General features: G+C 61.7%; 49 protein-coding genes and 2 pseudogenes (2 of these 51 cut by a window edge). 33 read left to right on the top strand and 18 right to left on the bottom strand.

What is annotated here, in order from left to right:
• The 11 genes from Q6A47_RS01445 to Q6A47_RS01395 all read left to right on the top strand — a co-directional run.
• Window positions 1-1,791: the 3' portion of a phage tail protein gene (locus Q6A47_RS01445; RefSeq protein WP_304482698.1), read on the top strand. Its footprint begins 411 nt before the window's first position; only the last 1,791 of its 2,202 coding nucleotides appear in the window; its start codon lies off the left edge, out of view; its stop codon occupies window positions 1,789-1,791.
• Between the two features lie 13 nt (window positions 1,792-1,804).
• Window positions 1,805-2,236 carry a phage tail assembly chaperone gene (locus Q6A47_RS01440; protein ID WP_304482696.1) on the top strand — a complete coding sequence of 144 codons (432 nt, stop codon included), beginning with the start codon at window positions 1,805-1,807 and terminating at the stop codon, window positions 2,234-2,236.
• Window positions 2,237-2,322: 86 nt separating this feature from the next.
• Entirely contained in the window at window positions 2,323-3,489 is a 1,167-nt protein-coding gene (locus tag Q6A47_RS01435; RefSeq protein ID WP_304482695.1) for a phage tail sheath subtilisin-like domain-containing protein, read from the top strand.
• A gap of 12 nt (window positions 3,490-3,501) precedes the next feature.
• Window positions 3,502-4,011, top strand: coding sequence for a phage major tail tube protein (locus Q6A47_RS01430; RefSeq protein WP_295485018.1), 510 nt, complete (start codon window positions 3,502-3,504; stop codon window positions 4,009-4,011).
• A 24-nt stretch (window positions 4,012-4,035) separates the two neighbouring features.
• On the top strand, window positions 4,036-4,332 hold the full coding sequence (locus Q6A47_RS01425) for a phage tail assembly protein (RefSeq protein ID WP_295485020.1): 297 nt from the start codon (window positions 4,036-4,038) through the stop codon (window positions 4,330-4,332).
• A gap of 131 nt (window positions 4,333-4,463) precedes the next feature.
• Window positions 4,464-7,064: a phage tail tape measure protein gene (locus Q6A47_RS01420; RefSeq protein ID WP_304482693.1), complete on the top strand. Its 2,601-nt coding sequence runs from the start codon at window positions 4,464-4,466 to the stop codon at window positions 7,062-7,064.
• Between the two features lie 8 nt (window positions 7,065-7,072).
• A complete protein-coding gene (locus Q6A47_RS01415) occupies window positions 7,073-7,915 on the top strand; it encodes a phage tail protein (protein WP_304482692.1) in 843 nt (280 codons plus the stop codon).
• The gene (locus tag Q6A47_RS01410; RefSeq protein WP_304482691.1) at window positions 7,890-8,096 is read left to right on the top strand and encodes a tail protein X; all 207 of its coding nucleotides are present in this window, start codon (window positions 7,890-7,892) and stop codon (window positions 8,094-8,096) included. Before Q6A47_RS01415 ends, Q6A47_RS01410 begins: the two co-directional genes overlap by 26 nt.
• 57 nt (window positions 8,097-8,153) lie before the next feature.
• Window positions 8,154-9,206: a phage late control D family protein gene (locus tag Q6A47_RS01405; protein ID WP_304482689.1), complete on the top strand. Its 1,053-nt coding sequence runs from the start codon at window positions 8,154-8,156 to the stop codon at window positions 9,204-9,206.
• A gap of 20 nt (window positions 9,207-9,226) precedes the next feature.
• On the top strand, window positions 9,227-9,865 hold the full coding sequence (locus Q6A47_RS01400) for a glycoside hydrolase family 19 protein (protein WP_304482688.1): 639 nt from the start codon (window positions 9,227-9,229) through the stop codon (window positions 9,863-9,865).
• Window positions 9,865-10,383 carry a lysis system spanin subunit gene (locus tag Q6A47_RS01395; RefSeq protein WP_304482813.1) on the top strand — a complete coding sequence of 173 codons (519 nt, stop codon included), beginning with the start codon at window positions 9,865-9,867 and terminating at the stop codon, window positions 10,381-10,383. The genes Q6A47_RS01400 and Q6A47_RS01395 overlap by 1 nt, the downstream gene beginning before the upstream one ends.
• Before the next feature lie 62 nt (window positions 10,384-10,445).
• Here the strand turns inward: Q6A47_RS01395 and Q6A47_RS01390 are convergent, their stop codons facing one another.
• Window positions 10,446-12,362: a methyl-accepting chemotaxis protein gene (locus tag Q6A47_RS01390; protein WP_304482812.1), complete on the bottom strand. Its 1,917-nt coding sequence runs from the start codon at window positions 12,360-12,362 to the stop codon at window positions 10,446-10,448.
• Window positions 12,363-12,531: 169 nt separating this feature from the next.
• On the opposite strand from Q6A47_RS01390, the gene Q6A47_RS01385 reads away from it, so the two are divergent.
• A complete protein-coding gene (locus Q6A47_RS01385) occupies window positions 12,532-13,026 on the top strand; it encodes a hypothetical protein (protein WP_304482822.1) in 495 nt (164 codons plus the stop codon).
• Window positions 13,027-13,585: 559 nt separating this feature from the next.
• Here Q6A47_RS01385 and Q6A47_RS01375 read toward each other — a convergent pair.
• The gene (locus Q6A47_RS01375; protein WP_304482685.1) at window positions 13,586-14,218 is read right to left on the bottom strand and encodes a DUF2971 domain-containing protein; all 633 of its coding nucleotides are present in this window, start codon (window positions 14,216-14,218) and stop codon (window positions 13,586-13,588) included.
• A gap of 1,320 nt (window positions 14,219-15,538) precedes the next feature.
• On the opposite strand from Q6A47_RS01375, the gene Q6A47_RS01370 reads away from it, so the two are divergent.
• Window positions 15,539-17,209 carry a hypothetical protein gene (locus Q6A47_RS01370; RefSeq protein ID WP_304482684.1) on the top strand — a complete coding sequence of 557 codons (1,671 nt, stop codon included), beginning with the start codon at window positions 15,539-15,541 and terminating at the stop codon, window positions 17,207-17,209.
• Between the two features lie 244 nt (window positions 17,210-17,453).
• Here the strand turns inward: Q6A47_RS01370 and Q6A47_RS01365 are convergent, their stop codons facing one another.
• The 7 genes from Q6A47_RS01365 to Q6A47_RS01335 form a co-directional block, all read right to left on the bottom strand.
• The gene (locus tag Q6A47_RS01365) at window positions 17,454-18,041 is read right to left on the bottom strand and encodes a 5'-methylthioadenosine/S-adenosylhomocysteine nucleosidase family protein (protein WP_304482683.1); all 588 of its coding nucleotides are present in this window, start codon (window positions 18,039-18,041) and stop codon (window positions 17,454-17,456) included.
• 33 nt (window positions 18,042-18,074) lie between these two features.
• Window positions 18,075-19,439, bottom strand: coding sequence for a sensor histidine kinase (locus Q6A47_RS01360; protein WP_369811404.1), 1,365 nt, complete (start codon window positions 19,437-19,439; stop codon window positions 18,075-18,077).
• Between the two features lie 59 nt (window positions 19,440-19,498).
• Entirely contained in the window at window positions 19,499-20,167 is a 669-nt protein-coding gene (locus Q6A47_RS01355; protein ID WP_304482681.1) for a response regulator, read from the bottom strand.
• A 16-nt stretch (window positions 20,168-20,183) separates the two neighbouring features.
• On the bottom strand, window positions 20,184-21,047 hold the full coding sequence (locus Q6A47_RS01350) for a hypothetical protein (protein ID WP_304482680.1): 864 nt from the start codon (window positions 21,045-21,047) through the stop codon (window positions 20,184-20,186).
• Between the two features lies 1 nt (window position 21,048).
• A complete protein-coding gene (locus tag Q6A47_RS01345) occupies window positions 21,049-22,176 on the bottom strand; it encodes a fused MFS/spermidine synthase (RefSeq protein ID WP_052192094.1) in 1,128 nt (375 codons plus the stop codon).
• Window positions 22,173-22,658 carry an adenosylmethionine decarboxylase gene (gene speD / locus Q6A47_RS01340; RefSeq protein WP_029613004.1) on the bottom strand — a complete coding sequence of 162 codons (486 nt, stop codon included), beginning with the start codon at window positions 22,656-22,658 and terminating at the stop codon, window positions 22,173-22,175. Before speD ends, Q6A47_RS01345 begins: the two co-directional genes overlap by 4 nt.
• A 324-nt stretch (window positions 22,659-22,982) precedes the next feature.
• Complete coding sequence (locus tag Q6A47_RS01335) at window positions 22,983-24,533, bottom strand: sensor histidine kinase (RefSeq protein ID WP_304482679.1); 1,551 nt, start codon at window positions 24,531-24,533, stop codon at window positions 22,983-22,985.
• Window positions 24,534-24,844: 311 nt separating this feature from the next.
• Between Q6A47_RS01335 and Q6A47_RS01330 the strand changes: the two genes are divergently transcribed.
• Window positions 24,845-26,908 (top strand): TonB-dependent receptor, encoded by a 2,064-nt coding sequence (locus Q6A47_RS01330; RefSeq protein WP_304482678.1) that lies wholly within the window; start codon window positions 24,845-24,847, stop codon window positions 26,906-26,908.
• On the opposite strand, the gene Q6A47_RS01325 is transcribed toward Q6A47_RS01330, so the two are convergent.
• Window positions 26,892-29,003 carry a putative bifunctional diguanylate cyclase/phosphodiesterase gene (locus Q6A47_RS01325; protein WP_304482677.1) on the bottom strand — a complete coding sequence of 704 codons (2,112 nt, stop codon included), beginning with the start codon at window positions 29,001-29,003 and terminating at the stop codon, window positions 26,892-26,894. The genes Q6A47_RS01330 and Q6A47_RS01325 overlap by 17 nt on opposite strands.
• A 221-nt stretch (window positions 29,004-29,224) precedes the next feature.
• Complete coding sequence (locus Q6A47_RS01320) at window positions 29,225-29,665, bottom strand: hypothetical protein (protein ID WP_116888567.1); 441 nt, start codon at window positions 29,663-29,665, stop codon at window positions 29,225-29,227.
• Window positions 29,666-30,104: 439 nt separating this feature from the next.
• Here Q6A47_RS01320 and Q6A47_RS01315 point away from each other — a divergent pair, with 439 nt between their 5' ends.
• Complete coding sequence (locus Q6A47_RS01315; RefSeq protein ID WP_369811408.1) at window positions 30,105-31,379, top strand: M20/M25/M40 family metallo-hydrolase; 1,275 nt, start codon at window positions 30,105-30,107, stop codon at window positions 31,377-31,379.
• A 17-nt stretch (window positions 31,380-31,396) separates the two neighbouring features.
• Here the strand turns inward: Q6A47_RS01315 and Q6A47_RS01310 are convergent, their stop codons facing one another.
• From Q6A47_RS01310 to Q6A47_RS01290, 6 genes and pseudogenes are all read right to left on the bottom strand, one after another.
• On the bottom strand, window positions 31,397-31,723 hold the full coding sequence (locus tag Q6A47_RS01310) for a DUF6966 domain-containing protein (RefSeq protein ID WP_029612039.1): 327 nt from the start codon (window positions 31,721-31,723) through the stop codon (window positions 31,397-31,399).
• A 9-nt stretch (window positions 31,724-31,732) separates the two neighbouring features.
• Window positions 31,733-32,515 (bottom strand): DUF4253 domain-containing protein, encoded by a 783-nt coding sequence (locus tag Q6A47_RS01305; protein WP_304482674.1) that lies wholly within the window; start codon window positions 32,513-32,515, stop codon window positions 31,733-31,735.
• Window positions 32,516-32,693: 178 nt separating this feature from the next.
• The gene (locus Q6A47_RS01300; protein ID WP_039578720.1) at window positions 32,694-33,206 is read right to left on the bottom strand and encodes a hypothetical protein; all 513 of its coding nucleotides are present in this window, start codon (window positions 33,204-33,206) and stop codon (window positions 32,694-32,696) included.
• A 93-nt stretch (window positions 33,207-33,299) separates the two neighbouring features.
• Window positions 33,300-33,890 (bottom strand): annotated as a pseudogene (locus tag Q6A47_RS22905) (methyl-accepting chemotaxis protein); the annotation flags it as partial.
• 267 nt (window positions 33,891-34,157) lie between these two features.
• Window positions 34,158-34,931 (bottom strand): annotated as a pseudogene (locus Q6A47_RS22900) (CHASE3 domain-containing protein); the annotation flags it as partial.
• A 133-nt stretch (window positions 34,932-35,064) separates the two neighbouring features.
• Window positions 35,065-35,778, bottom strand: a complete 714-nt coding sequence (locus Q6A47_RS01290; RefSeq protein ID WP_304482671.1) for an SOS response-associated peptidase — start codon at window positions 35,776-35,778, stop codon at window positions 35,065-35,067.
• Between the two features lie 92 nt (window positions 35,779-35,870).
• Between Q6A47_RS01290 and Q6A47_RS01285 the strand changes: the two genes are divergently transcribed.
• From Q6A47_RS01285 to Q6A47_RS01230, 12 genes are all read left to right on the top strand, one after another.
• Window positions 35,871-36,299 carry a LexA family protein gene (locus tag Q6A47_RS01285; RefSeq protein WP_029612044.1) on the top strand — a complete coding sequence of 143 codons (429 nt, stop codon included), beginning with the start codon at window positions 35,871-35,873 and terminating at the stop codon, window positions 36,297-36,299.
• Window positions 36,289-37,566 (top strand): Y-family DNA polymerase, encoded by a 1,278-nt coding sequence (locus tag Q6A47_RS01280; RefSeq protein ID WP_304482668.1) that lies wholly within the window; start codon window positions 36,289-36,291, stop codon window positions 37,564-37,566. Before Q6A47_RS01285 ends, Q6A47_RS01280 begins: the two co-directional genes overlap by 11 nt.
• Window positions 37,567-37,706: 140 nt before the next feature.
• Window positions 37,707-39,836 (top strand): TonB-dependent siderophore receptor, encoded by a 2,130-nt coding sequence (locus Q6A47_RS01275; RefSeq protein WP_304482667.1) that lies wholly within the window; start codon window positions 37,707-37,709, stop codon window positions 39,834-39,836.
• A gap of 118 nt (window positions 39,837-39,954) precedes the next feature.
• A complete protein-coding gene (locus Q6A47_RS01270; RefSeq protein WP_304482666.1) occupies window positions 39,955-40,614 on the top strand; it encodes a DUF2491 family protein in 660 nt (219 codons plus the stop codon).
• Between the two features lie 12 nt (window positions 40,615-40,626).
• Window positions 40,627-41,052, top strand: a complete 426-nt coding sequence (locus tag Q6A47_RS01265; RefSeq protein WP_029612047.1) for a DUF350 domain-containing protein — start codon at window positions 40,627-40,629, stop codon at window positions 41,050-41,052.
• A gap of 17 nt (window positions 41,053-41,069) precedes the next feature.
• Window positions 41,070-41,804, top strand: coding sequence for a DUF1190 domain-containing protein (locus Q6A47_RS01260; RefSeq protein WP_116888560.1), 735 nt, complete (start codon window positions 41,070-41,072; stop codon window positions 41,802-41,804).
• A gap of 2 nt (window positions 41,805-41,806) precedes the next feature.
• Window positions 41,807-42,964, top strand: a complete 1,158-nt coding sequence (locus tag Q6A47_RS01255) for a glutathionylspermidine synthase family protein (RefSeq protein WP_304482663.1) — start codon at window positions 41,807-41,809, stop codon at window positions 42,962-42,964.
• Between the two features lie 288 nt (window positions 42,965-43,252).
• Window positions 43,253-43,735, top strand: a complete 483-nt coding sequence (locus Q6A47_RS01250; protein ID WP_304482662.1) for a formate dehydrogenase subunit gamma — start codon at window positions 43,253-43,255, stop codon at window positions 43,733-43,735.
• Entirely contained in the window at window positions 43,732-45,282 is a 1,551-nt protein-coding gene (locus Q6A47_RS01245) for a formate dehydrogenase beta subunit (protein WP_039578699.1), read from the top strand. The genes Q6A47_RS01250 and Q6A47_RS01245 overlap by 4 nt, the downstream gene beginning before the upstream one ends.
• Entirely contained in the window at window positions 45,279-48,167 is a 2,889-nt protein-coding gene (fdhF, locus tag Q6A47_RS01240) for a formate dehydrogenase subunit alpha (RefSeq protein ID WP_304482660.1), read from the top strand. The genes Q6A47_RS01245 and fdhF overlap by 4 nt, the downstream gene beginning before the upstream one ends.
• Window positions 48,164-48,367 (top strand): formate dehydrogenase subunit delta, encoded by a 204-nt coding sequence (locus Q6A47_RS01235; protein WP_029612051.1) that lies wholly within the window; start codon window positions 48,164-48,166, stop codon window positions 48,365-48,367. The genes fdhF and Q6A47_RS01235 overlap by 4 nt, the downstream gene beginning before the upstream one ends.
• A gap of 120 nt (window positions 48,368-48,487) precedes the next feature.
• Window positions 48,488-50,299, top strand: a complete 1,812-nt coding sequence (locus tag Q6A47_RS01230) for an ABC transporter ATP-binding protein/permease (RefSeq protein WP_304482659.1) — start codon at window positions 48,488-48,490, stop codon at window positions 50,297-50,299.
• A gap of 87 nt (window positions 50,300-50,386) precedes the next feature.
• Here the strand turns inward: Q6A47_RS01230 and Q6A47_RS01225 are convergent, their stop codons facing one another.
• On the bottom strand, window positions 50,387-52,051 hold the full coding sequence (locus Q6A47_RS01225) for an electron transfer flavoprotein-ubiquinone oxidoreductase (protein WP_039578690.1): 1,665 nt from the start codon (window positions 52,049-52,051) through the stop codon (window positions 50,387-50,389).
• Between the two features lie 544 nt (window positions 52,052-52,595).
• On the opposite strand from Q6A47_RS01225, the gene Q6A47_RS01220 reads away from it, so the two are divergent.
• The 6 genes from Q6A47_RS01220 to Q6A47_RS01195 form a co-directional block, all read left to right on the top strand.
• A complete protein-coding gene (locus Q6A47_RS01220) occupies window positions 52,596-53,345 on the top strand; it encodes an electron transfer flavoprotein subunit beta/FixA family protein (RefSeq protein ID WP_116888555.1) in 750 nt (249 codons plus the stop codon).
• A 1-nt stretch (window position 53,346) separates the two neighbouring features.
• Window positions 53,347-54,276, top strand: a complete 930-nt coding sequence (locus Q6A47_RS01215) for an electron transfer flavoprotein subunit alpha/FixB family protein (protein ID WP_295485105.1) — start codon at window positions 53,347-53,349, stop codon at window positions 54,274-54,276.
• A gap of 94 nt (window positions 54,277-54,370) precedes the next feature.
• On the top strand, window positions 54,371-55,192 hold the full coding sequence (locus tag Q6A47_RS01210) for a substrate-binding periplasmic protein (protein ID WP_304482654.1): 822 nt from the start codon (window positions 54,371-54,373) through the stop codon (window positions 55,190-55,192).
• Between the two features lie 9 nt (window positions 55,193-55,201).
• A complete protein-coding gene (locus tag Q6A47_RS01205; RefSeq protein ID WP_029612056.1) occupies window positions 55,202-55,555 on the top strand; it encodes a DUF4398 domain-containing protein in 354 nt (117 codons plus the stop codon).
• Window positions 55,552-56,364 carry an OmpA family protein gene (locus Q6A47_RS01200; protein WP_304482653.1) on the top strand — a complete coding sequence of 271 codons (813 nt, stop codon included), beginning with the start codon at window positions 55,552-55,554 and terminating at the stop codon, window positions 56,362-56,364. The genes Q6A47_RS01205 and Q6A47_RS01200 overlap by 4 nt, the downstream gene beginning before the upstream one ends.
• Window positions 56,365-56,521: 157 nt before the next feature.
• Window positions 56,522-57,671: the 5' portion of an aminotransferase-like domain-containing protein gene (locus Q6A47_RS01195; protein ID WP_039578677.1), read on the top strand. It continues 293 nt past the right edge of the window; only the first 1,150 of its 1,443 coding nucleotides appear in the window; its start codon is at window positions 56,522-56,524; the stop codon falls past the right edge of the window.

Here is a 57,671-nt window from a genome sequence, read left to right as displayed (position 1 = left end):
AACGTGCAGTTGAAGATCGATCCCTCGGTGGTGCTGGCTACGCGTGAGTACGTCGACTCGCTGATCCTCAAAGTGTTGCCGCCGAACAAAGTGGCAGGGCGGTATACGCGCGTCACGATCAACGAGCGGGGAGTCGTTCAATTCGGCGATAACCCGACAACGCTGGACGGCTACGGGATCACTGACGCGCTCAAGCGTGGCGAAGTGGGCCTGGGCGTCTCTGCGATCCTGGCCGGGGAGATTGATCACATCGGCCAGCCTGGCGGGTTCTATGCGTTCGGCGAGGGGCCGACTTCGTTTGCGAACTACTCGGCCGTCGTGAACATTCCCTACATCGACGAACGCTATGGTGCGCAGATCGGTCTTGTGTTCGGCGGGGAGGGTAGTGAGCCCAAGTTGGCGTTTCGCGTCACCGACCGGTTCAACGCCTGGGGGCCGACGCGCTTTGCTTGGCACAACGGGAACTTCGACCCAGCGACAAAGGCCGACCTGGGCAACACTTACACCAAGGCTCAGGTCGACAGCATCGCGTCAAAGAAAGCCAACAACGCGGTTACGCTCGGCGGCTACGGGATCACCGACGCTTACACTGTCACCGAGACCAACAACCTGCTGGCTGCGAAAGCGGCCAAGGCTACCACGCTGGCCGGGTACGGTATCACTGACGGACTTAGGCGCGGTGAGGTCGGATTAGGTGCCAAGGAGATCCTGGCCGGCGAGATCGATCACTTTAGCCAGCCAGGCGGGTTCTATGCGTACGGCGAAGGGCCAACCTCGTTTGCGAATTACTCGGCGGTCGTGAATCTGCCGTACATCGATGAGCGCTACGGTGCGCAGATCGGCTTGGTGTTCGGTGGTGCTGGTGGTGAGCCGAAGTTGGCCTTTCGCGTCACCAACGGTGCGTATCAATGGGGCGTTACCCGCTTTGCGTGGCACAACGGAAACTTCGACCCGGCCACGAAGGCCGACCTGGGGAACACTTACACGAAGGCCCAGGTCGATGCCATCGCGTCGAAGAAAGCAAACAACGCCATCACGCTGGGCGGCTATGGCATCACCGACGCTTACACCGCTGCGCAGACCGACAACTTGCTGGCAGCGAAAGCGAACAAGTCGACGAGCCTGGCCGGGTATGGCATCACTGATGGGTTGAAGCGCGGTGAGGTCGGCCTGGGTGTTCCCGTGCTCGCGGGTTCAAGTAGCGTTGATATGACAACGCTGAACAGCGGGTTCCATGCGTTCGGCGACGGCCCGACTTCGCTGCTCGGTTACAGCTCGGTGCTGAACTTGCCGTATCTCACCAACGGCTTTGCGGCGCAGATCGCTGTGTCGCAAGGGCGTGCTGATGTTGATGTAAGAGTACGGTCGTGCAGTGCATCGGGCGTCTGGACGCCGACCCGAAGACTGATGCATGACGGGCACTTGGCTAGCATTGATGAAGTGCTGCAAGGCGTCGATGACACTAAGTGGCTCAATTCGGCGAGGCTGGTGGCGAAGTTGGTAGACGGTTTCGCGGTGAGCCTGGCGCAAAATGGCTACATCATTCTGCCGCGTTGGCTGGGTGGCCTCACGCTGCAATGGGGGCGTGCCAATCAGATCCCACCGGGTGGTGCGGCGGTGAGTTTGAACATCGCGATGCCGCGCGCAATCTTCACTGCGATCGCCAGTTCGATCGGCAACGTCAACGGCTCTCAGCATGAGGTGGTTGAAGTGGCTGAGGTAAGCACAACCAAGTTGACACTATCGAACAGCGGCACGGGATCTGTGTCTTGGTTCGCCATCGGCTACTAACAAAGGTGAGTGCATGAAGCGTTTCTACAGCCGCTCCACGGGGTGCTGTTACTTAGAGGGCAGGCACACAGACCTGCCTAAAGATGCAGTCCAGATCGATGATGAGCGATACGACTCCGTCATTGCCAACCCTGACCCAGGCAAGGTGCGTGGTCACGACAAGAAGGGCCTGCCGATTCTGGTGGACCCATCGCCGCCTGGCGTTGAAGAGCTCGGTGCCGCAGAGCGCAAGTGGCGGGACAAGGAACTGGCGGGTGTGCAGTGGCTGCGCGACCGTCATCGCGATGAACAGGATCTGTCGCGCGATACGACGCTGACAGCCGATCAGTTCGGCGAACTGCTGGGGTACATGCAGGCGCTGCGGGATTGGCCGCAATCCGACGCGTTCCCTGAGCTGGAGCACCGGCCGGTGCCGCCTGGCTGGATCAGTGAGCTGCTGACCTGACGCCCCTATTGCCGGGGCGTTTTCATTTCTGCTGTACCACAGGCCTCGCTGATGCGGGGCCTTTTCACATCTGGAGCAAAGCAAACATGGCTGGATTCTTTCACGGCGTCACTGTCACCAACGTGGATACCGGGGCACGCACAATCGCGCTGCCGTCTTCCTCGATCATCGGCCTGGTCGACACTTTCACACCTGGCGCTGATGCGTCGGCCGAGGCCAACGACCTGGTGCTGGTCACCAGCGAGCGCGAAGCTGTCGCGGCGTTCGGGCCGAATGCGGCCATCACCAAGGCCTGCCGGGCGGTGTTCACTCGCGCCAAGGCGGTGATCGTCGCCTGCGGTGTGGTCAAGGTCGATGCACCCGCCGAGCAGATCTCGGCGATCATCGGCGGCGTGCTCGCGGACGGTAAGCGCACCGGCCTGCAGGCGCTGCTCGACGGCAAAAGCCGGTTCAACGCACAGCCTCGGCTGCTGATCACCCCCAAGCACAGCGCGACCCAGGCGGTCGGTACCGCGTTGGTTGCACTGGCCGACAAAGTCCGCGGCATCGCCATCATCGACGGGCCGAACACGACCGATGAGGCGGCGATCGCCTATGCCGGTAACTTTGGCGCGAAGCGGGCGTACATGGTCGATCCGGGCGTGAAACTGTGGGACACAGACGCCAGTGCGACGGTCGACGCGCCAAGCTCGGCCTGGGTGGCCGGCCTGTTCGCCTGGACCGACAGTGAGTACGGTTTTTGGGCATCGCCGTCGAACAAGGAATTCGTCGGCATCACCGGTACCGGGCGGCCGGTGGAGTTTCTCGATGGCGATGAAAGCTGCAGGGCGAACCTGCTGAACAACGCGAAAGTGACCACCATCATCCGCGATGACGGCTTCCGCCTGTGGGGCAACCGCACGCTGTCGAGCGATCCGAAGTGGGCCTTCGTCACTCGCGTGCGCACCATGGACATCGTGATGGAAGCCATCCTCTACGGCCACAAGTGGGCAGTGGATCGCTCGATCACGGCCACCTACGTCAAGGACGTGACCGAGGGCCTGCAGGCGTTCATGCGCGACCTGAAGGCCCAGGGCGCAATCATCAACTTCGAGGTGTACGCCGACGCCGAGCTGAACACGGCCAGCCAGCTGGAGCAGGGCAAGGTGTACTGGAACATCCGGTTCACTGACGTACCGCCTGCCGAAAACCCCAACTTCCGCGTCGAGGTCACCAACCAGTGGTTGACCGAAGTCCTCGACGGCCGCGCTTAAGGAGCAACTGAGATGGCAATGATTCCCGAAACCCTGGCCAACCTGAACCTGTTCGTCGACGGCGTCAGCTTCCAAGGCGACGTGCCGAGCCTGACCCTGCCCAAGCTGACGCTCAAGACAGAAGAGCACCGTGCGGGCGGCATGGATATGCCGGTCGAGCTCGACCAAGGCATGGAGAAGCAAGAAGCGGCTTTCACCACCACCGGGGTGCGCCGTGAGTCGCTGAAGTTCTTCGGCCTGGCTGACGGCACTGCGTTTAACGGCACCTTCCGGGGCGCCTTCAAGGGGCTCAAGGGCGTGATCAAGCCGGTGGTTGTCACTCTGCGCGGCTCGCTCAAGGAAGTGGACCTGGGCGACTGGAAGCCGGGCGACAAGGCCGAGATCAAGCATTCGGTCGGCGTGACTTACTACAAGCTCGAAGTCGACGGCCAGGTCATCTATGAGATCGATGCGCTCGGCATGAAGCGTGTGATCAATGGCGTCGACCAGCTCGCCGCCCAACGTCAGGCCCTCGGCCTGTAACCCAACCAGACAAGGAACTGAAAAATGGCCAAGCCATTGCCCGCTTACATGACCCTAGGCCCTGACAGCGTGATCGTGACGCTGAGCAAGCCAACCGAGCTCAACGGCATTACCGCCGACAAGATCACACTGCGCGCCCCCACTGTGCGTGATATCCGCACCGCGCAGGCCACGGCCAGCGGCAACGAAGAGCAGACCGAACTGAACTTGTTCGCTTCGCTGGCCCAAGTCGGCGTCAAGGATCTGGAAGGTTTGGCCCTGAAGGATTACACGCGCCTGCAGGCCGGCTACTTTCGCCTGGTGCAGGAAGACGAGCTTTAACGCTGCCCTGCAGAAGGGGCTGGCCAAGCGGCTGGCCCGTGAGTTCGGGTTTTCGCATGCAGACATACAGGCCATGCCCTGGTCGGACATGGTCTGGTGGCTCACGGATTGAGCCGCACGGGAGGTAACAGATGGCGAACAAGGTTTCGTTGTCGCTGGTGCTCGGCGGCGCCGTAGCGTCCTCTGTCGGTAATGCGTTCCGCACCGTGGAAGGCGGCATCGACAAGCTGGCGAAGAAAGGCGACAAGGCCAAGGTGCTCAAGAGCACCATCGGCGAAACGATGAAGCTGCAGACGGAGTGGAAGCGGGCGCACGATACCGGTGCTGCCTCGGCCGACAAGCTGCTGCGCAAGTTGAACACCAACCTCGATGCGCTGCGCAAGCAAGGCGTCGAGGTCGGCCGGCTCGGGCGGGAGTATCAGCGCCTGGGCCGTGAAGCCAAAGCTGCAGATCTGCAGGTCAAGGGTCATCAGCAGATCGCGGCGGGACGCTCGTCGCTGAAAACCGCCGTGGGTGCGACGGCGGTCGGCGTTGGCCTGGCGGCGGTACCGACGAAGATCAGCGCGGACTATCAAGCGATTATCCGTGACATTGCGATCAAGTCGGACGCGGCGAACACACCGAAAGAGGTGGAGCTCAGCCGTGCTGTGATCCAGACGTCGGGCGATACCGGCATGTCGCGCAACGATGTGGCGGATCTGATCAACCAGCTAGTCGGTGCCGGCATGGAGCTGGATCAAGCCATGTCCTACGCGAAGGTGGCGTCGAAGTTCGCGGTGGGGCAGGGCGCGTCCGGCGTCGACACGGCAAGCATGATCATGGCGCTGCAGCAGAACGCCAAGATCACCGATCCCAGGGTGATGGAGCAGGCACTGGAGGCTATCGCCTTCCAAGGCCAGGCGGGCAGCTTCGAGGCCAACGACATGGCCAAGTGGTTCCCGCAACTGCTCGCCGGCATGGAGAAGAACGGCATCACCGGCATGGAGGCGGTGACGTCGCTCGGATCGATGCTGCAGGTGCAGATGAAGACTGCCGGCAGTTCGGATGAGGCAGCGAATAACTTCAAAAACTGGATGGAGAAGATCGGCGCTGGTGACGTGGTCAAGGCGTACAAGGATGCCGGCATCGACTATCAAGCATCGCTCAATACCGGCCTGCAGAAAGGCATGAACGTCATCGAGGCGTCGATGGCCCTGGCCATGCAGTACGTGCAGGCAACTGATCCGGCTAAGGCGAAAAAGCTCAAGGACGCTCAAGCCAAGATCGACAAGGAGGTCGATCCGGAGAAAGCCAAGGCCGCGCTCGAGGCGCTGGAGAAGACCCTGCGCACGGGTGATCTGTTCGCGGACATGCAGGTCAAGGCGGCGCTCACCGCTTACGGTCAGAACCGTGGGCTGTACAACGAGCTCAAGGCTGACTCGCAGAAAGCCACGGGTATTCTGGACAAGAACCTGGCCGAGCGGCGCGAGACCTCCGCGCAGATCTGGTCCGAAACGCTGCAGGCGGTAGATGACGGCATGCGTAGCGTGGGCGATGCGATCCGGCCGGCGACTGATGCGTTTGCCAAGGGCGCCAAGGCCGTGGCCCATGGCCTGACCTGGCTGAGCGATAGCTTCCCGATGGTTGTTCAGGGGATCGCTGCTGTCGTGGCCAGCATCGCCGCCCTGGCCACGGCGCGCAGCGCGCTGAAGATTGGGCGCGGTGTAATGAACCTGGCTCGCGGTCGTCTGATGGAGCGCACGGCAGGTCGTGCCGGTGCCGGCGCGGTTGCAACCCCCAGCACTGGAAACCCAGTGATCGACGCCGGGCTGGGTGCACTGGGCAAAGTGCTCGGCGCCCCGGCCAGCAACGATCCCGGCTCGCCATTGGGCGGTGAGCCCCTGAAGGTGTTCGTGGTCAATGCCGGCGCGCTGGGTGGAATAGGGGGTGGCCCTGGCGGTGATGGCCCAGGCCGGTCCCGGCGCAGTGGTCGTGCCGCGCGGCGTGGCCGTGATGGCCGGCTTACCCGATCCGGCCGGCGCGGGGTAGGGCGTGCGGTAGCGCGTTCGCCAGTGCCAGCCGTACCCGCTGTGACTACGGCGGCACCGCTTGCCGGGGCAGCACAGTTGGGCCGGTTCGGCAAAGCGCTGAGCGTGGCCGGCAAGGCGTCGAAGCTGGTCCCGGGCGGTGCAGTAATCGATTCGGGGTTGAAGGTGCTCGACACCGCGCTCACGGCAGAAACCAAGGACGAGAAGGCCGAGGGCTACGGCTCGGCCGCTGGTGGCCTGGCCGGTGCCCTGGCTGGTGGCGCTGCCGGTGCGGCCATTGGCTCGGTTGTACCGATCATCGGCACGGCCATCGGCGGGGCCATTGGTGCGGCCCTGGGCAGTATGGGCGGCGACTCGCTCGGTGGCTGGCTGGGTCTGAAGCTGTTCGGTGAAGACAAGCCGCAGGCGGTGGCCAAGGCGCCGGGCGAGGTTGCCCGCGACCTGGCTGCTGCAGCGCCGCCTGCCCCGAGTGCCGAGCAGTTGGCCAGCGCAGCGGCGCCGGCCAAGCCAGTTGCGCCGCAGGTGGATCAAGCGTTCACCTTCTCGCCGTCCGTGACGCTGACGGTGCAAGGGGATGTAAAGGATCCCGCGACGGTCGTGCGTTCGGCCGAGGCCACGCTGCGCAGCATGTGGGATGGCTGGCAGCGGGACGCAGGGGCGCGAATGGCCTCGGGCCGACTGTATGACTCACCGGACGTTGCTTAGGAGGCGAGATGGCATACGAAGAGCATATGACGAAGGTGCTGTCCTCGATCGTTGCGGCCGGTGAGGCCGGTCGCAATGGGCCAGGCGGGATGCTCGACCCGCTGAACTTGGCCGTCATGGGCATGACGCTCGCGGCTGACGAGTTGGAGCGGCGTGCGTCACTGGATCCTCAGAGAGGGGCGAAGCTGCAGCGCGGCTTGAGGGCGATCCGGGCCGCACAACGGTTTGCGACCCAGGTGGCGAACAAGGGCGGGCCGTCTACCCCAGGCACGACGGCGGTGCAGGAAGTGCTCACGGTGCTGGGCTCGCAGACGGGACGAGCCAGCTCGGCCGCAAATCGCATGGCGGGGCAGTTGGGTAGGACGCCCGGTATCCTGCCGACGGGTGCGATCAAGCCGGCAGGCTCGTCTGCAGCTGCAGCGGTGAAGCCGTTCGCTCACCTGCTGGTGATGCAGCCCATGAAGCCCGGTGGCCGCACGTTTTACTTCAATCTCGACACAGCGGCATTCGACGAGCTCAGTCGCAAAACTGCGTACCGTTGGCAGGGTCAGGAGCGGCTGTCGCGCGATATCGCGCAACAAGGAATCGGACAGGGTGAAGATCGGCTGACGATCAAGGGAGCGATCTTCCCGACGTTCAAGGGTGGGATCGGCCAGCTTGATACGTTGCGGGGTATCGCGCGCGAGCTCAAGCCGATGATGCTCACTACCGGCTACGGCTCGGTGCTGGGCAGTTGGTGCCTGATCAGCGTTGACGAAGAGCAGTCGTCGCTGCTGGCTGGCGGCATCCCGCGCAAACAAACCTTCTCGCTGGAGTTCGTGAAGTATGGCGTTGACATGCAGAACGTCTGACGGGGATCTGCTCGACAGCCTGTGCCAGGCGCACTACGGCCACTTGCGCGGCACCGTGGAAGCGGTGCTGCAGGCCAACCAAGGGCTGGGCGATGAGCCGCAGCCGTACCGCGCCGGGGTTTTGATCACCCTGCCTGACCTAGCAGAGCCCGATGCCGAAGAAATCACGCTGTGGGACTGACCCTGTACCCATTCACCGAGCCCCGCTAATGCGGGGCTTTTCGTTACTGGAGGGCCAATGAAACCGATGTTTCGCATCGTCGCGGATGGCCGGGACATTACGGCGCTGATCAACGACCGACTGCTGTTGCTGCGCACCAAGGACAAGCCTGGCATGGAGTCGGACGAGTTTGAGCTGCACATCGATGATCGCGAGCAGGCGGTCACGCTGCCCCGGCGCGGCGCCAAGATCGAGATCTTCCTCGGCTACGAAGGTCGCCCTCTGGCGCGCTTGGGCAGCTATGCCGTCGACGAGCTCGAGCTGACCGGCCCGCCCGACACCCTGACTCTGCGCGGCAAGGCGAGCGACATGCGCGGCAGCGGCAAGACTACGCGCAGCGGCAGCTGGGAGAACGTGCCGCTCTCGCAGATCGTCAGCGACGTGGCAGCACGCAACGGCTGGAAGCCTGGCTGCAACGTGCAGACGAAGGTGCCGCGCGTCGATCAGCGCAACGAGTCGGACTTCAACTTCATGACCCGCCTGGCCAAGCAGTACGACTGCACGGCCAAGGTCGCGAATGGCCAGCTGCTGGTGATGCCCCGCCAAGGCGGCACAACCCCTGGCGGCAAGTCATTCGGTGCGGTGGTGATCCGGCGTGAAGACGTGGCGCGCTACTCGTTCCACCTGGGTGACCGTAGTTCGCAGAAGGCGGTGAAGACCAAGCATCAGAACAAGAAGACCGGCGTGCTCAAGACTGTGGAACTGAACAACGACGACGCGCCTGCCGGCGTTCCAGCGGTGCATACCGACCGGCACGTCTATCCCGATCAGAAGGCTGCCGAGCAGGCCGCCCGGGCGCGGCTGGCCGCATTCAACCGCAGCACGGCCGGTGTGCGGCTGGAGATGATGGGGCGTACTGACCTGTTTGCCGAGCGCTCGATCAACGCCCAGGGCTTCAAGAATGGGCTGGATGGTGAATACCTGGTCGACGGCGTCGAGCACACATTCAACGGCTCCGGCTGGACGACGGTCGTCGAGTGTAATGGCGGCAAGAAAGGCAAATCGAAGGCCAAGGGTAAGAAGAAAAAAGCGACCAAGCCAATGCGCACCGTGGACATTAAACCCAACTGATTTTCACAGGAGACACTTCAATGGCAGTCACAGAACAACAGCTGCAGCAGATCCTCCCGAACGCCGGCCGCCAAGCCGGCGTTTTTGTTCCTGGGCTCAATGCGACGATGGGCAAGTACGGCATCGTCAGCCGTCTGCGCATGGCTGCATTCCTCGCGCAGATCGGTCACGAGTCGGGCCAACTGCGGACCCTGATTGAAAACCTCAACTACCGCGCCGACCGCATCCGCCAGATCGGGCAGAGCTCGCCTGCCGGCAGTCGGTGGCGATCGCTGGTACCGCGCGCTGATGAACTGGCCGGCAGCCCGGAGCGCTTCGCCAATGCGGTGTATAGCGGGCGAATGGGCAACGGACCCGAAGCCTCGGGCGATGGCTGGCGGTATCGCGGCCGGGGGCTGATCCAAGTCACCGGCCGTGACAACTATGCCGCCTGCAGCGAGGCGCTATTCGGGGACAGCCGCCTGCTGAGCACACCGGAATTACTGGAGCATCCGGTGTATGCGGCGATGTCTGCGGGTTGGTTCTGGCAGAAAGCCGGCCTGAACACCCTCGCTGACCAAGGCGATCTGCTCACCATCACCAAACGCATCAACGGCGGTACCAGCGGCCTTGATGACCGCAAGGCGCTGTACGCGCGTGCGCTTGAGGTGCTGCAGTGATTTCGCCGGATGGTCGCCTGGCAATCCTTGCGCTGCTGCTGGGCGCCTGCGTAGGCGCTTGGGCAGGCTGGACCTGGCAGGACTGGCGCTACGGCCAGCAACTGGCCGAGCAGGCCGGCAGCTATAAGGCTGAACGTGAGGCGGCATCGGCGGCGGTGATCGCGCAGCTGCAGGTCCATCAGGACAAACGCGAAGAGCTGGAGGCGCGCTTGGCAGCTTCGGCACAAACTCACTGGAAGGAGATGAATGATGCACAGAGCGCTCAGGCTCGTCTGCGTGACCGGCTCGCTACTGCTGATCAGCGGCTGTCAGTCTTACTCGACGCCACCTCAACCCCGGATCGTGGCTGTGGGCTGCCAGAAGCCCCCGCCACCGGAGGCGTGGTACATGGCCCCGTACGCGCCTACCTTGACCCAGCGCATGCTCAACGAATTGTCGCCATCACCGACGAAGGCGACCGAGCCATCATCGCCTTGAAGGCCTGTCAGGCCTACGTGCGGCAAATGACACTGCAGTAACTGGCAAACAGGCGAGCCGGGTGGATGTCTCAACATCCACCCGAGCCCGCCCTCTTCCTCCCTCAACTTACTTTGAACCGCTCCACAAGCCTTTGCTGATGTTCAGCCAGACGCGCCAGTTCGCTGCTAGTAGATGCGGTCTGTTCGGCCCCTGCACTTACTTGGATCACCAGCATATTGATATCGGAGACGTTACGATGAATTTCTTCGGCCACTTGGCTCTGCTGTTCAGCAGCTGATGCTACTTGAATGTTGCTATCACTCATCTTTGCCATCCCTTCAGTGATTTCTTCAAGCAACTCACCTGCGCGTACAACATTTCTCGCGCCTTCCTGGGCCTTGCCCAGTGTTTCCTGCATTGAGGAGGCCGCTCGCTCGGAGCCTGATTGCAGGTTGGAAATCATGTTCTGAATACTGACTGTGGAATCCTGTGTCTTCTGCGCCAAATTCCGAACTTCATCCGCGACCACAGCAAAGCCACGGCCCTGCTCGCCAGCCCGAGCCGCTTCAATTGCGGCGTTCAATGCCAGCAAGTTTGTTTGCTCGGCGACTCCACGAATGACATCTAGCACTGACGAGATGGAGTCGCTTTCGCCCTTGAGTTCCTGAATGATTGTAGCCGTCTGTTCGGCCTGAAGCTCAAGTCCCTTGATCAGGTTAATGGTGTTCTCGATTTCCGTCTTGCCTTGGATTGTGCTGGTATTTACCTGATGTGACATCTCCGCCGCTTCGGTGGTGCTCCTCGCCACGTCCTTGACAGTGGAACTCATCTCGCTGATGGCCGTGACCACTTGATCTGTGCCCTGGCGCTGTTGAGCGACGCTATTACTGGTTTGCAGCGCCACCGCCGAAGACTGCTCGGCCGCAGTAGCAACTTGTGCGGTGGCGCTGCCAATCTCGCTAATTACTTCACTAATCTGCAGAGCCATGTTATCCAAGTTACGGGCGATCTCGCCGAACTCGTCCTTGCCTAAATAGCTGGTGCGGGCCGTCATGTCCCGAGTGGCGAGCGAAACTAGGGTACGGTTGACATCCACCACGGCGACACGGATGTTGTGAATAATAATCCACGCGAGCCAGAGGACCGCCGCCAGCATCAGAACTACGGTCGCGCTGGCAACATAAAGACTGGTCTCTGCTTCATTGCGCTGGGCGTCGGTGAGGCCAACAACCGCTTGAGCAAGCTCGGTCTCAACTTTGGCCATCATATCAATACGGGTTGTCGCCAAGTTGAACCAGTCTTCAGGTTTGAAGTTCAACGGCTCGCCCAGCGGGGTGTCGAAGCCAAGTTTTTGCAGGCGCGCTACCTCAAGTGAGGCTGGTTGTTGCAACACCCTATCTAACTTATCTTTATATTCCGTAGGCGCCCAGCGCTGGAAGGCTTCGAAATAGCCCGAAAACTCACCCATGTTGCGGCTGAAGCGTGAGAGCAGCGATGCATCGAAGCGGTTTTGGTTGAATGCCAGGCCGAGCAGCACACGTTCTCTACCAGCGCGCTCTTTCATGTCTGCGAACTGATTGAGTGAGCTCAGCGCTCTTAGGATTTCTGGGTCTTCGATACTAGTTTCTAGAGTATAGGAGAAGCTAACTAAATTCCTAATAAGGTCGGTGAATCTCGCACCGGACTCCACGTTGTTTATCGCCAGCCTGTCCACGCTGCTACGTAGTTCGGCTATATCATTCAATGCTCGCAGCATTTTATCAGGGGAGGTTAGGTCTTCCAGCGATTGGTTTCGCATCGCACCAACCGCTGCGTCCGTCTCTAGACGCAGACTGTGAAGCTTGTCCTGCATTGTTTTGCCGCCACTCCCAAGAAACACGCCACTGGCGCCGCGCTCACGTTGGATGGCAGTGATCACATCGCTGAGCTTCCTAGCCGTAGTAGTGGCGGTGACTGCGCGATTCATCTCGCTCAGGGTTTCGCGTTTATCCGCTACGTAGATTCCGGCGAAGGCTAGGAATCCCAATAGTGGAAACATCAGAATCAGTATTAGCTTTGTACTCAAAGGGGCGTTCTTCAGCACGGCAGGCCTCGTCAATCTCTCACGGTGGGTACAGCTACCTCGGGCGCACGTATAAAATTGTACGTTTTTGGGCCAAGGATAATTTTTAGCAGCCTGCCATAGCCAGGAAACTCAATCCGTTGAGATGTTTTCGGCAGCGAGCGGCAAAGCTTTATTAGCGAATATAGATTTATTTTTCAAAGCCATAACTTTTGCATGGTTTTCCGTTCGGGAGATGATGAATTTGAGTGCGCGGAAAGACAATAAGCGGCGGGTAAGGTTCAAAATTTTCACATGTTATTTATCGAATCTCCATGCTGCTATTTTGACTCTGATGTATCAGGGCTTTGCTGAGTTGGTCTTTTGGTTTGGGTGTGTTGATGTTGAAGTTGCTATTGTGGCTTCCGATCCTGCATTACAAATGTCAAGCTATAAGGCTGCGGTTGAAGGTTGCGTGGTGTGTGGTTTGTGGGTGTCGATTTATTTGATAATATTAAAGTGTAAAAGTTTTTGCGCTGAATTGCTTGTGCCTCATGAAGTTCTTGTAAGACATGCCGGTACAGAAAGATCTTATCAGTCGGCTGGCTTACTTACGCAACTCCGCTATACTGGTCCAGATCGCATCAGCATTCACGTCTAAAGCTCGTAGGGCGCCCATGACGTTATCGTGGGTTTGTACTGATCCCCTCTCGCTAATCCATAACGATAGCTCCTCAATAGCAGCCCTTATAGCGATCTGGTTCAGATGTAAAAGCTCAAGAGTGTCAGCGGTTAGGGCGGCCTTTTCTTCCATGGGCAAGATCCATTACTGAGATTTTTAGGTGGGATTAGGGCATTATTTCAGCGCATTTAGTTCGCGTCAGCCCTATTGTTGACGAGGTCACAGTTGGTATCGCCGGAGTCTTTAGGTCTTGTGAGCAGGTCGGACTGGTCCAATCACTATGCCTTAGCACGGTGACTGTAGCAACAGCTCGGCGCACCAATTGCACGTCACTGCCTGGGGCAAAATGGGGCAAGCCGATCGCCATTCCACGCCCCTCGATGCCATTTGAGTTTGTCGCAATTAGGTGCAAAAAAGCGCTCAAGACCTTTGCGTGTAGGGTTTGAGCGCTTTTTTTCTCGTCAGTACTCCAGCACAATCGGGGTGTGTAGTCGTACTTTGTGATCGCCTCAGCGCTGCTGATAGTCGAGTGGATCAACTAGTCGGCCGATACGTCCTCCGTTAATTCGCGGCTAAGGAAGTCAAAAGTTCCTGGCGGGTTGAATACTTTTTTAAGTTTGACATGGGAGTAATCTGGATGGTCAAGGATTTTTTTTATTGTTTTCTCATCGGCTGGAGAAGTTTTCGCCCCGAGGATTATCTCGGCTAGCGCCTTGGGGTGATACGGATGGTTTCCTGGTTCGGCAATAATCCTAAACTCTTCTTCATACTTCCATTTTTCAGATTTTGAGTAAAGTCCAGCTTGGAACATGGTGTCTAGTTGTTTGTTGTAAAACTCTTTTCCTCGTTCGTCTGAGTAGGTGGCTCCATCCCATGGGCGGCAGAAAGTTTCGAATTCGTCAACTAATTCAATAAATTTCTCTACATAAGGTGGGCTGGCATGGTATGTTACTTTGCCATGTCCAGTATGCTCAATGTCAAGAAGGGTGTCATTAAATCCTAAAGTGACGCCTTTGTGGCCGTCCGCATAATGCGCCCATAATAATGCGTCATGCGGATTCATTGATAGTGAGAGTACGCCCCTAGTCTGTATATATTCGTATATTGCTTGATTTAAGCTGACTTCGTTCCCTGATTTTTTACTAATCCTTTTGTGGTCGTCGAGGAGCATCAGAAGAAAAGAACGTCTGCCATCTGGGTTTGGGTCGCTATCTCGAATTATAGCTTTGGTTCGCTCATACTCGGCGTTGAGGTCAATTGAGACGTCAAGGGGGTCATTAAGATTACATGGCAGGGAGAAATATAACTCTCTATTAATAAGTATTTCCCACGTTCGTTGGGCACAAGCTCTGTACTTGTAATACATGGATGTTGGCGTATATGAAGGGTTAGGGGGTTATGTATGCCAGCACGTTCGATACTGGCATGCAGCGTTCATCCGTGATACCTAGCTGTAAGAATGCTAGTCATGGCAGGCACGATGATGGCACTAGGCGAGACTCGCCGACAAGGTGCTGCGGTGGGAGGAAGCTAGGTAAAAATTGGTACGGAATCGGAGCTGATGCTGTGCAGACTTTGTAATTTATATGCTTGGAGGTATGGATGCCATCATCGGTGCTACCGTCATGCGAGCGGCAGGCTGGCCTTTTCTGAGCCAGACGCCGCTAATGGGGTTGGGCAAAAAAGCGAAAACCGTTTGCCAATCCATGTCATTCAATGCCTTCAGGTGTGAGCGACCTGTTGGTACAAAAATGGTACAGCCTGCAGAGCTGATCTCTGGAGAACGCATAGATAGAGGCTTTCAGGAGACGTAGCCCCAATCCATCATCGGGGCCACGGAGAACCTTCTAGATGGCTCAGCGCGCGTAATTACTGGCTTGGATGGCTCTATCATGCGGTCTCCGGAGGTGCATGTTTCCAGTGCGTTTTAGCGGGTTTGCAGGGGTTCTAAGCGCAGGCGGCACGGCCTACCGCTTGCCAACGGGCTCATCCCCCCGCGACAAAGGCTATGTCGCCTTGGCAATGATCAAAGGGCACAGACGTACTGGCGGCACATGGAGTGACATCGGCCCAGGATGAATCGAAAAAAGGGCGCAAGTTTACACGCAGACGTAAACCTTCGCCCGCGAGAATACCTTGGATGTCTGAACCTGATGGCGGGAGACAGCACACCGCTAGCCGGATGCATTTGAGCGCTCCAAAAAGTCTCCTTCGCTAGCAATGTCCCCCGCGACCTTAGCCTATGCCAGAGGGGCGATCAGCGACCCCAGCAGGGCTCGTTCCTCACCTGCCAGTACGACGCCTTTTCCATGGAACCGGCTGAGCTCGCCAACCACTCACACTCAGCCCACTGCGTGATTCATGCGGATCATTCTCCTGTCCGATTCACGCTCAAGTACGTGCTAGGGCAGCACGAAGGAAGAGTCGCTGGCATAACTAATACGCGCTCTGACACTCCTGGCAATGGCTATTCAACAATGAGGCCTATCTGATGGATATCAACGGATCTCACGTCGCACATCTTCACACCCCTGATAGGGCACAGGCAGAAACCGCCCAGCATGCTGTGCAGGCCCAAGGCGTCGGCGCTATTACCGACCAGACAGAGCGCACCGCTGTACGCGACTACATGCGAGATCGCTTTGCGCAGTATCGTCTGCCCGTGTCACCCCAGGCGACCCCCGCTGAGGCTGATTTGGCGCGAGCACAGCACGAGATGCTGGATTCGATCGCGGACAGCCGAAGTGAGCGGCTTTTGCAAGAAGGCGAGAACCTCGCGGCAATCCGCAGCACCATGGAAAATGCTGGCCGGCTCGATCGTTATGCGACTCACGGAACCGCCCTGGTGGGCGGTCTTCCCTTTACCGGCGTCGTGGCCGCCCAGTTTGCCAAGCCCGAGATTGTCAGCGATGTAACCAAGTTCGTGTTCGGCGAAATCGACAATGGACTGCTCAAAGCCGCGGCCGAGGGCGGGGTAGGGGGCATGGAGGCCCATTACCCGGATGAGTTCTTCCAGCGCCTGTTCGCGGAAGCGAAAGCGGACGCCTTCTTTCTCAAAGCACCAGCAGACAAACTTCACCCTGACGTGGCCAGGGGACTGGAAGCTAAGCAGCAGGGGGCTATTCGCGAAGCGCTTGAGGATGCCAAGCAGATTCAAACCTACCTGGTCGGTGCGGTCATTACCGGGACCGTATCGGCGTCGTTGAGGTTATCCGGTCGGCCCGAGGCTGCAGACCTGTTCAATAAAATCGCGGTACCGCTGCGTAACTATGCATCTGGACTCGCCACGGCCAACCTCAAGCATAACGCTCAGACCGCTCGGCAAGAGCGGGGTGAGGCATTGTTGTTCGGCTTGCGTGATGCGGGAACTTCACTCGACACGACCGATCAGGCCAGTGTGCGTCGCACGCTGGAGGGTGAACAAGACTGGTTCTCTGTCTACAAGGCTGCAAAGCAAGGCAGTGTGTTGTCGGCCATTGGGCACGGAGGGCAGCGACTGGGCAACATGCTCCTTGGCGTGCCCGCCAATGCGCTTGACGCTGCGGGCAAAGCGCTCATCAGCGCCAATAGCTTTGGCGGCGGGTACTTTGGCTTGGGCGTGACGTTCGCAGCTCGCGCTGCGGCCGAGCGCGTGGGCACCAACGCGGTTTCCGGTCCTGCTGCTCAGACCATTGTGGGGACCTCCATCAATACGCTTGGAACCGGCGTTGCGTTCGGTATCTGGGCCTTCGTTGCATCGATGACGAGCACACTATCTGACAAGGGCAAGGCTTGGCTTAACGATGACAACCACGCCAAACCGAAAGAAGCGCTGCGTTCTGCTCCCCGCGCCCTGGGTAACGCCGCGTTGACTGGCGCGCAATTCGGATATGACGTGGGGCGTGCGGGAGGGCATCTGGGTGCGCAAGTCGCCCGTCGCGGTTTGGAGACCGGAACGCAAGTGAGTCGTAGTGTTGTGGAAACAGGGCAACGCGCCTTGGCGGCTACCGGCAGAATGACCGATGAGCTAGCTGCCAGTGCCAGCACTCTCACTCGAAGGATCCGTAGCCATCGACCCACCGACGATCTGGAGTCTCAGGTGAGCAACGCCGATACCCAGGCCGAGACTCATGAAATGCAGACGCCCGGCAATGCCAACCGCGGCGGCACCGGTACGGCTTAACTGCACTGTCGTTCCCGCGGCGGTGGCGCCTCTCGGCTCGGCGTCGCGGGGGCGACTGCGATAGTGACTAGATTGGATAGACGTTCAGGGGAGCAGGTTATCCTGAGTCTCCAATTTCACGCGGGTGTGATCATGGGCCTGACTGTTCCCACGTAAGCGGACGAATTGCAATTGCCGTCCGCGCGGATCTATTCACACCTGCCTGAGAAGTGGGGTCGCGTTCGCAAGTCCAACGTCTTTCGATTCACGTCTGGGCAAACAACACCTTGCCAAACGCCTGCGCCGCCAGGTGCACCTGCACCGACCAATCGTCTGCCGCTTCGCTGCCCGCGTCATCGGAAATGTATTTCAGGCACAGAAACGGAATGCCCTCTTCGCGAGCGATCAGCGCCAGGACATAACCTTCCATGTCCACAACGTCATAGGGCGCATCGCCGTGATTGGTCTCGAAGCTATCACCTGTACCGCAGGTGCCCAATGGGATCCCGGGCAGTGACAATCCCTGCTCCAGAATCACCGGCACGTCGGTCAAGGGCGTCTGGTAGCGGGCGAAGCCCAAGGGCGTGACGTCCATGTCCCGTTGCACGAAACGCGTACAACACACCAGCTCACCTTTGCCGTAACGCGGACTGCCAGCGGAACCGAGGTTGACGATCAGCTTGGGTTTGCGTGTCTGCAGGGCCTTGGTCAGTGCAATGGCGGCATTGACCTTGCCGATACCGGTGAATACCGCATCGACGTGGCTGAATGCATCGGCGGCTTCCGCTTCGAGCGCAAATACGAACAGCGCATCGGCCAAGGCAACGTGGGTGTTGTCATCAATGTGGATCACGGTGAAGTTTCCTAAGCATTAGAGTGAAGCGTTCTAGATTCTTTTCGGCAGCGTTACCGTCACGCCCAGTCCCCGTCCGTGCAAGCCCTGCGACAGCACGATCGTACCCTTGTGCACTTCGATAATCCGCTTGACGATGGGCAAGCCCAGCCCACTGCCTTGCCCATCCCCTGAGGCCGCAGTGCCCCGATAAAACCGTTTGAAGATCACCTTTTCCTCTTCGGCCGTGATCCCCGGACCATCGTCCATGACCGACACCACGGCATGCGGGTCATGGTGCTCGACCCGCACGCTGACATGGCCACCGGCAGGCGTATAGCGAATCGCATTACTCACCAGGTTCCTCAGCAAAATCTTCAGCCACACTTCGATACCGATGATCCTGACGGGCGTTTGATCGAGCGACAGGCTGATGCGTTTGTCGAAGGCCTGAACCGCAAGATCGGCCTCCACCGCCTCGGCCACGGTCGACAAGTCCACCGGATAGAATTCTTCGATCAAGGCATCGCTGTCCAAGCGCGCCAGCAGCAGAATCTGCTCCATCAGTGTGGTGATACGGGTCACGCTGCGGTTGATTTGCTGCAGGCCGTGCGCCTGGAACTGAGGATCGGTGGAGCGCAGCACCACTTGTACATGGGTGCGCAAGGCGGCGAGTGGGGTGCGGATTTCGTGGGCGGCATCACCCGTCAGGCGGCGCTCGGCCTCCAGCGCGTTGCGTAGACGCTCGAGCAGCAGGTTGAGTTCGCCGACCAGCCCGTGGACCTCGACGGGCACACGGGCCAGGGCAATTGGCTCGAGGTTCCGATCGGAGCGCTTGTGCACTTCTTCCTGCATCGCCTGCAGCGGCGACAAGCCACGGGAGACGCTGAACCAGATCATCAACGCCAGCAGGGGAAAGGCCGGCAGTAGAGGAAACAGGGCATAGATCAGCAGTGTGTTGGTGGTATGGCGGCGATAGCTGATGTTCTCACCGACCCACACGTTCATCTCGCCTTGCTGCATGTTCAGCACGCGCCACTGGGCATTCGCCGTCTTGAGCGAGCTGAAGCCGTCCGGGGCGTGGGTGAAACCTTCGGGCATGTTGGCGCTCGATAGCACCGCCTCGCCGTTTTGCCACAGCGTATAGGCCAGTACCCCGCCTCGATGCAGCAGGGGCAGGCCTTTGATCGCTTCGCGGCTGGCTTCGATGGTCTGTTGCGTGACGTCTGCGCTGCGGCCAAGTCGCTCATCGCGGGTGGCAACCGACAGGATGTTGAGCGCAGCCTGACCAAAGTCGAGCATGTCCTCATCGAAGAAGCGCTCGATCTTGTTCGTGGACAAGTAGTAGGTGAAGGCGATCACCATCAACCAGGTCACGACGAAGCTGCCTAGCAACCACGCCAGCAAGAGCCTGCGCACCGACGGCTTGTGCGTCGTTGTGCGACTGAATGACTTGAACGATCCGACGTGCATCGACGCTAGCCCATTTTCTCTTCGGCGATGGTATATCCCATTCCGCGCACGGTCCGGATTAAGCTGTTGTGAGTTTTGCGTCGTACGTGGTGCACGTGAACTTCGATGGCGTTACTTTCGACATCCCCGCTCCAGCCATACAGCTTGCTCTCCAGTTGAGCGCGCGACAGCACCTTGCCTTTGTTCTCCAGCAGCAGACGCAACAGTGCATATTCGCGCGGTGCGAGGTTGACCGGGTCGTCGTCCACCGTCACGGTATGCGTCGAGGGATCCAGGCACAGGTTGCCGTGGATCAGTTGCGGCACTGCACGGCCCAGCGCGCGGCGTGCCAGGGCGCGGATGCGGGCCAGCAATTCTTCGAAGTCGAAGGGCTTGGTCAGGTAGTCGTCGGCGCCGTAATCGAGCCCCTTCACGCGGTCGGCTACTTCATCCCTGGCCGTGAGCAGCAAAACCGGCACTTTGGAGCCGCGGTTGCGCAGCTCATGCAGCACCTCCAGGCCACTGCATCGTGGCAAACCGATGTCGAGAATCACCAGGTCGAACTCATCGGTCGCCAGCGCCTGTTTGGCCAGCAAGCCGTCGGTCAACCATTCGACCCGGTCGCCTTCCTGGCGCAGACCTAACTGAATGCCATCGCCCAACAGCAAGTCATCTTCAACGAGTAGTACGCGCATGCTCTAGCCTTCTTCGCTACGTCAGCAATCCCCAGATACTCAGCGCCGCCTCTGCCAGCAACAGCGCCACGATCAACCACTCCACGCGCAGCTCCTCAAGCACATGGCGATGCTCGCTGAGTCGATCGGTGGCCAGTTCGTACAGGTCCTGCAGCACTTCGATGCGATCGTCGACGCTGACCAGACGATCGTGCACTTCAGTTTGCATGGCCAGCTCATTGTAGAGCCTGCGCACCGCACTGCTCAGGCCCGTGGGCGCTTTTTCCAGGCGGGTTTCCAGACGCGTGTAGGCGATACGCCAACGCGTGGTCCGTGTCACGCACGCATCGACGTGGTGTGCGCGGGCCTGGTGCCGTTTCTGCGGCAACTGGGTCAGTTCGATGTCGTCATCGGCGGTGCTCCAGGAGGCCGCGATCTCCGTTTCCAAACGCCGCAAGCCACCTTCGTACCAACTGAAGGCGACGATCCCGGCGAGCAGTTCCGTGCAGCGCTCTGGGTTGCCGATAATCAGCGCCCGGCCAGGCCGCCAGAGTATGCGCTCGCCAAAGGACATCGTCTCCAATGTTGGCTGATCGGCGTCCTCGTCGGTCCTCATCCAGGCTTCCAGGTGCTGGCGCCAGGCGTGACTGATCTGCAGGCCGGCCGCCGCAAACACCACCAGCAGTTCATCCGCTGCACTGTCTTCAGGCAAGGCCTGTAAGGCAGTCATGGGGCTACGTTGCAGCAGGGCGGCGTGCGTCGGGTACGGATCCTCGAACTGCGCCAGGCACTGCGACGCCGATGCCTGCACGGCAACGCCTGGCATGAACTTCACCCGATGCAGCACGCAAGCGCTGGGCGTGGACAGGTCCGTGGCCGGCAGGGCGTGTGGCGCGGTCATTTCAATAGGCCTTGAGGGCTGGGAACTGAGTCGGTCCGAACTCGATTTCCTCGATGTCGGGCGGGGCGACGAAGGTGACGCCGTCTTCTAGCAGCGGTCCGGGCTGAGCCATCAGGAAGCGCGTTTCCTTGTCCATCACGAAGCACGCCTTGAGGTAGTCACCTTCAAGGTGGTCCAACCAGGTCAGGCCGAGCTTGCGCTCGATGCGACGGTCCAGATCGGCGGCCTGCCAGTGAGCAGGGTCCACCCAGTCCGACGCCAGCAGGAAGCCCCACGACGCCAGGAACGAGGGTACCGCAGCGCGGTAGCTGTGGACCTGACTGAAGACGCTGCGCAGCGTGCGCGCCAGTGCCGCATGGGGTTTGTCGTCGCTGTGGGAGAACTCCAGGCCTTGCACCGCGACCACGCCGCCTGGGCGCAGACGCGAATGCAGCAGTTCGTAGAACTGGCGTGTGTACAGCGCCTGCGCCGGACCGTTGTCGAGCATGTCGACGACATCGATGATGACCACGTCGTACAGCGACGCGTCATTTTCCAGGTAAGCCCTGCCATCGGCCGTCACCAACTCACAGCGAGGGTCGTCGAACGCGCCCTGGTGCCACTGGAACATATGGGCTCGGCACAGTTCCACCAGCTCTTGGTCCAGATCGACCATCACCGCGCGGCGGACACTGGCGTGCGACAGCACTTCACGCAACGTGGCGCCTTCGCCGCCGCCGATGATCAGGACATCGCGCGGCTCATCGTGGGCCAGCATCGCCGGCTGCACCAGCAGCTCGTGGTACAGCGACTCGTCGCTGGCAGCGCTCTGGATCGCACCATCGATCATCAACACGCGGCCGTAGTTGTAGGTGTCGGCGATCAGGATGTTCTGCCAGGCCGTACGGCCTTGGTAAAGCACCCGGCGCACGCCATAGAGATAGCTGTCGAACAGATCGCTGTTTTCCAGGGCCGTGATCGCGCTGTCGCCTTCGCGCGCAGGGTCTGGCGGGTAGAAGTAGAAGTGGTTCGGTGGCAGTGCGGGCAGGGTGCCGGCGACGTCCTCGGGGACCAGGTACTTCAAGTCGACGTCATAGCGGTCCGGATCGATCTGTTGCGCGCGGGCAGGCTGATCGTTGAGCGAGCTCATCGTGCGCCCCCTTGCTCCGAGCCGATGGCCCAGCGCAGCGTCGGGCTGTCGTCGTTGATCGCGCCTGCACCGCTCAGGGTACGGTTGACCATGCCCACACGGTGCCCTTCCAGCCCGCGGTCCATGCTGGAGATGATGTGACGCTGGCTGCCCAGCCGCTCGCTCAGCACGCGCACGGCCTGGGCGCCGTCGAGTACATCGCCGCAGGTGAAGACGTCGATGGCGGCGTACTTGTATTCAGGCCAGGTGTGGATGGCCAGGTGCGATTCGGCGATGACCACCACGCCGGAAATTCCGATAGGGCTGAACTTGTGGAAGGTAGAGGTGACGATCGTCGCGTTGGCTTCGCGGGCCGCCTGCAACATGCTGTCTTCGATCCATTTGATATCGTCGAAACGTGCGTCGTTGCAGTCGTAAAGTTCGATGACCAGTTGCTTTCCAAGTGCAGAGCTCGGGCGGATTTCTGAGGCTTCATTCAACATAGACGTGTCCCGTTCTAGGTGGGTGTGATGACCGGCGCCATGCTAGGTGGGCGTTGCTTAAGGAACGCTTAAGGTGAGGATGAAGAAAAGTTTAAGCCGTCGACGCACGTTTTTTTCAAGGTCACGAACGGGAGGACTCCGCGTTTTAGTGCTCGGCAAATATTTTTGTGTTGGGCGCCACGTTGGAGAGGCTCATGAAGTTATCGGCGCAGCACAGTGCCGTGCCATAAACTGCGCACAGTTCTTTACATTGAGCACCCGGTGCGATGCCAAGTTTGGCCGGTGCCTAAAGTTCAGTTAAACAGGCTTGAGACAGCAGTCGCCTCACATTTTGAAGCGCACTTCGATACTGCTCAAGCCACTTGAGCGATCCAAGGTAATGGCGTCTTCCCCGTACCCGGAGTAGCTCTTGACCAACCGCATGCCGAGCCCGGTTCCGCTCGGTTTCGGATAAGACTCTGGAAAGCCGGTGCCTTCGTCCGTGACCTTGATGCGTGCATCTTCGGCATCGCGCTCGATGGTGACGGTGATCTTGCCTTGACCATACTTCAACGCGTTGGTGACCAGTTCCGAGACCACCAGTCCGAGCGGCGCCATGCGCTCCGGGGGCAATTGGAAGTCGTCGACCGACCACTCGATGTGCGGTTCGCCAAAGGCCGTTCGGATATCGGACAACAATGAGCGCAAGTACGCCGGCGCACTCAGGGCGGCGCAGTGAGCATCCTGATACAGATGTTCATGCACATTGGCGATGGTCATCACCCGATTGGCCGCGATCTGCAGTTGGGTCTGGACGGCTTCCTCCATCGACAGATTGGCTTGCAGCAGCAACAGACTGTTCACCAGATGAAGACTGTTTCTCACACGGTGATGGGTTTCGGCCACATGCAGGCCGCTTTCGGTGAGTTTGGTGTTTTGCGCCTCGATCAAAGCGGCGAACCGCACTTCCTGCTCATGGCGCTCGGTGATGTCCCTTGAGACCGCGATGATCTTGTCGATCTCACCGTGCGGATCAAGCACCGGAGCAGCCGTGACATCCCACCATCGTGGCTCGCCTCTGGCCGTCGGGCAGAACGATTCGAAGCGCACCGATTCGCCATTACCGACGCGCACCAGCGCGTCCTCGATCACCTGTTTCGAGCACTCAGGCCACAGTTCGATCCACGGCTTGCCGGCGATGTCGGCGAGGTCGCGGATCTGCATCCGGCACAACCCCGCCTCGTTGAAGAACTCCACTTCACCGGTGCGCGAGAGAATCTTCACGCAGTCGGGACTGGCATTGAGCACACTTTCCGAATAGGCATGCGGTGAGTTGGCCTCTTCTTTCGTCGCCAGACGCTCGACGGCCATCGAGATGATGTTGGCCAGCCCCTCGAGAAACACCACGTCGCTCTCGATGAAGTCATCGCCGTCACGGCTGTCTGCCTCCAGTACGCCGAAGATGCCCGCTGTGCCCCGCACTGGAACGTTGATGGCCCGCTCGATACCGTACTCGTTGAGCAGGGCAGGGGTTCTGAACCTCAACTCCTGACCCAGGTGGTTGGAAATGACCGGCCGGCTCGTGGTGTACGCATAGCCCGCTGGGCTGGCTTCGTCGGACCCGACCGCCGCGTTGCCGATGTCGGCGGGCTTCCAGCCGACTCCGTGGGTCAGGCGAAAGGCCGAGTGGTCGTCGTTGGGTTGCAGGACTTTGGCAAAAGGCGTGTCCATCCCCAGCGCCGCCGTTTCGCAGGCTTGTGTCAGCAAGTCATCGAGCGAGGTCAGGGTCAGCGCTTGCACTGCAAAGCCAACGACCAACTCATGCTGCCTGCGCAGCCGGGTATGCGAAATCTGCAGAGCGGCACGTACGATTTCGTCAGGCGACAGGTGGGGCATAGAGAGCATCCGGCGTTGGATTGATGAGTCGAGCGAACGGGCGGGGAATCATCATGGCGGCACTTGGCACCCAGGTGTCCGGCATCGTCAGTGAATGGCAAAACATGGCGCAATCTACACCCATCGTTTGGCGGGCACTAGCCATCTGCCATTGGCTTAGTCACTCAAAACATCCAAGCGTTTCCAACTGAGCTAAATCGTATCGATTTGATGACGTTATGATATAACGTATTTTCGAAAGGCAGGCTTAGACCTGTCCCTCTATAACCTGCGCTCAACCCGCGCCTGCACCCCGCACACCAGGAGCTTCCATGCGATTCACCCCGGCCTCCCTTGCCATCTTCACGGCAATGGTCTCCCCTGACTTGTTCGCCGAGCCGACCGGCAATTCCACCATCGTCCTCGGCGATGTGAACATTACCCATACGGCTGCGGCCGGCGTTGGTAGCGCCTTGAGCACCGAAAATGTGCTGACATCGGTCGATGTGCTGGGTGGCGATCAGGTCCAGGACAAGAACGTGATGAACAGTTGGCAACTGCTGGGACAGATGCCGGGGATTCAACTCACCGAAACCGGGCAGGGCGCAGAGTCGGGCAAGGTCACGTTCCGCGCGTTCAACGGCGAGGGCTACATCAATGGGATCAAGACCCTCATCGATGGGGTGCCAAGCAACGTCAACAGCGGCAACCAGCGTTTCATCGACATGGTCTTCCCGCTGGACATCGAGTACATCGAAGTGGTGCGCGGCACCAACGACCCGCGCTATGGGCTGCACAACATCGGTGGCAACATCAACTTCGCCACCCGCCAGGGCGGTAACTACACCGACAGTCGCCTCACCTACGGCAGCTTCGACACCCGTGAAGTGCAACTGGCAATCGGCCGCGAGGAAGGCAATTTCGCCCAGAACTACATCCTCGCCAAGCAGGACAGTGACGGCTACCGCGACCACAGCAACTCCAACAAGTACGCGCTGGGCGGCAAGTGGTTCCTCAGCAACGACGAACAGAATTTCCGCGTCGGCCTTATCGCCCGCCTGTACCACCATCAGGCCCAGGAGCCCGGCTTTCTCACCCGCGAACAGATGCACGCCAGCCGCACCCAGTCACCGGACAAGAACGGCAACGATGGCGATGACCGCGACATGAAGCAGTTGAGCCTGCACACCGACTGGCAGCTCAACGACGACCTGAGCCTGAGCAGCAAGCTGTACTACAACAGCTACAACGACGACCGCACCATTACTTTCACCGACTACCGTCCAGGCAATGCCCCGCGCCAACGTCGGCAGTGGGACGAACAGCAGCGCGGCATGCTCAGCAACCTGACCTGGCGCGCCAACGAGCACCTGACGCTCGATGGCGGCATCAACTACGAAGAACAGGACAATGCGTACCGTCGCCTGCGCTACAGCTATGGCGTGCCGACCGACTTCGATGTCAGGCCCGCCCGCGTGCAGAACGATGACAGCTACACCCTGCGCAACATCGGCGGTTACCTGCAGGCTGTGATCCAGCCCATCGATGCGCTGAAGATCATCCCGGCGATGCGTGTCGACAAATTCTCCGGCAACACCGAGCTGCTCGGTGGCGCCAAGGCCTCGCTGCAGGACTACGGCTGGATTCGTCAGCCCAAGTTGAGCGTGATCTACAGCCTCACCCCCGAGATCGACGTGTACGCCAACTGGGGGCGCACCTTCCAGATTCTCACCGGCTCCACCGCACCGGCCTACATGACTCCGGGGCAGACGTCCTACGATCCATCGATCAATACGGGCAAGGAGGTCGGCATCAAGTTCCAACCGTTCCCGGGCGCGCAGGCACGCGTTGCGCTGTGGCAACAGGATGCCACCGACGAAGTGGCGAACATGCCCAGCACCGGCACCACGGTTGGGCTGGGCGAGACCCGTCGGCGCGGTGTGGACATGCAGATCAGCGCGCAGTTGGACGAACAGTGGACGGTGTGGGCCTCACATGCCATCCAGGAAGCCAAGGTGGTCAAGGCATTCTCGGCCTCCGGCCAATCGCTGTCGGGTAAACAGGTGTTCTCCACCCCGCGCTACATCAGTAACCTGGGTGCCGACTATCGCTACAACGACGACTGGAAGTTCGGCGTACAAGGCCGGGCGCAGGGCAGCTACTACATCGACGAGTTGAACGAACAGGGCAAGTACGGCGGTTTCGTAGTGGTGGACGCCAGCGTCAGCTATCGCCTCAGCCCCTCCACCAGCGTCGATCTGCAGGTCAAGAACCTACTGGACCGTCAATACGAATACGTCTGGTACGACAACTTCTTCTGGGGCGGCGACGACCAGGCGATGTTCTCACCGGCGCCGGGTCGTTCGGCGTTCGTCTCGCTCAACATGAAACTGTGATCGACGCGCTGTCGTCACCAGGGCCTGCTGCCAGGGGGCGTCGCCCTTGGGCGGCGAGCGCCTCGAGCAGTTGCGCCGCCGGCAGCGGTTTGCCCAACAGGTAGCCCTGCAGGGCATGGCAACCCAGCCGCGTGAGCAACGCTTGCTGCTCCTGGGTTTCCACGCCTTCGGCGACGATCTTCATGCTCAGCGTTTGGCCCAGGGCGATGATGGCCGAGACGATTGCCTCGTCTTCATTGCCTTGGACCAGTTCCTTGACGAAACCGCGATCGATCTTCAACTCGTTGGCCGGAAAGCGCTTGAGGTAAAGCAGGCTGGAGTAGCCGGTGCCGAAGTCGTCGATGGAGATGTTCACGCCCAGCTCGGCCAGCTTGTCGAGGATCTCCAGGCTGGCTTCGGCGTTGCGCATGGCGGTGGACTCGGTCACCTCCAACACCAGGTGCTGCGGCGCCAGCGCGTACTTTTCCAGTGCGGTGCGCACCACCCCCAGCAGGTCGGCCTGGGCCAGCTGAATCGTCGACAGGTTCACCGCCACGCTCCAACCGTCATGGCCTTGATCGTGCCATTGGCGCATCTGCCGACAGGCTTCATCGATCACCCAGTTGCCGATCGGTATGATCAGCCCGGTTCGTTCGGCATGCGGCAAGAAGCGGTCCGGCGGTACTAACCCCGAGCCTGGACGGTGCCAGCGCACCAAGGCTTCGACACCGACCATATGGCCGTCAGCGGCGACGAACTTGGGCTGGTAGTGCAGAACGAACTCACCACGTTCCAGCGCCAGGCGCAGGTCGTGCTGAAGCTGCATCTGTTCATGGGCGTTCTTGTTCATGGTGCGTTCGAAGAAGCAGTACCCCGCACGTCCCAGTTCCTTGGCGTGGTACATCGCTGCGTCGGCATTGACCATCAGTTCGTGGGCCGTCAGGCCGTTGTCGGGAAACAACGCAATCCCGATGCTCGCCGAGATATGCAGGACCTGGCCTTCTAGGCTGTAGGGGCGGCCAATCGACTCGACCAGTTGCTGGGCGAACAACGCGGCGTCTTCGGGTTCGCGGTGGTGAATCAGGAATACGAACTCGTCGCCACCCAGGCGCGCAGCCGTGTCCTCCGGCCGCTTGCTGGCCAGGATGCGCTCGGACACCTGCACCAGCAGAAGATCGCCCACATGGTGCCCATAAGCATCGTTCACGGCCTTGAAGCCATCCAGGTCCATCAGCAACACCGAAAACGGGTCTCGATGCGGCGTGGCCTTGTGAATGGCCTGGTTGAGGCGGTCGTTGAGCAGCAGTCGATTGGGCAGGCGGGTCAGGTTGTCGTGCAGCGCCAGTTGCAGCAGCTCGCTGTTGGCCTGATCCAGTGAGAGGGACAGCAAGTTGCTGCGCACATCGAGCACGGACACGATCAGCGCGATTGCCAGCACGGCCAGGCTGACGACGATCACGACGACGGCAAGCCATTTGACGTCGATACCGCTGTTGGACGCTTCGCAGTAGCTGCCCAGTGGAAACTGCGCCGCTGCCATGCCGGTGTAGTGCATACCGACGATGGCGCAGCCCATGAGCAGCGAGGCGCCGATACGGGCCCAGGCTTCGCCGCGGGCTCCCCTGCGCAGGCGAAACACGATCCACAACGCCGCGCCCGAGGCCAGCACCGCGATCAGGATCGACAGCATGAAGATCCACGGGATGTAGATCACGCTTGGTCGCATCAGCAGGGCAGCCATGCCGGTGTAGTGCATGGCCGCGATGCCGGCGCCCATCAGCAGGCCGCCGAGCACCAGGCGAATCCACGGCAGGTTTTTCTGGCACACCAGCCACAGCGCGAAGGCCGAGGAAAACACCGCGATGAGCAGTGACAGCAGGGTCAGCGGAATGTCGTAGCCCAGAGGAATCGGCAGATCGAAGGCAAGCATGCCGATGAAGTGCATCGCCCAGACACCGAAGCCCATGGCAAAGGAGCCACCGGCCAGCCAAAGACCTGCGGCCTTGCCCGTCGAGCTGGCTACACGTCCTGCCATTCTGAGCGCCGTGTAGGAGGCGAGAATGGCGACAATCAGAGAGAACGCTACCAGGACGGGGTTGTGGCTGCTGGGAAGCATAGGATACCGAGACGTAGGAAAAATCGCCGTGAACGCGGCGATAGCGTCTGGCCATTATCGGATGAATCGTTTGTCCTGGTAAATCGATTGCGTCTATGGGAGTGGCACAACCGTGCAATAAGTTCTCGAGCAAGTGGCAACCTGCTCACGCCTCATGACGGATGGGATGAGCGTATGCGCGCGCCGTTTTGCTGCCTAGCGCTGAGTCGGCGCTGTCGTATTCAAAACACCGACCTCATGCTGGCCGTCAATCGGGCAACCAGTTTCAGGTTTTTCTGAATGGCTTCGGCCTCCAGTCGGCCCAGCGGTAGATCGCTGGCGGCCACCAACAGGCCCAGCTTGGTGCCGTCGATCGTATGAATAGGCGTGGTGAACAGCCCTTCGATGGTGGATGCACCAAACGCAGCCAGGGGCTGCGGCGTCCACTTGGCAGGCGCCGAGGTCAGCGACGGGTCGCCGCTGCCCAGCAGCTTGTCGAGTGCCTCGAGTTGCGACACGGCAGTGGTCTGACCATGGAAGCTCAATTCGATCTGGCGGTTCTCCATGAAGCCGAGCCAGAGCGAGGGGTTCGATTTGCGCAGGGCCAGGTAGCGCACACCGGTCAACTGTGCAGCGAGTTGCAATACGGCGGTAATGGATTCGTTCTTGTCTATCTCGGCCATCTCGGCACTTAGCAAATCCGATCGGCGATGATAGGCGGAAGGGACATTCATCTCATGAATACTTTTAAGTTTGCACATTCGTCCCACCTTTTTCCATGGCGAGTTAGGTGCAGTTAAGTGTCAGCTCAATACTTGAACGGAGTTGGCAGTCATTATTCAGTCAATCGCCATCCGCCACGTACCCGGCTTTTGAAAGGGTACATGACCGCGCTGCGTCGACCCTGGAGGGCCGAACGCTTCGCTGGTGGGATGATCAGCAGCAGGGTTCGATAATGGCACTTCAGTAATCGTTCCATTCTTTTTTATTTTTTTAACCGCGTGATTATCACTCTCATCTTGATCTTCTGTGCAACCTGTTTAATGAAGCAGATGCTGTAACGATTTATGTATTCAGTTATTTGAGCCAATAAACTGGCGTCAAAACAGACTGTGGTCAAAACTGCATGTTCGTAACTTTTATCAAGGATCGAAAATGCTCACTCCACGCTCAATAGGTGGCGCCATCGTTAGCCTTGCGTGCCTGCCGTTCTATGTACTTGCCGCCGATTTCACGCCCGCACAACGCCTCGAGCATGCCCAGGCCGAGCAGCAAGCCTATCTGGCCACCGTGCAGCAATTGGTCGATGTCGACACCGGTACCGGACAGGCCCCAGGCCTGAGGACCGTCAGCGACCTGCTGGTCGAACGCCTCAAGGCGCTGGGTGCCGACGTGCAGACTCGCTCAGCCAATCCTTCTGCGGGCGACAACATTGTCGGCACGCTCAAGGGCACAGGCAGCCAGTCGTTTCTGCTGATGGTTCACTACGACACGGTGTTCCTGCCAGGCACGGCAGCCAAGCGGCCGTTCAAGGTGGCGGGCGATCGTGCCTATGGGCCTGGCGTGGCCGATGCCAAAGGCGGGGTGGCGATGATCCTGCCTGCGCTGAAGCTGCTGCAGGACGAGCAGTTCAAAGGCTTCGGCACGCTGACCGTGCTGTTCAACCCGGACGAGGAAACCGGTTCGGCCGGTTCGAAAGCGCTCATCGCTGAACTCGCTCGCCAGCATGACTACGTATTCTCGTACGAGCCGCCGGACAAAGATGCCGTGACGGTCGCCACCAACGGCATCAACGGCTTGCTGCTGCAGGTCAAGGGTACGTCGTCCCATGCAGGCTCCGCACCCGAAGCCGGGCGCAATGCCGCAATGGAACTGGCTCACCAGTTGCTGCAACTCAAGGGCCTCGGCGATCCCGCCAAGGGCACCACCGTCAACTGGACGATGCTCAGGGCTGGAGACAAGCGCAACATCATTCCCGACAGCGCCTCGGCCGAGGCCGATATGCGCTACTCGGACGTGAGTGAAAGCGAGCGGGTGCTGGCCGATGCCCAACGCATCGTGCGCACGCAATTGATCGAGGGCACCGAAGTCAGCCTGCGTCTGGACAAGGGGCGACCGCCACTGGCGAGAAACGCCGGTTCCGAGCAACTGGCCAAGACTGCCGAGAAGCTCTACGGACAGATCGACAAGCGCATCGAACCCATCGCCATGCGTTTTGGTACCGACGCCGGCTATGCCTATGTGCCGGGCAGCGCCAAGCCGGCGGTGTTGGAGACGTTGGGTGTAGTGGGGGCCGGCCTGCATGCCGAGGATGAATACATCGAGCTGTCGAGTATCGCCCCGAGACTGTACCTGACCGTCTCGATGATCCGGCAGCTGTCTGCCACAGCGCCCTGACGGCATTGCAAGAGAGGTCAGGGCGTGTCTGCGCGCGAGCGGCGTATCTGCTGGGCCAAGGTGTAGGCCGCCCCACGCAGTTCGTCGAATCGATCATTCAACTCGACATGCCCTGGCTTCCAGGAAAAGCCGTTGCTGTCGTAATGCTGCCCGAGGACCACATCATTGAACGAACCCATGCCGCCGTAGGCTGATAGCAGAAAGTCCGCGCCGCCGCCGTCACCGGCGAGCAGACGGGTGCGTGCCCGGCGCATCCATTGACTCCAGTGCTGGTCGCCATCGCCTTCGAGCAACAGGGCCAAGCGTTCGAGTACATGCACCAGTGCCTGGGTATCCGCATTCATCGGCAGTGATCACTCCACATAGCGCACCCACAGGTGCGAACGTCCCTCGATACCGGCGCGCAGCACATCCAGTCGTACCTCGTGCTGTTCAGCCGGAACGTTGTACAGCGCGCACAGGTCTGCCGCAACGCGCGCTGCTTGCGCTGCATCAGGCGCTTCGGCCCGTGTGAAGCCCAAGTACGAGGCACCGACCCCCATCAGGGTATAACCGTGGGTCTGTTGCAGGTGCCGGGCCAGCGCGCAGTTCTGCGCAGGGTCCAGGTCGCTTTCGAAGTAGCCATTGGGGAACGCGGCCAGGGCCTGCCAAGGCTGCTCGACTGGCGCCGCCAGCGCGAGCATGGGCTGATCGATCAGCATCAGCGGTTTGGCTTGATAGGCCAGCCAATGCTCCAGCGCGGCGTCATCCAGGGTCAGGCCATGGGCACAAAGAGCCTCGAACGAGAGGGCCTGCGCCTGGCGCAGAAGAATGCGCAGGCAAGGGGCGAACTCTGCCTTGGTGGTGGTGTAACCCAGGTACTGACCGTTCTCGAAGCACTCGGGCGGCAATTGCCCCAGATCCGCCTCGCTCACGGCGTCGAGATTCGAAGACAGCCGTGCATGGCCGCTGGTGTAGAGCGCTTGGGGCAAGTCATCCAGCGAAAACAGCACCGTGCAGCCTGAGTGACGGGCAGCGATCTTGCGGCCTGCTGCCGACAGTTCGTCCATGCGCGTCAGGCCGTCGAGGCGGTAGGCATCGCACGTGCGCGAAGACGGGTTGTGGGCGCTGTCGTTACCAAGAAACTGAATGATCATTGCGCCTGCTCCGCGGGGTGTTCATGGTTCTGTCTGCATCCGTGCCGGTAAGGAACCGGCTGCGCCATTGAACGAAACCACGGCTCGCCTGGCAACGGCACTGGCCAGGGCGCACAACAGATTGTTCAGCAATCACAAGCGCCAGTGCCGCCTGTCACTGAAGCCTGTGGGCGGCGCACTAGTGGGTGGCGTTCAGCGTGCGCTCGATGAGTTTGATCACTGTGTCGCGCTGCTTGGCGGCGAGAAAGTAGGCGGGCAGGTTGGCGATGTCGCCGTAGACACCGCGCCGAGGTCGATCGGTGGCGCGCACGTACTCGACGATTCGCCGGGCATGGTCTCGGTCCCAGGCCCAGAGCAGCCTGCCGCGAACCGACCATTGCCACCAGGCGTCCTGGGGCCAGTTCAGCAAGTGAACGAAAGGCGCCTGGCACGTCTGGCATTCGACCACGCCACGGGTGAGGGGCACGTAACCCTGCCCGTGGCTCGAACCATGCAGCAGGTGCTGGCTGGAACTGCCGGCAGGCGCCTGCCATGGCAGCAACTGCGGGTAGCGCTCCACCACGTACCAGCCGCCCCAGCGACGTGCCGGTTGATCGGTTGGCAGAACGGTGGTGAATTCGAAGGGTTCGATGAACAGGGCCTGCCCCTGGCAATGGGGGCAGGTCGCTTCCAGGCGATCGCGATGACTCATGGGTAACCTTGATGAACTCGACAGCGCCGGGCCGAGGCTAGCAGCGGTCCGAACGAGCTGCAACGCTGTGCTCGGACCGCAGCGCCGTCGAACTCACAGCACGAACACATTCACCTGCCGCTCCAGTCCTTGGGCCAGACGCTGCAGCGCGCCCGCCGTTTCGCTGGTCTGCTCCACCGCCTGGCTGTTGTGTTGCGACATCTGGGCGATGCGCTCGACGTTACGCGCCACATCCTGGCTGGCGGCGGTCTGCTCGCGCAGGGCCAGGGAGATCTGGTCGACCACGCGAACCACGTCGGCGGAGGACTGGCGGATGGTGACAATCGCTTCGCCTGCCTGCTGCGCCAGGGCCACGCCGCCTTTGACCTGCTCCACCCCCACATCCATGCTGCTCACCGCATCGCGGGTGCCGAGCTGGATCTTCTTCACCATGTCGGTGATTTCCTGGGTGGAGTTGGCGGTGCGCTGCGCCAGCAAGCGCACTTCATCGGCGACCACCGCGAAGCCGCGGCCCTGCTCACCGGCCCGTGCCGCTTCGATGGCCGCATTCAGTGCCAGTAGATTGGTCTGCTCGGCGATGCTCTTGATCACCCCGACGATGCTGGAGATCTGCTCGGCGTGCTGGTCCAGTTCGCCGATCTGGCCGGCCGAGGCCTGCACCGTGTCGGCAATCAGGCGCATGCTCTGCAGGGTCTCCTGAATCACGCTGCCGCCTTCGGTGGATTGCCGTCCCGACTCGCTGGACAGCGCGTGGGCATCGCCAGCGTTGTCGGCGACATGATTGATGCTGACGGTGAGCTGCTCCACCGTGGCTGCCATGGACGACGCCGAATGCGACTGTTCCTGGGCCGAAGCCGACAACTGCAGCGAGGCGCTGGAGATGCTCTGCGAGGCGCTGACCAACTGCTCCGCGCCCTGACGGATCTCGCCGATCATGCTGCGCAAGCGGGCCTGCATCGCGGACAGTGCCTGCAGCAGGGTGCCGATCTCGTCACGTCCGCTGCCGTCGATGGCGTTGTCCAGACGTCCTTCGGCGATGCGCTGGGCAACGTCAAGCGCCTGACCCAGGCGGCGACTGAGGTTGCCCGACAGCGACCAGGCGATGAGCATCGCCAGCACCACGGCGGCCAGGCCGCCGCCAATCAGGATTGCGACCGCATCGCGCTTGGCGTCGTTCATCGACGCGGTGCGCTGGTCTTGCAGGGCTTTCTCGCTGGCGCGCAGTTCGCCGATCACTTCGCGCATGGCGTCCATCTTCGCCCGGCCACGGCCCGCGGCGATCTGCTCGGCCAGTGCGGAGAAGGGTTGAGCCCCTTGGTTGACCTGCTCGCGCAGGGTCAGGCTGGATTGGATATCGTCCTGTAGCCATTGCCCATACAGCGCCTGCAGACGCTCCAGGCGCGCCTGCTGCTCGGGATTGTCGGCGGTCGCCGCCTTGATTTGATCGTGATAATCGGTGAAGCCTTTTTCGCCTGCATGCATGGGCGTCAGGAAGCTGTCCTGGCCGGTCAGGGCATAGCCGCGCATGCCGGTCTCGATGTCGATCAGGCTGCGCAGTACCGCGCCCGATTGGTTCAGTACCTCATAGCTGTGGATGTTGCGCTTGACGCTGCTGCTGACCTGATCGAAGCCACGCAGCGCGGCCAGTACCAGAACCAGAATGATCAGCAAGATCAGCGCGAAGCTGGCGTAGAGCTTTTTGCGAAGACTGAGGTTGGCAAACATCGAAGGAGGGCTCCCGAAAGCACGGACGGATCGCCTCGCCCCGCGCAAAGCGGGTAGTGGCTGTTTGATACTCAAACGGCATCAGTGCTCCGACGAGACTTGTACAAGGAAAGTTCGCTGTACAAGTAAATATTCATTGTTGATGTGTTTTGCCACGCGTTTGGAGAGGTTCGATGAGGTGAGCCCCTTCATTGCGTACGTTGCCCACTGCATGACCGACGGCATGCCAGCGAAACGCGGTATCGGGCTTGCCGCCGCTATGCACGATCTCCAGCGCCCGTTGCAGCGACGTGGCTGGATCGATCCATTCACGTGCCAGCGCTGCCGTCAGCACCACAGGTTTGCGCCCATGAATATCCGCAAGCCGCCCATCGGCCGGCGCAGTGACAATGACGAAGCCTTCACGCACATCGGCCAGGTCATGGCCTGGGGCTTCGGCCAGTGCGGCGAAGAACAGCGGCTCACCCTCGGCGGCCTTTACGTACCAGGGCTGCTTGCTCCGGGCATCGTGTACGGCCGCCGACCATTCATACCAGCCGCTGGCCGGCGCCAAGGCCCGTCCGCCTGGCCACAGCCTGCTGAAAAATCGGCCATTGCCGAGGGTTTCGGCGCGGGCGTTGATCGGCACGGGGCCTCTGTCGCGAGCCCAACGTGGCACCCAGCCCCAGGGCAGGTCGTCCACCTGCACGCCGTCGTCCACCGGACGGATGATCGGCGCACGGCTGCGCGGGGCGACGTTGTAGCGATGGATTCGCTCGTCGTCGTAGCCATTGATCACCACCAGGTCCAATGACAACTGCTTGAGGTAGTGATCCATGGATTCATAGATCGAATAACGTCCGCACATGGGTGACCTCTACGTTTGTCGGCCTGCGATTGACCGACATGCTGCTGGCTAGTTAACTGTATATGCATACAGTCTGCCCTGAGTTCGACACCATGACCATCACCTTCCTGGGTACGCCGACCGGCGGACCCGACCTGCATCCACGCTACGCCTTTCGGGTGCCCGCTGGTTTCCCATCGCCGGCAGACGACCACTTGGAGCGGCACATCTCGCTGGATCAGTTGTTCGACCTGCGCGCACCGCATGTCTATCTGGTGCAAGTGGAGGGCGACAGCATGCGCGGCGCGGGGATTTTTTCCGGCGATATCGTCATCGTCGACCGTGGCCGAGAGGCCGAGCATGGCGACATCGTCATTGCCGCGTTCAATACCGAGCCGGTGTGCAAGCGCCTGTTCCGTCGTGAAGGCATGGTGATACTGCAATCGGAAAATCCGGCTTACCCGCCTCGGCACGTGCTGGAAAGCGACGAGTTGGTGGTCTGGGGTGTGGTGCGTTACAGCGTGCGTGATCATGCGCAGTGATCAGGTGTTCGCGTTGATCGACTGCAACTGCTTCTATGCCAGTTGCGAACGTGTGTTCCGGCCTGACCTTGCGCGGGTGCCGATCGTGGTGCTGAGCAACAACGACGGTTGCGTGATCGCCCGGTCTTACGATGCCAAGCCCTTCGTGAGGATGGGCGAGCCGTATTTCCAGGCACGGGAAAAGCTGCGCCGCCACGGGGTCGTGGCGTTTTCCTCGAACTACGCGCTGTATGGCGACATGAGTGAGCGGGTCATGTCGTTGATCGAGTCACAGGTGCCGGCGGTGGAGGTCTACTCGATCGACGAATGCTTTGCCGACCTGAGCGGTGTCCCGGGTGATCTGACCACCTTCGGCCGGGCCGTGCGTTCGAAGGTGATGAAGGGCACGGCGATCCCGGTGGGCGTCGGTATCGCCCGGACCAAGACCCTGGCCAAGCTGGCCAATCATACGGCCAAGCGTCTGCTGGGGCAGACGGGCGGGGTGGTCGACATCACCGAGGACTTCAAGCGCGACTGGGTGCTGCGCAACACCGATGTCAGGGAGGTCTGGGGTATCGGCAAACGCATGGCCTTGCACCTGCAAGGCATGGGCATCCACACCGCGATGGACCTGGCCCGGGCCGACGCGCCGACTTTGCGCGACACGTTCAGCGTGATGATCGAGAAGACCGCTCGGGAGTTGCGTGGTATTTCGTGCCTGGCGCTGGAGGACGCCGAACCGCCCAAGCAGGAAATCTGCTGCAGCCGTATGTTCGGTACCCGCCAGACCGAACTCGAACCCATTCGCCAGGCGGTGGCCACCTACACCGGCCGGGCAGCGGAAAAGCTGCGACGCCAGGGATCGTTGTGCCGGCAACTGCGGGTCAGCATTCGTACCGGCATGTTCAATACGGGCGAACGGCACCATGCTCAAGGGGCACTGGTGCAGTTGCCCTATGCCACTAACGACACCTTGCTGCTCACTCGCTCGGCGACCGAGGCGTTGCAACGGATCTACCGCGAGGGCTACCGCTACAGCAAGGCCGAAGTTCTGCTGCTGGACTTGTGTCGGCCGGGTGAGGTCACCGGCGATCTGTTCACGCTGGCGCAGCCTGAGGCAGATGGCCGTCTGATGGGCGTGGTGGATGCGATCAATGGACGATTCGGCCGAGGCACCCTGAGGACGGCCAGCGTGCCCCTGGCGCCCGAGTGGGCGATGCGCAGAGACTTGATGAGCCCGTCGTATACGACACGTCTAGATCAGCTGTGGAAGGTCTATGCGCGCTGAGACGAGCATCGAAGGTGGCTTGAGAAACGATCATGGCGAAGCGTCTATGTAAATATTTGCAACTAAGAAGTATTTACATATAGCATCTCGCCGCTTTTGCACTCACCTGTCATTTATCGTCTCGTCTGGAACCCCCATCGATGCGTCGCATGATCGTCTCGCTGTGCCTGCTCAACGCCGCTGCGCCCTTGGCGCTGGCTGCCGAACTCCCGTCTGCCACCGGTAACGTCGAACTCGACGCCGTCAACATCAACGCCGACGCTGGCGACTACGAGCGCGCTGATGGTCCGGTACAGGGCTATCGAGCCAGCCGCTCGGCCTCGGCCACGCGGACCGACACCTCGCTGCACGAAACGCCGCAGTCGATCAGCGTGGTGCCCAAGGATGTGCTGGACGATATTGGCGCCACGCGCCTGCAGGATGCGCTGGACTACGCGGGCGGCGTAGGCCGGGCCAACAACTTCGGTGGCCAGGGCCTGACGACGTTCACCGTGCGTGGCTTCACCACCGGCGAGTTCTATCGCAACGGCTTCCCGATCAACCGCGGCTACCCCAACGCCCCCGACGCCAACACCATCGAGCGCCTGGAGGTGATTCGCGGGCCGAACACCGCGCTGTACGGCCGCGGTGACCCAGGCGGCACCTTCAATGTGGTCAGCAAGCAGCCGCTGGCCGAGCGCAAGATCACCCTCGGCAGCCAGTTCGATGACCAGGGCATGCACCGTGCCACGCTGGATGCCAGCGGCCCGCTGAACCAGGACGGGTCGCTGGCCTACCGCCTGAACCTGCTGGGCGAGGGCGGCGACAGTTTCCGCGACGATGTGCGTGGCGAACGCTACGACGTGGCGCCGGTGCTCAGCTGGCAGGTCAACGACAGCACCAAGATCACCTTCGAAGGTGATTTCATGCGCAACAATCATCCGCTGGACCGCGGCCTGCCGCGCTACCCGACCCAGACCGGCAGCCTGTCGCGCGACACCTACCTGTGGGAGAAGGGCAGCGACAACCTGCTGCACAACGACAACAACATGGCCCAGGTGCGCTTCGAGCATCAACTCAACGACAGCTGGACCCTGGGCGGCGGTTTCCAGTTCCTCGACGGCTCGCTCGAGGGCAACGCCGTGGAGGCCAACGGCGCCCCAGCCGACGGCCGCACGCTGCAGCGCAACTTCAACTACCGCAAGCTGGAGTGGACCGATCGCGACTGGCAGCTCAACCTCACCGGTCACTTCGACACGGGTAGCTTCAGTCACACCTTGCTGACTGGCATCGAGTACGAGAACTACGACTACAACTCGATCATTCAGCGCTCGTCGGCGGCCCGCGGCACCTATCCGATCGATCTCTACAATCCCGTCCTCGGCCAGCCGCGCCCCGCGCTGACCCGCGTCACCACTTGGGATAAAGAGAACCTGCAGACCTGGGCCGCCTTCATCCAGGATCAAGTGACCCTGACCGAACGCCTCAAGGCCCTGGCCGCTGTGCGTTTCGAGCGCTTCGAGCACGACTACGACAACAAGCTGAACAACGCCGGCGACTTCACCAAGGCCGAAAACAGCGTCACCCCACGCTTCGGGCTGATGTACGACCTGACCGACACCGTAGCCGTCTACGCCAACACCGCGCGCTCGTTCAAGCCCAACACCGGCACACCGGCCGGTGGCGGTGGCTTCGATCCAGAGAAGGGCAAGTCCTATGAAGTGGGCGTCAAATGGGAGGCGCTGGAGCGCCAACTGAGCGTGGACGCGGCGCTGTATCACATCGTCAAGGAAAACGTGCTGACCCTGGACCCGGCCAACCCCGCCAACAACCTGGCCGCCGGCGAAGTCCGCAGCCGTGGCCTGGACCTGAACGTGACCGGCAACATCACCCCGGCATGGAAAGTCATCGGTGGCTACGCCTATGTCGATGCCGAGGTCACCAAGGACAACCGCCTGGCCTCCGGCACGCGTCTGGCCAACATTCCGCGCAACAGCTTCAGCCTGATCAACACCTATGAGTTCCAGGACGGCTTCGCCAAGGGGCTGGGGTTGGGCTTCGGGGTGAAATACGTGGACGATCGCAAGGGCCAGACCGAGAACGTCACGTACACCATGGACCGCTACAGCGTGGTCGACCTGCTCAGCTACTACAAGGTCAACGAGCACGTGCGCCTGAACCTGGACGTGAAGAACCTGTTCAACAAAGGCTATGACGAAGCCGCGTGGAACAACTACGTCTATCCTGGTGCACCGCGCACGGTGCAGGCGGGCGTCGCCTACACCTTCTGAGGCGTTGTGGCATTGGCGTGTCGAGGGAAAAGCAGTATCGTGGCGCGCCCCAGAGATCACCGCAGCGCCAGGGAGTCTCGATGCTGCTTTGTCCCTCCACTGTTCGCCGAACCCTGCCATGGGTTGGCTGAAACGTCTGCTCGGTTTCCAGGCGCCACGCCGGGAGACCGGGAACGTTGCGCTCGCGCAGCTGCCGTTCGGCCTGGCCAGCGGCGCCACGCTGACCCTCGATCCTGCCCTGGGCCCACGGCTGTCCGGTCACGCCCATCTGTTGCTGCCCCCAGGGCCACAGCCGGTGTGGGCGGTGGGCGAAGTGCCGCTCGACGCGTCGATGCGTCTGGCGCGCTTCTACCTGGACGACGAGGACTACTGGCTGCAAGTGGTGATGAACGGCCCGCGTGCGTCGCAGGCCGGCGACATCGTGCTGTTCGGTTACCACAGCGTGCAGCCGATCGCCGACGATGAGGCGTTCAAGCGCCTGGCGGGTGCCTCATCGACCGTCGGCCTTGCACACGTGGTGCATGACGGCGAGATCTTCGCTCGCCAATGGGGCACCGATCCCGGCCAGGCCCGACTGGTGCCCTTGACCGAACGGGTCAGCAACCCGGAGGCCCGCTACCTGGTGCGTCACCTGTCGATGCTCTACGCGCGCGATACGGGCCTGCCCGAGCGCCGGGAATTTCTGCTGTTTTCAGTGGAGGAGGATGCGGCGGGCAGCGTCTGCCTCAGCACTTCACTGGGCATTACCCTGTACCCCACGGACTTTCACGTCACCTGACAAGGAACTCGCATGCTCGAAGCCCTGCGCCACTCGATCAACGCCCAGGCGTTCATTGCCTTCACCCTGTACATCGGCCTGGCCCTGGTGCTGTTCTGGCTGTTCCAGTTCATCTACACGCGCCTGACCCCTCACCGCGAGTTCGCCCTGATCCGCGACAACAACAGCGCCGCCGCCGTCGCCCTGGGCGGCGCGCTGATCGGCTTTTCGCTACCGGCCAGCAACATCATCACCTACAGCATCGGCCTGCTCGATGTGGTGATCTGGGTGGTGATCGGCGCCGTGGTGCAACTGCTGGCCTTCTCCATCGCCAGTTGGGTGCTCAAGGGCCTGGCCGCGCGCATCGCCAAAGGCGAAATGGCTGCCGCGATCTACGCCGCCGCCGTGGCCATCAGCGTCGGCCTGCTCAACTCGGCGTGCATGACCCCGTCGGTCTGAGCCAGGAGGAACCGGACATGAAACGCAGTTCTCTCAAGCTGGTGCTGGCCGGCTCGTTGCCGCTGACCCTGACCGCCTGCGGATGGGGCGAGGACACCTACGAGGTCAGTCAGCGTGTCGACTACGCGGACGTCGAGGCGTGCGTCGCCGACAACGTACCGCGTCGCGACTGCGAACAGGCCTCTCAACAGGCCCGGCTCGAACAGCAGAAAAATGGCCCGAGGTATGCCAGCAAAGCCGAGTGCGAGGCCGTGTACAGCCCCGGCGGCTGCGAAACATACGACCTGACCCATTACCAGCCGCAGTTGGACGGTTTCGCCTTGCAGACCACCGGCGAAGTCAGCCAGGCGCAGCTCGATGCCGCCAACAACGACCCGAGCTTGCACGCCCAGACCAGCGGCCTGGGGCGCGCGGCCACGGGGGTGATCGCCGGGATGCTGCTGAGCAAGGTCGTCGCGCCGGACAGCCGCCGCTACAGCGCACAGCCCCTGTATCGCTATGGCACCGGGCCTGACGATTTTCGTCGCGACGTGGTGCGGCAACGCAAGGACGAGGCGCAGGCAGCCAGCAGCGGATATTCGGGCGGCGGTGGCTACAGCGGTGGCGGTGGCTCTACCGCCAGAAACGATTACTACACGTCCTCCAGCCGTCGCCAGGTGGCGTCTTCGGTGATCACCCGCAGCGGCTTCGGCAGCGCGGCGCTGGCCCGCGGTGGTTGGGGCGGCAAGTCGTTCAGCTTTTTCGGCGGCTGAGCATGCGCCGCATCGCCCTGGCCGAACGTCCAGACTGGCGCGCCACCGCCGAGCGCGAGGGGTTCGCCTTTCATACCTTCGACGGTGAGCGCTACTGGGACGAGCGCGCCTACTATCAGTTCAGCGAAGCTCAGGTTGTGCGCGACCTGCAGGCGCCGACTCAAGCGTTGCACGCGTTGTGCCTGGACGCCGTGGCGCGGATCGTCGACAGCGAAGCGCTGCTGACGCGCCTGGCGATCCCGCCGGCGTACTTCGATCTGGTGCGCCAGTCATGGCGTTCGCGTGATCCGCACCTGTACGGACGCTTCGATTTCAGTTACGACGGCCGTGCGCCGGCCAAGTTGATCGAAGCCAACTACGACACACCCACCTCGTTGTACGAGGCGGCCGCGTTTCAGTTGATCTGGCTGGAAGAGCAGATCCAGCGCGGGGGGCTGGCGCCGCACGCCACCCAGTTCAACCGCATCGCCGAAGACTTGGTGCAGGCGTTCTCGACCTTCGACCGCCAGGGCATCTTCCATTTCTCGACCATCGCCGGATCCGTGGAAGACCGCGGCACCACCGATTTTCTGCGGCGCATGGCCGAACACGCGGGCATCGCCACGCGGCACATCGATCTGCAAGACATCGGCCTGGACGCGCGTGGGCGTTTCGTCGATCTGCGAGGCGAGCCGATCGCGCGCCTGTTCAAGCTGCATGCCTGGGAGCACATGTTCCATGAGCCTTTCGGTCCGGCGATCCAGGCCAGCGGCACGCAGTTCGTGGAGCCGGCGTGGAAGTCGCTGCTGTCCAACAAGGGCCTGCTGCCGCTGTTGTGGGAGTGGCATCCGGGGCACCCGAACCTGCTGCCAGCCTATCTGGACCCAGACCCTCTGCAACCAGTACCCAAGGGTTGGGTGCGCAAGCCGTACTTCTCCCGCGAAGGGGCGAACGTCGATATCCGCACCGATGACGATCAGCGGGTGTTCGAGGACGGTCCGTACGATGACGCGCCCTACATTCTCCAACGCTTTGCGCCGCTGCCCAGGTTCGACGAGAGCTACACGCTGATCGGCTCATGGGTCATCGGTGACCGGGCGTCCGGCATCGGCATCCGCGAGGACGACACCTTGATCACCAAGGACAGCTCGCGTTTCGTGCCCCACGTGGTGCTGGACTGAGCGCTACCTCGACGACTTGACTATCTGATACCCGCATGTCGGATACCCGCATGTCGGAACCCGCATGTCGCTTTCAAGACGTGCCCTGTCGTTTGCGCGCAACCTGTTCGCCATATCGGTGCCATGCTTATCAGGATGTCCGTAGACCAGGTGCGCACAGACGCACCGGCACGGACGAGGAGGGCGGCCGTGATCTTGTGACCGTGACAGGCCCGGCACGCCACAGCAGAACACCGCCGGACGTCTGTCTGCATGGAGCGACGACGCCGGGTTGCCGAGGTCCGCTGCATGCCTGATGAGACGCTTGACCTGCCCTTGATTCACCGCGTACTGGACAGCCACAAGGAGGTGCCGGGCGCGTTGCTGCCGATCCTCCATTCCATCCAGCGCGGTTTGGGCTACGTGCCCGACGCCGCCGTTCCCGAGATCGCCCACGCCTTGAACCTCAGTCTGGCCGAGGTGCGTGGGGTGATCAGCTTCTACCACGATTTCCGCACCTCGCCGCCGGCGCGCCACACCTTGCGCCTGTGCCGCGCCGAGTCGTGCCAGAGCCGGGGCGCCGAGGCCCTGGCCGCACAGTTGCGCGAGCAGCTCGGTCTGGACGACCACGGCACCAGTGCCGATGGCGCGCTTAGCCTGCGCCCGGTGTACTGCCTGGGTGCCTGCGCCTGTTCACCGGCGCTGGAGCTGGACGGTCAGGTGCACGCCCGACTCACCCCTGAGCGCCTGCGCGCGCTGGTCCAGGGCTGCATGACGGAGGCAGGCGCATGATCACCTTGCACCTTCCCTGTGATTCGCTGGCCCGCGCCGTGGGCGCCGACCAGGTGGCCGAGGCCCTGGAGAGCGAAGCGGCACGCCGGCAACTGCCGCTGCAGATCCGCCGCACCAGTTCGCGTGGCTTGTACTGGCTGGAGCCGCTGCTGGAGGTGGACAGCCCGCAAGGCCGCCTGGGCTTCGGACCGGTAGGTGCCGAGGACGTGCCAGGCCTGCTGGACGCGTTGACCGGCGACGCCACCCATGCGCTGGCGCTCGGCCCGGTCGAGCAGATCCCTTACCTGAAGACTCAGCAACGCCTGCTGTTCGCTCGCGCCGGCATCACCCGGCCGTTGTCGCTGGACGACTACACGGCCCATGGCGGTTTCGAGGGCCTGCGCCAAGCGGCGTTGCTGGACGGTGACGCGGTGGTCGCCGCCGTGCTCGACTCGGGGCTACGGGGGCGGGGCGGGGCGGCGTTTCCGGCCGGCATCAAGTGGCGCACCGTGCGCCAGGCGCCGGCGGCGCAGAAATACATCGTCTGCAACGCCGACGAGGGCGACTCGGGCACCTTCGCCGACCGCATGCTGATGGAAGGCGACCCCTTCCTGCTGATCGAAGGCATGATCATCGCGGGCCTGGCCGTCGGTGCCAGCAAGGGCTACATCTATGTGCGCTCGGAGTACCCGGATGCCATCGCTGCGCTCAACGAGGCCGTGATCCTGGCCCGCGAGGCGGGGTACCTGGACGTCAACGGCAGCGGTGTGGCCTTCGAGCTAGAGGTACGGGTTGGTGCCGGTGCCTATATCTGCGGTGAAGAGACCGCACTGCTGGAGTCGATCGAGGGCAAGCGTGGCATCGTTCGCGCCAAGCCGCCGTTGCCGGCACTGGAGGGCTTGTTCGGCCAGCCAACGCTGGTGCACAACGTGCTCACCCTGGCTTCGGTGCCGATCATCCTGGCCAAGGGCGCGGCGTTCTACCGCGACTTTGGCATGGGCCGTTCGCTGGGTACCTTGCCCTTCCAACTGGCGGGCAACGTCCGTCATGGCGGTTTGGTGGAGCGCGCCTTCGGCCTGACCCTGCGCGAGCTGGTCGAGGGCTACGGCGGCGGCACCGCCAGCGGCCGACCGTTGAAAGCCGCGCAGATCGGTGGGCCGCTGGGCGCCTGGGTGCCGCCGTCGCAGTTCGATACGCCGCTGGACTACGAGGCCTTTGCTGCCATGGGAGCGATGATCGGCCACGGCGGCGTGGTGGTAGCCGACGACACCCTGAACATGGCCAGCATGGCGCGCTTCGCCCTGCAGTTCTGCGCCGAAGAATCCTGCGGCAAGTGCACCCCGTGCCGGATTGGTTCGACCCGCGGAATGGAAGTGGTCGACCGGTTGATCGCCAGCAGCGATTCGGCTGCCCGTGAAGACCAGGCGCACCTGCTGCGTGACCTGTGCGACACCCTGCAATACGGCTCGCTGTGCGCCATGGGCGGCATGACCGCCTATCCCGTCGCCAGCGCCCTCAAGCATTTTCCTGCCGATTTCGGTCTGGCCAGCCCGGAGGCCGCGCAATGATCAACTACTTCGACCCCGCCAACAGCGACATGGACCTGGGCACGCCTGCCCGTGACAGCGAGGTGCAGGTCAGCCTGAACATCGACGGCCGTGCCATCAGCGTGCCGGCCGGTACGTCGGTGATGCGCGCGGCGGCGCTGTTGGGCACCAGCATTCCCAAACTGTGCGCCACCGATACCCTGGAAGCCTTCGGCTCGTGCCGCATGTGCATGGTCGAGATCGACGGCATGCGCGGCTACCCGGCTTCGTGCACCACGCCGGTCAGCGACGGCATGGTGGTGCGCACCCAGACCCCGCGCCTGGCCGACCTGCGGCGCAATGTCATGGAGCTGTACATCTCCGATCACCCGCTGGACTGCCTGACCTGTTCGGCCAACGGCAACTGCGAGCTGCAGACCGTCGCCGGCCAGGTGGGCCTGCGCGAGGTGCGTTATGGCTATGAGGGCGCCAATCACCTGACCGAGGCGAAGGACGTTTCCAACCCGTACTTCGACTACGAGCCGAGCAAGTGCATCGTCTGCAGCCGCTGCGTGCGCGCCTGTGAAGACATTCAAGGCACCTTCGCGCTGACCATCAGCGGCCGTGGCTTCGAATCGCGGGTGGCGGCGGCCGGTGGCGACAACTTCCTGTCTTCGGAGTGCGTGTCGTGCGGTGCCTGCGTCCAGGCCTGCCCGACCGCGACGCTGACCGAAAAGAGCCTGGTGCAGATCGGTCAGCCGGAGCGCGCGGTGATCACCACCTGCGCGTATTGCGGCGTCGGCTGCTCATTCCGGGCGGAAATGAAGGGCGATCAGCTGGTGCGCATGGTGCCGGACAAGAATGGCGGCGCCAACCATGGCCACGCCTGCGTCAAGGGTCGTTTCGCCTGGGGCTACGCCACCCATCCGGACCGTATCACCCAGCCAATGATTCGCAAGCGCCTGGAAGATCCCTGGCAGGAAGTCAGCTGGGAGGAAGCACTGAGCTACGCGGCCAGCGAGTTCCGGCGCATTCAGCTCAAGTATGGGCGCGATTCGATTGGCGGCATCACCTCCAGCCGTTGCACCAACGAGGAAGCGTACCTGGTGCAGAAACTGGTGCGTGCTGCCTTCGGCAACAACAACGTCGACACCTGCGCTCGGGTCTGCCATTCGCCGACCGGCTATGGCCTGAAGCAGACCCTGGGCGAGTCGGCCGGTACCCAAAGCTTCGATTCGGTGATGCAAGCGGACGTGATCCTGGTGATCGGTGCCAACCCTACCGATGCCCACCCGGTGTTCGGCTCCCAGCTCAAGCGTCGGCTGCGCCAGGGCGCCAAGTTGATCGTCGTCGATCCACGCCGCATCGACCTGGTCGATTCGCCCCATGCCCGCGCCGAGTTGCACCTGCAACTGCGTCCAGGCACCAACGTGGCCATGCTCAACGCCCTGGCCCACACCTTGGTCAGCGAAGGCCTGCTCGATCAGGCGTTCATCGAGGCACGCTGCGAAGGCGCGGACTTCGCTCGCTGGCGCGAATTCGTCGGCTTGCCGGAGAACGCGCCCGAAGTGCTGGGCCCGGTCTGCGGTGTGCCCGCCGAGCAGATCCGCGCGGCGGCCCGGTTGTACGCCGAAGCCGGTAACGCGGCGATCTACTACGGCCTTGGGGTCACCGAGCACAGCCAGGGCAGCACCGCCGTGATGGGCATCGCCAATCTGGCGATGGCCACCGGCAACATCGGCCGCGAAGGCGTCGGGGTCAACCCGCTGCGCGGCCAGAACAACGTGCAAGGCTCCTGCGACATGGGCTCGTTCCCCCACGAGTTGCCAGGTTATCGGCACATTTCCAACGAGACCGTGCGCGCCGAGTTCGAGCAGGCCTGGGGCGTGACCCTGCAGCCCGATCCGGGCCTGCGCATCCCCAACATGTTCGAAGCCGCGCTCGATGGCAGCTTCAAGGCACTGTACTGCCAGGGCGAGGACATCGCCCAGAGCGACCCGAACACCCAGCACGTCACTGCCGCCCTGATGGCCATGGAGTGCGTGGTGGTGCAGGACATCTTCCTCAACGAAACCGCCAAGTTCGCCCATGTATTCCTGCCGGGCAGTTCGTTCCTGGAAAAGGACGGCACCTTCACCAACGCCGAGCGCCGCATCTCACGGGTGCGCAAAGTGATGGAGCCGATGGCCGGCAAGGCGGACTGGGAAGCCACTGTGGCCCTGGCCAACGCCTTGGGTTATCGCATGGACTACCGTCATCCTTCCGAGATCATGGATGAAATCGCCCGTCTGACGCCCAGCTTCCATGGCGTCAGCTACGCCGAGATCGAGCGCCGCGGCAGCCTGCAGTGGCCCTGCAACGACGCGGCCCCCGAGGGCACGGCGACCATGCACATCGATCAGTTCGTGCGTGGCAAGGGCCGCTTCATGCTCACCGGCTACGTACCGACCGACGAAAAGGTCAACGCGCGCTATCCGCTGTTGCTGACCACCGGCCGTATTCTCAGCCAGTACAACGTCGGGGCGCAGACTCGGCGTACCCACAACGTCGCCTGGCATGACGAGGACCGCCTGGAAATCCACGCCAGCGATGCGGAAAGCCGTGGCATCAGTGACGGCGACTGGGTGGGCGTGGGCAGCCGTGCCGGCCAGAGTGTCCTGCGCGCTCGGGTGAGTGCGCGGGTCGCACCGGGGGTGGTCTACACCACCTTCCACTTCCCCGAGTCCGGCGCCAACGTAATCACCACCGACAACTCCGACTGGGCGACCAACTGTCCGGAGTACAAGGTCACTGCGGTCGAGGTGGTGCGCGTGTTCCAGCCGTCGGAGTGGCAGAAGCGCTACCAGCATTTCAGTGACGAACAACAGCGCCTGCTCAAGGAGCGGCGTCAGGCCGAGGGGCAGGAGAAAGCCGAGGTGCGTCGATGAGCAATGACAGCCTGGTCAAGATGGCCAACCAGATCGCCCATTACTTCGACAGTGAGCCGGATCGCACCTTGGCCGTGCAGGGGGTGAGGCAGCACCTGCAGAGCTTCTGGACCCCGGCGATGCGTCGCCAGTTGAGTGAGTGGATCGAGGCCCATGCGGGGGAGGGGCTGGATTCGAAAGTGCGCGAAGCGTTGAGCTAGTCGGTACAGAGCCGCCCTGATCGCTGACAGGGCGGCTCCCCTCGAACATGAAACCTCCGTCATCTTCCCTCGGCGCGCCCGGTGCTAGGCTCGGGTAAATTCTCGCCGCGGACTTTTCCTATGGACATGAACTGGCACCAGGCCCTGCAACAGAGCCTGAGCTGGCTGGCATTCGCCTTTTCGATCACTGTCGTCGCGTTCATCGGCGCCGCCGTGCTGGCGGTGCGTTTTACCCGCTGGGGCCAGCAGTTCTGGCAATTGGCGGGTGCTTACTTCAATTTCAGGCGCAGTTGGCGACCATTGTCGATGTTCGCGCTGTTACTGTTGCTGACGCTGTTTGCGGTGCGCATGAACGTGCTGTTCTCGTTCTGGTACAACGGCTTCTACGACGCCTTGCAGAGCCTGGATCAGAGCGCCTTCTGGTATTTGCTGGGCGTATTCGCCGTGCTGGCGAGCATTCATGTGGCACGCGCGCTGTTCAGCTACTACGTCACGCAATCGTTCAACATCCACTGGCGCGTCTGGCTGACCGAACGCCTGACCGCCGACTGGATGCAGGGGGATGCCTACTATCGTGGGCAGTTCCTCGAGCAATCCGTGGATAACCCGGACCAGCGTATCGAGCTGGACATCAGTGCCTTCGTATCCGGCTCGGTGTCGCTGGCGCTGGGGGCGGTCGGCGCGCTGGTATCACTGGTGGCGTTCACCAGCATTCTCTGGGGGCTGTCGGCACCGCTTGCGGTCGCGGGTGTCGAGGTGCCGCGGGCGATGGTGTTCGCGGTCTACCTCTATGTGCTGATTGCCACCTGGATCGCCTTCCGTCTTGGCCAGCCATTGATCCGGCTGAACTTTCTCAACGAGAAACTCACGGCGAACTTTCGTTATGCACTGATGCGCCTGCGTGAAAACGCCGAGAACGTGGCCTTTTACCAAGGTGCCCAGGTCGAGCGCGGGACCCTGCTGGGTCGCTTCTTCGCACTCATCGGCAATGTCTGGGCCTTGGTCTGGCGGACGCTGAAGTTCAATGGTTTCAACCTCGGCGTAGGGCAAGTGGCGGTGGTGTTTCCGTTCATCCTCCAGGCCCCACGTTTCTTCAGTGGGGCCATCAAGCTCGGCGATGTGATGCAGACCGCGCAGGCGTTCGGACAGGTACAGGATTCGCTGTCGTTCTTCCGTGAGTCCTACGATACCTTTGCCAGCTACCGCGCCACCCTGGACCGTCTCACCGGCTTCGTCGATGCCAACCGCCAGGCCGTGGCGTTGCCGCAACTCACGACTCGCGAGTTGTCGCGCGCGTTGGCCATCGAAGGGTTGCAGGTGTGTCGCCCTGACGGTCAGCGCTTGATTGCCGACCTTGACCTGCACCTGCAGGCTGGACAGGCGCTGCTGATCAAGGGCCCATCGGGCAGCGGCAAGACCACGCTGCTGCGAGCGCTGGCTGGCCTCTGGCCCTATGCCGAAGGTCAGGTCGGACGGCCGCTTGGGCACTTGGCACTGTTCTTGTCGCAGCGACCGTATCTGCCGCTCGGCGATCTGCGCGCTGCCATCGCCTATCCAGCGCCCTCGAGCCCGGGGCAGGACGCGAAAATGCAGCAGGTGCTGCGCCATGTGAGCCTGGCGCATCTGGCCGAGCGGCTGGAGGAAAGCCGAGAGTGGTCGCGCATTCTGTCGATCGGTGAGCAGCAACGTCTGGCCTTCGCGCGGGTGTTGTTCAATCAGCCGCACGTGGTGTTTCTCGATGAGTCCACCTCGGCGATGGACGAGGGGCTCGAACATGCCCTGTACTCGATGCTGCGTCGCGAGATGCCGGAAACACTGCTGGTCAGCGTCGGTCACCGCAGTACCTTGGCGAGCTTTCACAGCCACCGTCTGGAGCTGGATGGGCGGGGTGGTTGGGCGATGGTCGAGCAGGAAGCGGTCGTACTGTCCTGAATGTCGGTCTGTTGCGCAGGACTTTTCAGCGCTCCAAGCAAAAGCCCCCAGACATCGCTGTCTGGGGGCTTTTGCTTGGAGGCGAATTTACATGTTGGGGTAGTTCGGCCCGCCAGCACCTTCGGGGGTGACCCAGGTGATGTTCTGTGACGGATCCTTGATGTCGCAAGTCTTGCAGTGCACGCAGTTCTGCGCGTTGATCTGGAAGCGCTTGCTGCCGTCTTCCTGGGTGACCACCTCGTACACGCCTGCCGGGCAATAGCGCTGGGCGGGCTCGTCGTACAGTGGCAGGTTGGTGGCGATCGGCACATTTGGATCGGTCAGTTTCAGGTGGCAGGGCTGTTCCTCTTCATGGTTGGTGCTGGAGAGGAAGACCGAACTGAGTTTGTCGAAGCTGAGTTTGCCGTCGGGTTTCGGATAGTCGATGCGGGTGGAGTCGGCCGCAAGTTTCATGCAAGCGTAGTCCGGCTTGGTATCGCGCAAGGTGAAAGGCAGCTTGCCCGCGAACCAGTTCTGATCGATGTAGTTGAACGCGGCGCCGAACAGCGGGCCGAACTTGTGCATGGCCGGGCCGAAGTTACGGCTGGCGTACAGTTCCTCATACAGCCAGCTGGCCTTGAACGTCTCGACATAGCGATCGAGGGTGTCGCCGCCTTCGCGACCGGCCAGCAGGGCTTCGGCCACCGCGTCGGCGGCGAGCATGCCGGACTTCATCGCGGTGTGGCTGCCTTTGATCTTGGCGAAGTTCAGCGTGCCCAGGTCGCAGCCGATCAGCGCGCCGCCGTTGAACACCATCTTGGGCAGCGAGTTCAGGCCGCCTTTGCAGATGGCGCGCGCGCCGTAGCTGATGCGTTTGCCGCCTTCGAGGTATTGGCTGATCACCGGATGGTGTTTCAGACGCTGGAATTCGTCGAACGGCGACAGGTAGGGGTTGGCGTAGGAGAGGTCGACGATCAGCCCGACCACCACCTGGTTGTTCTCCAGGTGATAGAGGAAAGAGCCGCCGGTGTTCTCGGCGCTGACCACGTCCAGCGGCCAGCCGGCGGTGTGCACCACCAGCCCCTGCTCGTGCTTGCTCGGGTCGATCTCCCAGATTTCCTTGATGCCGATGCCGTAGTGCTGCACATCGGCTTCGCTATCCAGGTTGAAACGCTTGATCAGTTGCTTGCCGATGTGTCCGCGGCAGCCCTCGGCGAACAGGGTGTACTTGGCGCGCAGTTCCATGCCCGGCGTATACAGGCCTTCCTTGGGGTTGCCCTCGCGGTCCACGCCCAGATCGCCCGTGACGATGCCGCGCACCACACCGGCGTCGTCGAACAGCGCTTCCTGGGCGGCGAAGCCTGGATAGATTTCCACGCCGAGGTTTTCGGCCTGTTGCGCCAGCCAGCGGCACAGGTTGCCCAGCGAGATGATGTAGTTGCCCTGGTTGTGCATGGTCTTGGGCACGAACAGGTCGGGCACCTTGACCGAGCTGCCCGCGTCTTTGAGCACATAGATGTCGTCGCGTTTGACTTCGGTGTTCAGCGGCGCGCCGAGGGCTTTCCAGTCGGGGAACAACTCATTCAGCGCACGGGGCTCGAACACCGCGCCAGAGAGGATGTGGGCGCCCACTTCGGAGCCTTTCTCGACCACGCAGACGCTGATCTCGTTACCGGCTTCGGCGGCCTTCTGCTTGAGGCGGCAGGCGGCGGACAGGCCCGCGGGACCTGCGCCGACGATGACCACGTCGAATTCCATGTATTCGCGTTCCACAGGTTCTCTCCTACTCAAGGCTCGTCGCGTTTGCTTTGTCTTATGGGTGTCTCGAATGCCCGCTCACGGTGGGGGCAGCGGTAGCCGTGCCAGAGGCGGACTACACCGTATTGTCTTGGCCGCGCATTATATCTACACCACTTGGCGGGTCCAATACAAACGTTTGTTTGAATATGCCGCAGCCCAGTAAAATCACAGGTGTGCGGCTGGAGGCTGGCCGATTTGCCGTATTGACCCGATTGGGTGTTACGGTCAAGATACGAGCGGTTTTACGCTCGCCGTAGGCTGATCGTCGGGCGCAGGTGCACCTCTAAAAGCCAGGCGTGGAGCAGGGTTTTCCGGCCAAAACCCGTCGTGTAGTGAAGTCTACACGGCACGACAGGAAATGACCCAAGGGTTTTGCCCTCCGGGTCGCCACGAGACTCAGCAGTCACGGCAAATTTCCTCGCCCTCGGAACGTTTTCAGAGGTGTCCTTGTACCCACGCGCATTCGCCGGGCACGCCCCAGGCGACATTCTTTTCACCGGAGAGTAACGAGGAATCCATGAAGGTTCTTGTAGCTGTCAAACGAGTGGTCGACTACAACGTCAAGGTTCGCGTCAAGGCGGACAACTCCGGCGTCGACCTTGCAAACGTCAAGATGTCCATGAACCCCTTCTGCGAAATCGCCGTTGAAGAAGCCGTGCGTCTGAAAGAGAAGGGCGTAGCGACCGAGATCGTCGCCGTCGCCGTCGGCCCGACCGCCGCCCAGGAGCAACTGCGTACGGCCCTGGCCCTGGGCGCTGATCGCGCCATCCTGGTCGAGACCGGCGAAGAGCTCAACTCTCTGGCCGTGGCCAAGGCGCTCAAGGCCATCGTCGACAAGGAACAGCCGCAACTGGTCATCCTTGGCAAACAGGCAATCGACAGCGACAACAATCAGACCGGCCAGATGCTCGCTGCGCTGACGGGCTACGCCCAGGGCACCTTCGCCTCCAAGGTCGAAGTGGCTGGCGACAAACTCAACGTCACCCGCGAGATCGATGGCGGCCTGCAGACCGTCGCGCTGGCGCTGCCGGCGATCGTCACCACCGACCTGCGTCTGAATGAGCCACGCTACGCGTCGCTGCCCAATATCATGAAGGCCAAGAAGAAGCCGCTGGAGACCGTCACGCCGGACGCGCTGGGCGTATCCACTGCCTCCACCACCAAGACCATCAAGGTCGAAGCCCCGGCTGCCCGCAGTGCAGGCGTCAAGGTCAAGTCGGTGGCCGAACTGGTCGAGAAGCTGAAGAACGAAGCGAAGGTAATCTGAAATGACTATCCTGGTTGTCGCTGAACACGAAAACGCCGCACTGGCGCCTGCCACCCTGAACACGGTCGCTGCTGCGGCCAAGATCGGTGGCGATGTGCACGTGCTGGTCGCAGGTCAGAATGTGGCCGGCATTGCCGAAGCTGCTGCCAAGATCGCTGGCGTGGCCAAGGTCCTGGTGGCCGACAATGCCGCCTACGCCCACGCCTTGCCAGAAAACGTCGCGCCCCTGATCCAAGAACTGGCCAGCGGCTACACCCACGTGCTGGCCCCGGCCACCACCAATGGCAAGAACATCCTGCCGCGCGTCGCTGCACTGCTGGACGTCGACCAGATCTCCGAGATCATCGCGGTCGAGTCCGCCGATACCTTCAAGCGCCCGATCTACGCGGGTAACGCCATCGCCACCGTGCAATCGAGCGCTGCGGTCAAGGTCATCACCGTGCGCACCACCGGCTTCGATGCCGTGGCCGCAGAAGGTGGTTCGGCAGCTGTGGAAGCGGTCGCGGCCGCTCACGATGCAGGCAAGTCGTCGTTCGTGGGCGAGGAGTTGGCCAAATCCGACCGTCCGGAGCTGACTGCAGCCAAGATCGTCGTCTCCGGCGGTCGTGGCATGGGCAATGGTGACAACTTCAAGCACCTGTATACCCTGGCCGACAAGCTCGGTGCCGCGGTCGGCGCCTCGCGCGCTGCAGTGGATGCGGGCTTTGTGCCCAACGACATGCAGGTCGGTCAGACCGGCAAGATCGTCGCACCGCAGTTGTACATCGCCGTCGGTATCTCCGGCGCGATCCAGCACCTGGCGGGGATGAAAGACTCCAAGGTGATCGTCGCCATCAACAAGGACGAGGAAGCACCGATCTTCCAAGTGGCCGACTACGGTCTGGTCGCCGATCTCTTCGAGGCGGTGCCGGAGCTGGAAAAGCTGGTCTGATCCAGACGCTTCACTTATAAAGAAGCCCGGCCCTCGCTTTGAGGGTCGGGCTTTTTTCATGGTGGGTCCGTGCGGTGTGGTCAAGGAGAGGGCAATGAAGTTGGGCAAATCCGGCCGCTGGCTGATGTGCATCATGGCTGTGACGGCTTCGCAGGCGATGGCGGCTGGCAAATGCGAGAAGCTGGTGGCGACCGGTAGCCCGGACGCGCCGCCTTACTCCTGGCAAGACCCGAAAGACCCCAGGCATTTGATCGGCGCCAATGTCGACCTGTTGCGCCAGGTGGCAGGCGAGCTTGGCGTGAAGGTCGAAGTACTGAGCGCCGGACGCCGGGATCAGGCGCTCGAAGAGGTTCGCAGCGGGCGCACGGACGTGCTTCTGGATACGCCCATGCAGGTCGCTCAGCTGACCGCACTGGACTACATTCATCCGCCACTACAACTCAACGAATACCTGGTCTGGACCCGTCATGACGCAACCGTGACGCTGGACGGCCCAGCTGACCTTGCCCGCTACCAGGGCAGCGTGTCGGAGAAGGCTCGGCTGACCCCGGCCTTCGAGGCCTTCGCCAAGGCTCAGCTCAAGCTGGTGCCCTCGCAGAACCTGACTCAAGCCTTGCAGAAGCTGGTGTTGGGCCAAGTGGATTACGTGCTGGCCGGGCGCTATTCGGGCATGGCTATGATCCAGAGTCTGGGGTTGGGCAGTGACCTCATCGCTCGGGACCTGGTGGTGGACCGACCTGGGCTGTACTTGGCCGTGTCCCACAACTCGGCCTGCAATGACGCCTGGTTGCGTGGGCAATTGGCGAAAAAGCTGACAGAATTGCCGGTCTCTGGTGCCTCCGAGGCGGTGCTGCAACAGAACGTGGAGCGCTGGAAGGCGCAGATGCAGATGACCGCTGACGCCCCCAAACAGTAGGAAGATTGTGTGAGAACCCAACCCCTGATCCTGGCCCTGGCCGTCGTCGGCCTCGCCGGTTGTGCCAACGACCCGGCCCCCAATGAGCAGATGCGCCTGTCTGAACAAGCCCTTGAGCAGGCCAGGGCGGTTGGCGCTACCGACCAGGTCGACACCTTCAAACTGGCGGAAGACAAGCTGGCGCGGGCCAGATCCAACATGACCAGCCAGGACTTTCGCGACGCCCGCATGCGCGCCGAACAGGCCGAGTTGGATGCGCGCCTGGCCGAAGCCCAGGTGCTGACGGAAAAGAGCGCCGAGCAATTGAAGGTGGTTGACGCGCGCGTCAAGCGCCTGCGCAAACAACTGGAGGTGCAGCCATGAATGGCAACCTCAAGCCTTTTGCCACCTTGGTATTACTGGCGTTTGTCGGCCTCCAGGGCTGCGCGAGCCAGCGCAGTGAGTCCGCGTTGGTCGATGCGTCCACCGCCTTGCAAAAGGTCAAGGATGACTCCGATGTATTGCGCAGTGCGCCGCGCGATGTGATTCGCGCCGGTGAATCGCTGGCGCGGGCCGAGCGCCTGGCAGGTTATGTGGGCACCGGCAGTGACGTGCGCCATTACGCTTATCTCAGCCAGCGCTACAGCGAGATCGCCCGCGAGCATGCCAACCTGGCGCTGAATCAGGAGCGTCTGGCCAAACTCGATTTGGAGCGTCAGCGTCTGCAACTGGCGTTGCGCGAGGCGAAACTGGACAGTGTCCAGCAGCAGGGTAAATGGGTCGAATCGCAGATCGCCGCACTGGCCTCCGAGCAGGGCGAGCGCGGTCTGGTCATGACCCTGTCGGACGTGCTGTTCGACACCGGCGAAGCGCAGTTGAAGAGTTCGGCCAGCCGCACCGTGCTCAAGCTGGTGCAGTTCCTCCAGCTCAACCCGCGACGCGTGGTGCGCATCGAGGGTTATACCGACAGCACCGGAACGCCGGAAGACAACCTGAAGCTGTCGGGCGATCGCGCCCAGTCGGTAGCGGACATGCTGGTCGACCTGGGCATCGATGAGAAGCGCATCGAGGTCCAGGGCTACGGCGATCAGTATCCGGTAGAGGTCAACGCGTCGGAGCGGGGCAGGGCACAGAATCGCCGGGTCGAGATCGTCTTTTCCGACGACAAGGGCAGGCTTGCGCCGCCACGCTGAGGCGGTCGACGCGGCAACGGGTTGTTTTGGCTATCACGCAACTGTAACGGCGACTATCCTCTGATCTGTCCCAGTACACTTTGCAACTGTTCCGGTATTCTGTCTGGACTGTGAGTGGCACAAAAACAACGAATCTGTCCGCGTCTCGAGAATCACCATGACCAATCTGCTGTTGTACCAGCGTATCGCCCAGCAACTGGCCGAGGACATCCGCCGCGGTGTCTACCAGCCAGGTGAGCGGGTGCCGTCGGTGCGCAAGATGAGCGCACAGCTCAACGTCAGTCACGCCACGGTGTTGCAGGCCTATGCCAATCTCGAGGACCAAGGGCTGATTCGCGCCCGGCCGCAGTCCGGCTATTATGTCCACCAGACGCCCGCCTTGACTGCGCCGACCCCCGACATCGCGCGGGTCGAGCGTCCAGGGCTGGTCACGCGGGCCAGTATCATCCAGCAGGTGTTGACCGAAGCGCGCCGCGACGGCGTGTTTCCCTTCGGCGCAGCGGTCCCTCACGTGGACTACCTGCCCGTGCGCGCACTGCATCAGCAGATCGCCAAGGTCACTCGCTTCCACAGCCCGCGCGCCTTCAGCTATATGTTCAGCCCAGGATTCGAGCCGCTGCGTCGGCAGATCGCCATCCGTATGCGCGATGCCGGGGTGCTGGTCGACCCGCGCGAGGTCATCGTCACCCATGGCTGCGTGGATGCGCTGCAGATGTCGCTGCGCGTGTTGACCCGTCCCGGCGACCTGATCGCTGCTGAATCGCCGACCTATTACGGCCTGCTGCAATTGGCTGACCTGCTGGGTCTGAAGGTCATCGAGATCCCCAGTGACCCGTCCACCGGCATCAGTCTGGAGGCCTTGCAACTGGCCGCCAACCAGTGGTCGATCAAGGCGCTGGTGCTCACGCCACGCCTGAGCAACCCGCTGGGCGGCACCATGCCCGAGGAGCGTCAAAAGCAGTTGTTGCGCCTGGCTTCGGACTTCGATATTCAGATCGTCGAAGACGATATCTATGGTGAGCTGATGTTCGAACAGGGCCGGACCAAGGCCCTCAAGGCCTTTGACCGACTGGATCGGGTGATCTACTGCTCGAGCTTTTCCAAGACGCTATCGCCCGGTGTGCGCGTCGGCTGGATGATTCCGGGACGCTATCAGGATGAGATCCAGCGACTGCAGACCTTCACCACCCATTCGGCCTGCAGTGTCACGCAGATGGGCGTGGCGGCCTACCTGGAAAATGGTGGTTACGACCGCCACCTACGCTTCATCCGCCAGGAATACCGCAAGAACCTCAGCGCCTATCAGT

The organism is Pseudomonas boreofloridensis, from assembly GCF_030580795.1.
GTDB lineage: Bacteria > Pseudomonadota > Gammaproteobacteria > Pseudomonadales > Pseudomonadaceae > Aquipseudomonas > Aquipseudomonas boreofloridensis.
This window is presented reverse-complemented; position numbering and strand designations above follow the sequence as displayed.

What these genes read in the sequence shown, in the direction of transcription:
- Q6A47_RS01385 (WP_304482822.1), top strand. Translation starts at nt 12,532, where the DNA reads ATGTTTTCGGCAGCGAGCGGCAAAGCTTTATTAGCGAATATAGATTTA.
- Q6A47_RS01300 (WP_039578720.1), bottom strand. Translation starts at nt 33,206, where the DNA reads ATGAGTCATCGCGATCGCCTGGAAGCGACCTGCCCCCATTGCCAGGGG.
- Q6A47_RS01405 (WP_304482689.1), top strand. Translation starts at nt 8,154, where the DNA reads ATGAAACCGATGTTTCGCATCGTCGCGGATGGCCGGGACATTACGGCG.
- Q6A47_RS01435 (WP_304482695.1), top strand. Translation starts at nt 2,323, where the DNA reads ATGGCTGGATTCTTTCACGGCGTCACTGTCACCAACGTGGATACCGGG.
- Q6A47_RS01375 (WP_304482685.1), bottom strand. Translation starts at nt 14,218, where the DNA reads ATGCTCCTCGACGACCACAAAAGGATTAGTAAAAAATCAGGGAACGAA.
- Q6A47_RS01320 (WP_116888567.1), bottom strand. Translation starts at nt 29,665, where the DNA reads ATGGCCGAGATAGACAAGAACGAATCCATTACCGCCGTATTGCAACTC.
- speD (WP_029613004.1), bottom strand. Translation starts at nt 22,658, where the DNA reads ATGTTGAATGAAGCCTCAGAAATCCGCCCGAGCTCTGCACTTGGAAAG.
- Q6A47_RS01425 (WP_295485020.1), top strand. Translation starts at nt 4,036, where the DNA reads ATGGCCAAGCCATTGCCCGCTTACATGACCCTAGGCCCTGACAGCGTG.
- Q6A47_RS01200 (WP_304482653.1), top strand. Translation starts at nt 55,552, where the DNA reads ATGAATGGCAACCTCAAGCCTTTTGCCACCTTGGTATTACTGGCGTTT.
- Q6A47_RS01220 (WP_116888555.1), top strand. Translation starts at nt 52,596, where the DNA reads ATGAAGGTTCTTGTAGCTGTCAAACGAGTGGTCGACTACAACGTCAAG.
- Q6A47_RS01370 (WP_304482684.1), top strand. Translation starts at nt 15,539, where the DNA reads ATGGATATCAACGGATCTCACGTCGCACATCTTCACACCCCTGATAGG.
- Q6A47_RS01260 (WP_116888560.1), top strand. Translation starts at nt 41,070, where the DNA reads ATGAAACGCAGTTCTCTCAAGCTGGTGCTGGCCGGCTCGTTGCCGCTG.
- Q6A47_RS01440 (WP_304482696.1), top strand. Translation starts at nt 1,805, where the DNA reads ATGAAGCGTTTCTACAGCCGCTCCACGGGGTGCTGTTACTTAGAGGGC.
- Q6A47_RS01345 (WP_052192094.1), bottom strand. Translation starts at nt 22,176, where the DNA reads ATGAGCTCGCTCAACGATCAGCCTGCCCGCGCGCAACAGATCGATCCG.
- Q6A47_RS01250 (WP_304482662.1), top strand. Translation starts at nt 43,253, where the DNA reads ATGCCTGATGAGACGCTTGACCTGCCCTTGATTCACCGCGTACTGGAC.
- Q6A47_RS01215 (WP_295485105.1), top strand. Translation starts at nt 53,347, where the DNA reads ATGACTATCCTGGTTGTCGCTGAACACGAAAACGCCGCACTGGCGCCT.
- Q6A47_RS01230 (WP_304482659.1), top strand. Translation starts at nt 48,488, where the DNA reads ATGGACATGAACTGGCACCAGGCCCTGCAACAGAGCCTGAGCTGGCTG.
- Q6A47_RS01290 (WP_304482671.1), bottom strand. Translation starts at nt 35,778, where the DNA reads ATGTGCGGACGTTATTCGATCTATGAATCCATGGATCACTACCTCAAG.
- Q6A47_RS01305 (WP_304482674.1), bottom strand. Translation starts at nt 32,515, where the DNA reads ATGATCATTCAGTTTCTTGGTAACGACAGCGCCCACAACCCGTCTTCG.
- Q6A47_RS01270 (WP_304482666.1), top strand. Translation starts at nt 39,955, where the DNA reads ATGGGTTGGCTGAAACGTCTGCTCGGTTTCCAGGCGCCACGCCGGGAG.
- Q6A47_RS01255 (WP_304482663.1), top strand. Translation starts at nt 41,807, where the DNA reads ATGCGCCGCATCGCCCTGGCCGAACGTCCAGACTGGCGCGCCACCGCC.
- Q6A47_RS01390 (WP_304482812.1), bottom strand. Translation starts at nt 12,362, where the DNA reads ATGTTTCCACTATTGGGATTCCTAGCCTTCGCCGGAATCTACGTAGCG.
- Q6A47_RS01265 (WP_029612047.1), top strand. Translation starts at nt 40,627, where the DNA reads ATGCTCGAAGCCCTGCGCCACTCGATCAACGCCCAGGCGTTCATTGCC.
- Q6A47_RS01245 (WP_039578699.1), top strand. Translation starts at nt 43,732, where the DNA reads ATGATCACCTTGCACCTTCCCTGTGATTCGCTGGCCCGCGCCGTGGGC.
- Q6A47_RS01235 (WP_029612051.1), top strand. Translation starts at nt 48,164, where the DNA reads ATGAGCAATGACAGCCTGGTCAAGATGGCCAACCAGATCGCCCATTAC.
- fdhF (WP_304482660.1), top strand. Translation starts at nt 45,279, where the DNA reads ATGATCAACTACTTCGACCCCGCCAACAGCGACATGGACCTGGGCACG.
- Q6A47_RS01310 (WP_029612039.1), bottom strand. Translation starts at nt 31,723, where the DNA reads ATGAATGCGGATACCCAGGCACTGGTGCATGTACTCGAACGCTTGGCC.
- Q6A47_RS01335 (WP_304482679.1), bottom strand. Translation starts at nt 24,533, where the DNA reads ATGCCCCACCTGTCGCCTGACGAAATCGTACGTGCCGCTCTGCAGATT.
- Q6A47_RS01415 (WP_304482692.1), top strand. Translation starts at nt 7,073, where the DNA reads ATGGCATACGAAGAGCATATGACGAAGGTGCTGTCCTCGATCGTTGCG.
- Q6A47_RS01330 (WP_304482678.1), top strand. Translation starts at nt 24,845, where the DNA reads ATGCGATTCACCCCGGCCTCCCTTGCCATCTTCACGGCAATGGTCTCC.
- Q6A47_RS01210 (WP_304482654.1), top strand. Translation starts at nt 54,371, where the DNA reads ATGAAGTTGGGCAAATCCGGCCGCTGGCTGATGTGCATCATGGCTGTG.
- Q6A47_RS01275 (WP_304482667.1), top strand. Translation starts at nt 37,707, where the DNA reads ATGCGTCGCATGATCGTCTCGCTGTGCCTGCTCAACGCCGCTGCGCCC.
- Q6A47_RS01350 (WP_304482680.1), bottom strand. Translation starts at nt 21,047, where the DNA reads ATGACCGCGCCACACGCCCTGCCGGCCACGGACCTGTCCACGCCCAGC.
- Q6A47_RS01410 (WP_304482691.1), top strand. Translation starts at nt 7,890, where the DNA reads ATGGCGTTGACATGCAGAACGTCTGACGGGGATCTGCTCGACAGCCTG.
- Q6A47_RS01430 (WP_295485018.1), top strand. Translation starts at nt 3,502, where the DNA reads ATGGCAATGATTCCCGAAACCCTGGCCAACCTGAACCTGTTCGTCGAC.
- Q6A47_RS01325 (WP_304482677.1), bottom strand. Translation starts at nt 29,003, where the DNA reads ATGCTTCCCAGCAGCCACAACCCCGTCCTGGTAGCGTTCTCTCTGATT.
- Q6A47_RS01285 (WP_029612044.1), top strand. Translation starts at nt 35,871, where the DNA reads ATGACCATCACCTTCCTGGGTACGCCGACCGGCGGACCCGACCTGCAT.
- Q6A47_RS01400 (WP_304482688.1), top strand. Translation starts at nt 9,227, where the DNA reads ATGGCAGTCACAGAACAACAGCTGCAGCAGATCCTCCCGAACGCCGGC.
- Q6A47_RS01420 (WP_304482693.1), top strand. Translation starts at nt 4,464, where the DNA reads ATGGCGAACAAGGTTTCGTTGTCGCTGGTGCTCGGCGGCGCCGTAGCG.
- Q6A47_RS01355 (WP_304482681.1), bottom strand. Translation starts at nt 20,167, where the DNA reads ATGCGCGTACTACTCGTTGAAGATGACTTGCTGTTGGGCGATGGCATT.
- Q6A47_RS01280 (WP_304482668.1), top strand. Translation starts at nt 36,289, where the DNA reads ATGCGCAGTGATCAGGTGTTCGCGTTGATCGACTGCAACTGCTTCTAT.